General features: G+C 73.6%; 50 protein-coding genes and 1 tRNA gene (1 of these 51 cut by a window edge). 24 read left to right on the plus strand and 27 right to left on the minus strand.

Annotated elements, in window-relative coordinates; genetic code table 11:
* The first annotated feature begins 110 nt into the window (after positions 1–110).
* Together moaA and ABD234_RS09140 are read left to right on the plus strand one after the other, a co-directional pair.
* Positions 111–1,217 (plus strand): GTP 3',8-cyclase MoaA, encoded by a 1,107-nt coding sequence (gene moaA, locus ABD234_RS09135; RefSeq protein WP_084148299.1) that lies wholly within the window; start codon positions 111–113, stop codon positions 1,215–1,217.
* A gap of 5 nt (positions 1,218–1,222) precedes the next feature.
* On the plus strand, positions 1,223–1,516 hold the full coding sequence (locus ABD234_RS09140; protein WP_051486582.1) for a MoaD/ThiS family protein: 294 nt from the start codon (positions 1,223–1,225) through the stop codon (positions 1,514–1,516).
* Between the two features lie 120 nt (positions 1,517–1,636).
* Here ABD234_RS09140 and ABD234_RS09145 read toward each other — a convergent pair whose 3' ends face one another.
* The 4 genes from ABD234_RS09145 to ABD234_RS09160 form a co-directional block, all read right to left on the minus strand.
* Entirely contained in the window at positions 1,637–3,388 is a 1,752-nt protein-coding gene (locus tag ABD234_RS09145) for an ABC transporter family substrate-binding protein (RefSeq protein ID WP_038371218.1), read from the minus strand.
* A 243-nt stretch (positions 3,389–3,631) separates the two neighbouring features.
* Positions 3,632–5,395 carry a dipeptide ABC transporter ATP-binding protein gene (locus ABD234_RS09150; protein ID WP_038371217.1) on the minus strand — a complete coding sequence of 588 codons (1,764 nt, stop codon included), beginning with the start codon at positions 5,393–5,395 and terminating at the stop codon, positions 3,632–3,634.
* Positions 5,396–5,408: 13 nt separating this feature from the next.
* Positions 5,409–6,425 carry an ABC transporter permease gene (locus ABD234_RS09155; protein WP_051486581.1) on the minus strand — a complete coding sequence of 339 codons (1,017 nt, stop codon included), beginning with the start codon at positions 6,423–6,425 and terminating at the stop codon, positions 5,409–5,411.
* A gap of 4 nt (positions 6,426–6,429) precedes the next feature.
* Positions 6,430–7,422 carry an ABC transporter permease gene (locus ABD234_RS09160; protein WP_038371215.1) on the minus strand — a complete coding sequence of 331 codons (993 nt, stop codon included), beginning with the start codon at positions 7,420–7,422 and terminating at the stop codon, positions 6,430–6,432.
* Between the two features lie 285 nt (positions 7,423–7,707).
* On the opposite strand from ABD234_RS09160, the gene ABD234_RS09165 reads away from it, so the two are divergent.
* Positions 7,708–8,019, plus strand: coding sequence for a hypothetical protein (locus ABD234_RS09165; protein ID WP_038371214.1), 312 nt, complete (start codon positions 7,708–7,710; stop codon positions 8,017–8,019).
* A 47-nt stretch (positions 8,020–8,066) separates the two neighbouring features.
* On the opposite strand, the gene ABD234_RS09170 is transcribed toward ABD234_RS09165, so the two are convergent.
* Positions 8,067–9,437, minus strand: coding sequence for a molybdopterin molybdotransferase MoeA (locus tag ABD234_RS09170; RefSeq protein ID WP_051486580.1), 1,371 nt, complete (start codon positions 9,435–9,437; stop codon positions 8,067–8,069).
* Between the two features lie 83 nt (positions 9,438–9,520).
* Here ABD234_RS09170 and ABD234_RS09175 point away from each other — a divergent pair, with 83 nt between their 5' ends.
* The 10 genes from ABD234_RS09175 to ABD234_RS09220 all read left to right on the plus strand — a co-directional run bounded on the left by ABD234_RS09175 (position 9,521) and on the right by ABD234_RS09220 (position 19,800).
* Positions 9,521–10,489 (plus strand): NADP-dependent oxidoreductase, encoded by a 969-nt coding sequence (locus ABD234_RS09175; protein ID WP_038371213.1) that lies wholly within the window; start codon positions 9,521–9,523, stop codon positions 10,487–10,489.
* A gap of 57 nt (positions 10,490–10,546) precedes the next feature.
* On the plus strand, positions 10,547–11,872 hold the full coding sequence (locus ABD234_RS09180) for a class I SAM-dependent methyltransferase (protein WP_198025362.1): 1,326 nt from the start codon (positions 10,547–10,549) through the stop codon (positions 11,870–11,872).
* Complete coding sequence (locus tag ABD234_RS09185) at positions 11,869–12,636, plus strand: DUF4129 domain-containing protein (protein ID WP_344355408.1); 768 nt, start codon at positions 11,869–11,871, stop codon at positions 12,634–12,636. Before ABD234_RS09180 ends, ABD234_RS09185 begins: the two co-directional genes overlap by 4 nt.
* Entirely contained in the window at positions 12,633–13,226 is a 594-nt protein-coding gene (locus tag ABD234_RS09190) for a hypothetical protein (protein WP_051486579.1), read from the plus strand. The genes ABD234_RS09185 and ABD234_RS09190 overlap by 4 nt, the downstream gene beginning before the upstream one ends.
* Positions 13,223–14,260 (plus strand): AAA family ATPase, encoded by a 1,038-nt coding sequence (locus ABD234_RS09195; RefSeq protein WP_344355412.1) that lies wholly within the window; start codon positions 13,223–13,225, stop codon positions 14,258–14,260. The genes ABD234_RS09190 and ABD234_RS09195 overlap by 4 nt, the downstream gene beginning before the upstream one ends.
* Positions 14,257–15,636, plus strand: coding sequence for a DUF58 domain-containing protein (locus tag ABD234_RS09200; RefSeq protein WP_344355417.1), 1,380 nt, complete (start codon positions 14,257–14,259; stop codon positions 15,634–15,636). Before ABD234_RS09195 ends, ABD234_RS09200 begins: the two co-directional genes overlap by 4 nt.
* Positions 15,636–16,250: a hypothetical protein gene (locus ABD234_RS09205; protein WP_344355419.1), complete on the plus strand. Its 615-nt coding sequence runs from the start codon at positions 15,636–15,638 to the stop codon at positions 16,248–16,250. Before ABD234_RS09200 ends, ABD234_RS09205 begins: the two co-directional genes overlap by 1 nt.
* Positions 16,251–16,317: 67 nt before the next feature.
* Complete coding sequence (msrA, locus tag ABD234_RS09210) at positions 16,318–17,028, plus strand: peptide-methionine (S)-S-oxide reductase MsrA (protein ID WP_038371208.1); 711 nt, start codon at positions 16,318–16,320, stop codon at positions 17,026–17,028.
* Between the two features lie 121 nt (positions 17,029–17,149).
* A complete protein-coding gene (locus tag ABD234_RS09215; protein ID WP_344355423.1) occupies positions 17,150–18,607 on the plus strand; it encodes a DUF2079 domain-containing protein in 1,458 nt (485 codons plus the stop codon).
* Between the two features lie 371 nt (positions 18,608–18,978).
* Entirely contained in the window at positions 18,979–19,800 is an 822-nt protein-coding gene (locus ABD234_RS09220) for a hypothetical protein (RefSeq protein WP_344355426.1), read from the plus strand.
* 107 nt (positions 19,801–19,907) lie between these two features.
* Here ABD234_RS09220 and ABD234_RS09225 read toward each other — a convergent pair whose 3' ends face one another.
* The 3 genes from ABD234_RS09225 to ABD234_RS09235 are packed head-to-tail and all read right to left on the minus strand — an operon-like array spanning position 19,908 to position 24,000.
* Positions 19,908–21,230 (minus strand): alpha/beta hydrolase, encoded by a 1,323-nt coding sequence (locus ABD234_RS09225; RefSeq protein WP_344355429.1) that lies wholly within the window; start codon positions 21,228–21,230, stop codon positions 19,908–19,910.
* Positions 21,227–23,389, minus strand: a complete 2,163-nt coding sequence (locus tag ABD234_RS09230) for a prolyl oligopeptidase family serine peptidase (RefSeq protein ID WP_344355432.1) — start codon at positions 23,387–23,389, stop codon at positions 21,227–21,229. The genes ABD234_RS09225 and ABD234_RS09230 overlap by 4 nt, the downstream gene beginning before the upstream one ends.
* Positions 23,386–24,000, minus strand: a complete 615-nt coding sequence (locus ABD234_RS09235; protein WP_344355434.1) for a hypothetical protein — start codon at positions 23,998–24,000, stop codon at positions 23,386–23,388. The genes ABD234_RS09230 and ABD234_RS09235 overlap by 4 nt, the downstream gene beginning before the upstream one ends.
* A 35-nt stretch (positions 24,001–24,035) precedes the next feature.
* Here ABD234_RS09235 and ABD234_RS09240 point away from each other — a divergent pair, with 35 nt between their 5' ends.
* Positions 24,036–25,253 carry a glycoside hydrolase family 3 N-terminal domain-containing protein gene (locus ABD234_RS09240; protein WP_344355437.1) on the plus strand — a complete coding sequence of 406 codons (1,218 nt, stop codon included), beginning with the start codon at positions 24,036–24,038 and terminating at the stop codon, positions 25,251–25,253.
* A 13-nt stretch (positions 25,254–25,266) separates the two neighbouring features.
* Here the strand turns inward: ABD234_RS09240 and thiD are convergent, their stop codons facing one another.
* Positions 25,267–26,145, minus strand: a complete 879-nt coding sequence (thiD, locus tag ABD234_RS09245) for a bifunctional hydroxymethylpyrimidine kinase/phosphomethylpyrimidine kinase (protein ID WP_038371204.1) — start codon at positions 26,143–26,145, stop codon at positions 25,267–25,269.
* Positions 26,146–26,240: 95 nt separating this feature from the next.
* Here thiD and ABD234_RS09250 point away from each other — a divergent pair, with 95 nt between their 5' ends.
* Together ABD234_RS09250 and ABD234_RS09255 are read left to right on the plus strand one after the other, a co-directional pair.
* On the plus strand, positions 26,241–27,167 hold the full coding sequence (locus ABD234_RS09250; RefSeq protein ID WP_344355439.1) for a hypothetical protein: 927 nt from the start codon (positions 26,241–26,243) through the stop codon (positions 27,165–27,167).
* An 88-nt stretch (positions 27,168–27,255) separates the two neighbouring features.
* The gene (locus ABD234_RS09255) at positions 27,256–28,041 is read left to right on the plus strand and encodes a hypothetical protein (protein ID WP_038371202.1); all 786 of its coding nucleotides are present in this window, start codon (positions 27,256–27,258) and stop codon (positions 28,039–28,041) included.
* A 42-nt stretch (positions 28,042–28,083) separates the two neighbouring features.
* On the opposite strand, the gene cls is transcribed toward ABD234_RS09255, so the two are convergent.
* The 10 genes from cls to ABD234_RS09305 all read right to left on the minus strand — a co-directional run bounded on the left by cls (position 28,084) and on the right by ABD234_RS09305 (position 37,681).
* Positions 28,084–29,562, minus strand: a complete 1,479-nt coding sequence (gene cls, locus ABD234_RS09260) for a cardiolipin synthase (RefSeq protein WP_232226222.1) — start codon at positions 29,560–29,562, stop codon at positions 28,084–28,086.
* Between the two features lie 97 nt (positions 29,563–29,659).
* Positions 29,660–30,514, minus strand: a complete 855-nt coding sequence (locus ABD234_RS09265) for a Bax inhibitor-1/YccA family protein (RefSeq protein WP_038371201.1) — start codon at positions 30,512–30,514, stop codon at positions 29,660–29,662.
* A 132-nt stretch (positions 30,515–30,646) separates the two neighbouring features.
* Positions 30,647–31,432 carry an amino acid ABC transporter ATP-binding protein gene (locus tag ABD234_RS09270; RefSeq protein ID WP_051486575.1) on the minus strand — a complete coding sequence of 262 codons (786 nt, stop codon included), beginning with the start codon at positions 31,430–31,432 and terminating at the stop codon, positions 30,647–30,649.
* The gene (locus ABD234_RS09275) at positions 31,416–32,084 is read right to left on the minus strand and encodes an amino acid ABC transporter permease (RefSeq protein ID WP_038371199.1); all 669 of its coding nucleotides are present in this window, start codon (positions 32,082–32,084) and stop codon (positions 31,416–31,418) included. The genes ABD234_RS09270 and ABD234_RS09275 overlap by 17 nt, the downstream gene beginning before the upstream one ends.
* 6 nt (positions 32,085–32,090) lie before the next feature.
* Positions 32,091–32,939, minus strand: a complete 849-nt coding sequence (locus tag ABD234_RS09280; protein ID WP_051486574.1) for a transporter substrate-binding domain-containing protein — start codon at positions 32,937–32,939, stop codon at positions 32,091–32,093.
* Positions 32,940–32,965: 26 nt separating this feature from the next.
* Positions 32,966–34,099: a trans-sulfuration enzyme family protein gene (locus ABD234_RS09285; protein WP_344355445.1), complete on the minus strand. Its 1,134-nt coding sequence runs from the start codon at positions 34,097–34,099 to the stop codon at positions 32,966–32,968.
* A 143-nt stretch (positions 34,100–34,242) separates the two neighbouring features.
* Positions 34,243–35,541: an MFS transporter gene (locus ABD234_RS09290; protein ID WP_344355447.1), complete on the minus strand. Its 1,299-nt coding sequence runs from the start codon at positions 35,539–35,541 to the stop codon at positions 34,243–34,245.
* Between the two features lie 274 nt (positions 35,542–35,815).
* A complete protein-coding gene (locus ABD234_RS09295; protein ID WP_344355450.1) occupies positions 35,816–36,535 on the minus strand; it encodes a YggS family pyridoxal phosphate-dependent enzyme in 720 nt (239 codons plus the stop codon).
* Positions 36,536–36,539: 4 nt separating this feature from the next.
* Positions 36,540–37,541 carry a DUF368 domain-containing protein gene (locus ABD234_RS09300; protein WP_344355453.1) on the minus strand — a complete coding sequence of 334 codons (1,002 nt, stop codon included), beginning with the start codon at positions 37,539–37,541 and terminating at the stop codon, positions 36,540–36,542.
* A gap of 66 nt (positions 37,542–37,607) precedes the next feature.
* A tRNA-Leu gene (locus ABD234_RS09305) sits at positions 37,608–37,681 on the minus strand.
* Between the two features lie 51 nt (positions 37,682–37,732).
* On the opposite strand from ABD234_RS09305, the gene ABD234_RS09310 reads away from it, so the two are divergent.
* Positions 37,733–39,913: a helicase-associated domain-containing protein gene (locus ABD234_RS09310; protein ID WP_344355455.1), complete on the plus strand. Its 2,181-nt coding sequence runs from the start codon at positions 37,733–37,735 to the stop codon at positions 39,911–39,913.
* On the opposite strand, the gene ABD234_RS09315 is transcribed toward ABD234_RS09310, so the two are convergent.
* Positions 39,879–41,528: an HNH endonuclease signature motif containing protein gene (locus ABD234_RS09315; RefSeq protein ID WP_344355457.1), complete on the minus strand. Its 1,650-nt coding sequence runs from the start codon at positions 41,526–41,528 to the stop codon at positions 39,879–39,881. The two genes, ABD234_RS09310 and ABD234_RS09315, sit on opposite strands and share 35 nt — an antisense overlap.
* A gap of 616 nt (positions 41,529–42,144) precedes the next feature.
* On the opposite strand from ABD234_RS09315, the gene ABD234_RS09320 reads away from it, so the two are divergent.
* Positions 42,145–42,411 carry a hypothetical protein gene (locus tag ABD234_RS09320; protein WP_344355460.1) on the plus strand — a complete coding sequence of 89 codons (267 nt, stop codon included), beginning with the start codon at positions 42,145–42,147 and terminating at the stop codon, positions 42,409–42,411.
* Between the two features lie 118 nt (positions 42,412–42,529).
* Here ABD234_RS09320 and gndA read toward each other — a convergent pair whose 3' ends face one another.
* The gene (gene gndA / locus ABD234_RS09325) at positions 42,530–43,993 is read right to left on the minus strand and encodes an NADP-dependent phosphogluconate dehydrogenase (RefSeq protein WP_038371193.1); all 1,464 of its coding nucleotides are present in this window, start codon (positions 43,991–43,993) and stop codon (positions 42,530–42,532) included.
* Between the two features lie 285 nt (positions 43,994–44,278).
* On the opposite strand from gndA, the gene ABD234_RS09330 reads away from it, so the two are divergent.
* From ABD234_RS09330 to ABD234_RS09350, 5 genes are all read left to right on the plus strand, one after another.
* The gene (locus ABD234_RS09330) at positions 44,279–45,205 is read left to right on the plus strand and encodes a hypothetical protein (RefSeq protein WP_344355464.1); all 927 of its coding nucleotides are present in this window, start codon (positions 44,279–44,281) and stop codon (positions 45,203–45,205) included.
* Positions 45,206–45,274: 69 nt separating this feature from the next.
* Entirely contained in the window at positions 45,275–46,933 is a 1,659-nt protein-coding gene (locus ABD234_RS09335; RefSeq protein WP_344355467.1) for a DNA repair helicase XPB, read from the plus strand.
* 82 nt (positions 46,934–47,015) lie between these two features.
* Complete coding sequence (locus ABD234_RS09340; RefSeq protein WP_344355469.1) at positions 47,016–47,513, plus strand: LapA family protein; 498 nt, start codon at positions 47,016–47,018, stop codon at positions 47,511–47,513.
* A 73-nt stretch (positions 47,514–47,586) separates the two neighbouring features.
* Entirely contained in the window at positions 47,587–48,306 is a 720-nt protein-coding gene (locus tag ABD234_RS09345; RefSeq protein ID WP_038371190.1) for a response regulator transcription factor, read from the plus strand.
* Between the two features lie 4 nt (positions 48,307–48,310).
* Complete coding sequence (locus tag ABD234_RS09350) at positions 48,311–49,888, plus strand: sensor histidine kinase (RefSeq protein ID WP_344355472.1); 1,578 nt, start codon at positions 48,311–48,313, stop codon at positions 49,886–49,888.
* A gap of 31 nt (positions 49,889–49,919) precedes the next feature.
* Here ABD234_RS09350 and ABD234_RS09355 read toward each other — a convergent pair whose 3' ends face one another.
* The gene (locus ABD234_RS09355; RefSeq protein ID WP_344355475.1) at positions 49,920–50,768 is read right to left on the minus strand and encodes a histidine phosphatase family protein; all 849 of its coding nucleotides are present in this window, start codon (positions 50,766–50,768) and stop codon (positions 49,920–49,922) included.
* Positions 50,769–50,938: 170 nt separating this feature from the next.
* Here ABD234_RS09355 and ABD234_RS09360 point away from each other — a divergent pair, with 170 nt between their 5' ends.
* Positions 50,939–52,267 carry a TetR/AcrR family transcriptional regulator gene (locus ABD234_RS09360; RefSeq protein WP_344355477.1) on the plus strand — a complete coding sequence of 443 codons (1,329 nt, stop codon included), beginning with the start codon at positions 50,939–50,941 and terminating at the stop codon, positions 52,265–52,267.
* A 24-nt stretch (positions 52,268–52,291) separates the two neighbouring features.
* Here ABD234_RS09360 and ABD234_RS09365 read toward each other — a convergent pair whose 3' ends face one another.
* From ABD234_RS09365 to ABD234_RS09385, 5 genes are all read right to left on the minus strand, one after another.
* Positions 52,292–52,831 carry a DUF4031 domain-containing protein gene (locus ABD234_RS09365; RefSeq protein WP_344355480.1) on the minus strand — a complete coding sequence of 180 codons (540 nt, stop codon included), beginning with the start codon at positions 52,829–52,831 and terminating at the stop codon, positions 52,292–52,294.
* Positions 52,828–54,030: a DUF418 domain-containing protein gene (locus tag ABD234_RS09370; protein ID WP_344355482.1), complete on the minus strand. Its 1,203-nt coding sequence runs from the start codon at positions 54,028–54,030 to the stop codon at positions 52,828–52,830. Before ABD234_RS09370 ends, ABD234_RS09365 begins: the two co-directional genes overlap by 4 nt.
* The gene (locus ABD234_RS09375; RefSeq protein ID WP_344355484.1) at positions 54,027–55,055 is read right to left on the minus strand and encodes an RNase H family protein; all 1,029 of its coding nucleotides are present in this window, start codon (positions 55,053–55,055) and stop codon (positions 54,027–54,029) included. The genes ABD234_RS09370 and ABD234_RS09375 overlap by 4 nt, the downstream gene beginning before the upstream one ends.
* A gap of 109 nt (positions 55,056–55,164) precedes the next feature.
* Positions 55,165–55,929 (minus strand): hypothetical protein, encoded by a 765-nt coding sequence (locus ABD234_RS09380; RefSeq protein ID WP_344355486.1) that lies wholly within the window; start codon positions 55,927–55,929, stop codon positions 55,165–55,167.
* Positions 55,926–56,191, minus strand: partial view of an ATP-binding cassette domain-containing protein gene (locus tag ABD234_RS09385; RefSeq protein WP_344355488.1) — the 3' portion only. Its footprint extends 634 nt past the window's final position; only the last 266 of its 900 coding nucleotides appear in the window; its start codon lies off the right edge, out of view; it ends in the stop codon at positions 55,926–55,928. The genes ABD234_RS09380 and ABD234_RS09385 overlap by 4 nt, the downstream gene beginning before the upstream one ends.

Below are 56,191 nucleotides of genomic sequence, written 5' to 3' on the forward strand. Positions count from 1 at the left end.
CGGCGGGTCTCGACCCGGCAACGGGGCCCGCCCGATCCCCGCCGGCGCGGGGCGGGCCCCTATCCTGGACGGGACGGCGCGCACCCGGCGCGCCGCAGGGAGGGGGCGCGATGCCCAGGGCAGGACGCGGCGTGGCGCTGGGGATCCCCCGGCCCCGCACGACGGACCCCGCCGCCGTGCGCCTTCCCGACACGGCCGATCGCCCCGCCTCCCCGGCCCTGCTGGACCGCTTCGGCCGGGAGGCGACCGACCTGCGCGTCTCGCTCACCGACTTCTGCAACCTGCGCTGCTCGTACTGCATGCCGGCCTCCGGCCTGACGTTCCTCTCCTCGAAGGACCTCCTCTCCCGCGAGGAGATCGTGCGGATGGTGCGCATCGGCACCGAGCACCTGGGGATCACGCAGGTGCGGCTCACCGGCGGCGAGCCGCTGACCCGGCCAGACCTGCCCGAGATCATCGCAGGGATCTCGGCCCTGCCCTCCGCGCCGGACGTCTCGCTGACCACGAACGCCATCGGCCTCGAGGTGCGCGCCGCGCAGCTGCGCGAGGCCGGGCTGGACCGCATCAACGTCTCCCTGGACTCCGTGGTCTCCGAGACCTTCGAGCGCATCACGCGCCGGCCCCTGCTGCACCGCGTGCTCGAGGGCATCGACGCGGCGCGGGAGGCGGGGCTGACCCCGATCAAGATCAACGCCGTACTGATGCCCGGGGTGAACGACCACGAGCTGCCGGATCTGCTGGACTGGTGCCTGCGGCGGGACCTCCAGCTGCGCGTGATCGAGCAGATGCCGCTGGACGCGGACCACATCTGGGACCGCAGCAGCATGGTCACCGCCCAGGACGTCCACGCCCTGCTCGAGGGGCGCTTCCTGCTCTCCCCCGCCGATGTGGAGCGCGCCGGCGCCCCCGCCGAGCTGTTCGACGTCGCCGATCGTGCCACCGGCGCGCACCGCGGGCGGATGGGCATCATCGCCTCGGTGACCCGGCCTTTCTGCGCCGACTGCCGCCGCACCCGCCTCACGGCCGAGGGGCGCGTGCGCACCTGCCTGTTCTCCCATGAGGAGACGGACCTGCGCGGCGCCCTGCGCTCGGGGGCGTCGGACGAGGCCATCGCCGACATGTGGCGGGCGGTCCAGTGGGGCAAGGCGGCCGGCCACGGCATGGACCGCCCCGACTTCGTCCAGCCCGAGCGGCCGATGAGCGCGATCGGAGGATGAGCGCCATGGAATCCCGTTCCGCCCCGGTCCCGGGTCCCGGGACCGGCGCCTCGCTCCCCGAGATCGAGGTGCACCTGTTCGCCGCGGTCGCCGCGGCCCTGGGCGCCGAGCGGATGCTCCTGCGCGCCGGCACCGTGGACGAGGCGCTCGGGCAGCTGCGCGCCGCGACCGACGCGCCCGGCGCCCGGGTGCTCGACAGCTGCAGCCTGCTGGTGAACTCCGTGGTGTGCCGCGATCGGACGCGGGCGCTCGCCCCGGGCGACCGCGTGGACGTGCTGCCGCCCTTCGCCGGGGGCTGAGCAGGACGAGTCCGGTCCCCTCGCTCCCGGAGACCCCGAGGAGTGCCGGCGTCTCCTGAGCGTGGACGCGGAACGGCCCCCGCGCCGGAGCGCAGGGGCCGTCGCCAGGATGACCGGGGGTCAGCCGTCGAGCTTCGAAGAGCCCTTCACGTAGCCGATCTTCGTCCAGTCCAGCGACTGGAAGCCCTTGGCCCCGAAGTTCGCGAGATCGTCGTTCTGCACGAAGAAGTCGTACGCCTGCCAGAGCGGGACGACGCCCGCGAGCTGCCAGAGCCGGGCATCGGCCTGGTTGATCAGCTCGAGGCGCTTGGCCGGGTCCGTCTCCACGGCGGCCTGGTCGATCAGCGCATCGGTCTCGGCATCGCCGATCTTCCCGAAGTTCTGCTCGCCGTCGGTCTTCCAGATCGAGTCGCCGGAGGAGAGGAAGGGGTTGCCGACCCAGCCGAACAGCGTGACGTCGAAGTCGCCCGGGATGACGTACTTGGAGAACAGGTCTGTCGGCGGGACCTTCTGCACGGTCATGGTGATGCCCACGGCCTTGAGCTGCTCCTGGACCACGGGCACGACGGCCTCGTTGGTCTTCGAGCCGTCGTTGTAGACGTAGGTGATCTCGACGGCCTTGCCGTCCTTCATGGCCTTCATGTCGTCGCCCTCACCCTCGAGGGTGTAGCCGGCGTCGGTGAGGAGCTTCTTGGCGGCCTCGGGGTCGTACGTGCCCAGATCGCCCGAGTTGTCCTGGTAGCCCTCCTGGTTCGTCATCAGGAGGTGGTTGTTCAGCGGCTCCGTGTTGTCCGGGTACGGCATGGTCGCGTTGACGGACAGGAACACCTCGTGGCGATCGATCGCGCGGAACATCGCCTGACGCACGGCCGGGTCGGCCAGCGCGCGCCCCTCGGCGCCGTTCAGGGTGAGGTGGGTCCAGTTCGGCCCGGCGGCCTTGCGCAGCGTGGCCCCGTTGCCGATCAGCGGCTCGACCACGGAGTACGTGGCGGGAACCGTCGTCTCGATGACATCGAGCTGGCCGTTCTGGAACGCCGTCGCGGTCGCGGCCGGGTCCTCGATGGTGGTGAACAGGACCTGGGAGAGGAGGGGCTTGTCGCCCCACCAGTTCTCGTCCGGCACCACGAGCACCGTCTTGTTGGCGGCGTCGATCGTGTCGACCTTGTACGGGCCGGCGGTGACCAGCGGCTCGGCGGCCCAGCTCGTGTTGAAGGCGTCAGCGGTCGCGACCAGGGAGTCCGGCATGACGCCCGGCAGGGAGATCCAGTCCGCGTACTTCTCCTTGAAGGTGACCACGGCGATGAGGTCGCTCGCGCCCTGCTCGATCTTCTCGACCTTGTCGTAGCCGGAGGAGGAGGCGATGGCGTAGTCGGGCTTGGAGCCGTTCATCGTCTCGAAGACGTTGGCGATCGACTGGTAGTTGATCGGCGTGCCGTCGGACCAGGTCATGCCCTCGTTGAGCTCGATCTCCATGACCTGCGGGTCCTCGGAGGTGAGCTCGATGCGCTGGGCGTACTGCGGGTTGTGGGTCACCTCGCCGGCAGCGCTGTACTGGATGAGGCTGGGGTACATCGTCGCGAGCATCTCGGACGTGTTCGCCTCGTTGCCGTCGGTGTGGAAGCCGTTCCAGTTGGCCGGGAAGGCGTTGTTCGCCAGGCGCAGCGCGCCGCCCTCGCCGAGCTCGGAGCGGTCCTTCGCGTTGATGTCGTTGGAGTCGGCGGCGATCGGAGCGTCGCCGCCCTCCTCGCCGCCGCCGTCGGAGCCCCCGTTGCCGCCGCCTCCGGTCCCCGGGTCCTGGCTGCAGGCGGCCAGCGCCGTCATCGAGACGGTCAGGGCCGTCGCTCCCAGCATGGATCGACGCGTCAGACGCATATGTTTCTCCTTCATTCGCGCGCACCGATTCGCTCAGCACCGCTTCGTGGTCGAGACCGGGACATGCGGTGTGAAACCTTCTGGGTCAAGCACCGTCCATGCCCGGTGTGACGAGTCTAATGACCGGTCGGTATCCCGGGTGGGATGTCAGCGTTCCTGTTACCGCTTCGCAACACGGCGAGGCCCCGACGCACCGGGGCGCGACCTGCATCGTGGCAGGTCGCGCCCCGGGATCGGTCTCGCTCAGGCGGCCGTGGAGCCGTCCTCCGGGGCCGCCCCCTCGAAGGCCGCCCGGTCCAGCACCATGCGCCGCCGGCTCCGCGCGATCACCGGGTCGGGGATCGGCACGGCGGCGAGGAGCTCCTTGCTGTACTCGTGCTGCGGATCGGAGAACACGTCCTCGGTCGCGCCGATCTCGACGATCCTCCCCTGGCGCATCACGGCGATGCGATCGGAGATGTGGCGGACCACGGACAGGTCGTGCGAGACGAACAGGAAGCTCACGCCGAGCCGGGTCTTGAGGTCCGCCAGCATGGCGAGCACGCCCGCCTGCACCGTCACGTCCAGCGCCGAGGTCGGCTCGTCGAGCACGATCAGCTTCGGGTCGCAGGCCAGTGCCCGGGCGACGCCCACGCGCTGGCGCTGGCCCCCGGAGAACTCGGTGGGATACCGCGCGGCGTGCTCGGGCAGCAGTCCCACGGTCTTGAGCAGCCATTCGACGCGCTCGGCCATGCGCTCGGCGCTGTAGCCCTGCACGCGCATCGGCTCGCGGATGATGTCGCCGATGGGCATCCTCGGGTCCAGGGCCGCCATCGGGTCCTGGAAGACGATGGTGACGTCCGAGCGCAGAGCCTGGCGCTCCTTGCGGGTGAGGGAGCCGGTCTCCTTGCCGCCGATCCGGATCACGCCCTGCTGCGGGGTGCGCAGCTGCATGATCTCCATCAGCGTCGTCGTCTTCCCGCAGCCGGACTCGCCGACCAGGGCCACGCACTCCCCTTCGCGGATGTCGAAGGAGATCCCGTCCACCGCCCGCTGCTCGCCGACCTTCCGGCGCACGAGCGCCCCCTTGGTGATCGGATAGACCCGGTGGAGGTCCTCGACCTCGAGCACGGCGGGGCGCTCCTCCCGCGGGATCGCCGGCTCGGTGGCCTCGACCGCCTCCGCGACCCTGCGCAGGGCGGCGCCGGCGACGCTCGCGGTGCCCTCGGACTCGGCGAGGTCCACCCGCGGCACGGCGGAGAGGAGATCCCGGGTGTACTTCTCCCGGGGCCGGTAGAAGATCTCGTCGACCTCGCCGGTCTCCACCATCCGCGAGTCCTTCATCACCAGGACCCGGTCGGCGAAGCCGGCGACCACGCCCATGTCGTGGGTGATGAGCACCGTCGCGGCCCCCAGCAGCTCCTGGGCCGACTTCAGCAGCTCCATGACCTGCGCCTGGATCGTCACGTCCAGGGCCGTGGTCGGCTCGTCGGCGATGATCAGCTCGGGCTCGTTGGCGATCGCCATGGCGATCATGGCCCGCTGGCGCATGCCGCCGGAGAACTCGTGCGGGTACTGCTTCGCCCGGCGCCCCGGTTCGGGGATCCCGACGGCTTCCAGCAGCTCGACCGCGCGCGCCTGGGCCGCCGCGGCGGACCGCTCCGGATGGTGGATCCGGACCACCTCGGCGATCTGATCGCCGACGCGGTAGACCGGGGTCAGCGCGGACAGCGGGTCCTGGAACACCATCGAGATCGTGTTCCCGCGCAGCTCGGAGAGCTGCTTGTCGTCGAGCGTGAAGATCTTGCGGCCCATCAGCTCGATCTCGCCGCTGATGCTCGCGGTGGCCGGGAGCAGGCCCATCACCGCGAGGGAGCTGACGGACTTGCCGGACCCGGATTCGCCGACGATCGCGAGGGCCTCGCCCTTGTGGACCTCGTAGCTGAGGTTCTGCACGGCGCGGACGGTGCCGTGCTCGGAGGGGAAGGTGACGGTGAGATCGCGGACGGAGAGGATCGTGTCGGACATCTGCTCCCCCTTTCTACAGCCGGCTCGCGCCGCTGGTCGGGTCGAGGGCGTCGCGCAGCGCCTCGCCCATGAGGTTGATGGAGATGACGAGGGCGGCCAGCACCGCGGCCGGCGGGATCCAGGTGTACGGCGCCGAGATGTTGTAGTCCTGCAGCACGGTGCCCAGGGAGACCTGCGGGTACTGGATGCCGAAGCCGATGAAGGACAGGCCGGTCTCGCCGAGGATCGCACCGCTGACGCCGAGGGTGGTGTCGATGATGATCCAGCTGGCGATGTTGGGCAGGATGTGCCGGGTCATGGTGACGACGGGGTGCACCCCCATGAACTTCGCCGCCTCGACGTACTCGGTGCGCACGAGCTGCTGCGTCATCGCGCGCAGCACGCGGGCGGTGAGCATCCAGGCGAACAGGGCGAGCAGCGGGATCATCCACAGCCAGGAACGCTGCTGGAGCACGGGGCTGAACAGCATCAGCAGCAGCAGCGAAGGGATCACCAGGAACAGGTTGATGAGGTTGACCAGCGCGCCGTCGGCGAGCGCGCCCCAGCGGCCCTTGCTGCTCACGAAGCCGGCGACGATGCCGACCACCACCGAGAGGAAGGACGTCAGCACGGCGGTCCCCAGACCGATCACCAGCGAGATCCGCAGGCCCTGCATGGTGCGCGCGAAGATGTCCAGGCCTCGCTCGTTGACGCCGAACCAGTGGTAGGCCGAAGGTCCGCTGAGCGCGTTGCGCAGGTCCCGTTCGAAGGGACCGTACTGGTAGAACATCGGCGCGAAGATCGCCAGCAGCACGAGGAGCGCGAAGACGACCATGCCGATCTGGGCGCTGCGGTTGCGCAGGAAGCGGCGGCGCAGCAGCTCGCTGCGCCCCATGGACTCGATCGCCCGGGCGTCGCCCTGGGGCAGGTCCTGCTCGGAGAGCGACGGGTCGTTCAGGACGCTCGCGATGACGGGATTCTCGGCCGGGTCGGAGTGCGCCTGCAGCTGGGCGGCCTCGTCGGTGCCGCGCATGTCGGAAGGATTCGTCATGGGGTCACCGGATCCTCGGGTCGAGCACACCCTGCAGGAAGTCTGCGAAGGTCGCGGAGAGCAGGGTCAGGATCGCCGTGTACAGCACGACGCCCGCGGTCCCGTTGACGTCGGCCATGCCGATGGAGGACACGGCGAAGCGGCCGATGCCCTGCCAGTTGAACATGAGCTCGACGAACAGGGACCCGGTGAAGGCCGCCCCCACCGCGAAGGCGAAGTACTGGCCCATCGGGATCAGGGCCATCCGCAGACCGTGCTTGGTCATCGCCCGGCCGCGGGTGAGCCCCTTGGCGCGGGCGGTGCGCAGGTAGTCGCTGCCCAGCACGTCGAGGGTCGTGACCTTCATGTACCGCGAGTAGGACGCGGCGGCGAAGAGCGCCAGCACGATGGTGGGCATCACCAGCGCCTTGATCTGGTAGCTGATGGACTCCCAGGAGCCGGGCGCCAGCAGGGGGTTGATCGGGTTGATCGCCGGCAGTCCCCAGCCGGTGAGGTCCATGACGCCCTGGTTCGTCTGCTGCACGATGAGGATGACGACGGGGGTCGGCAGGGACAGCAGCACGAAGGCGAGGAAGGTGGAGACGCGGTCGCCGATCGAGTTCCGGCGCACGGCCGAGACCATGCCCACCAGCACGCCGAGCACGGTGCCGATGACGGTTCCCAGCACCACCAGGCGGAGGCTGATCGGGATCCTGGTGGCCAGCTCCTGCACCACGGGCACCATCGACTTGTTGGTCCCGGTGGTCACGCCGAGGTCCCCGCGGATCAGCCCGCCCAGCCACGTCGCGTAGCGCTCGAACAGCGGGGTGTCCGGGTTGACGTTGCGGACGTCGAGGTACATCTGGGCCGTCGCCGGCGGGATCGGCTGCGTCGCGATCGGCGGGTAGAGCACCTCCTCGGGATGCATCAGCGAGGCCGCCAGCAGGTAGGCGAAGCTCGTGGCGACGAACGCCAGGATCACGTAGGTCAGCAATCGGAGCGAGACGAACCTAATCACGTCGTCTCCCCACCAGGCTGTGCATCATCGCGAAGTGTTCCTTTCCGTACCCAGGGTGCCGCTCGTCGACCGGGCCCCGCTCGGGACCGGGGGCGACCGCGCCGGGCCCGCAGGCTCCGGCCGCTGTGCCGGGTCGAGCTCGAGGTCCGAGCTGTCGCGACGCAGGAGGGTCAGGAACCGGTCCGTTCCGGACGGTTCCGTCGGTCACCATAACGCTTTGCAGTCGTCCAGAGTGCCGCACATCGGAGGTCTCCCCCGTGCCCGGGGGCTGGTTATGCTCGAATCGTGACCTTCTGGCATCTGATCCTCCTGGTCGTCGGCATCCTCGCCGCGATCGCGTCCGCCGATGCCCTCCGCCACCGCGGCATCGGCGTCTGGCCTGTGGGGATCCTGGCCCTCGCCCTGGTCTTCCTGGCGGGCTGGACCTACAGCGCGTGGCTCTCGGCGCTGAGCCTCGGAGCCGCCGCCGGCGTGGGGATCGTGCTGGTCGCGACGATGGTCCGCGGCATCTCGCTCCGACGCCGGGACCGGCGCGCCGCCCGGGCGGCGCAGGACGAGGCGCTTCGCCGGCGCCTCGAGGACCGCTCTCCCGGCTGACCCGATCGCTGACCCCGCCCCGGGCGCCCGGGCGCATCACCGAGCGCTCACGCCCCCAGCCGGACCACCGGCACCGCCGCCCCCTCCTCCGCCTCCTGCCCGGGCGCGAGCTCCAGCAGCACCAGGGCATCGGCGCGGGCGAAGGGCGCGAGCCGGCGTCCCGGCAGCAGCAGCGCCCGCGGGGCCCCGTGACCGGCGTCGTCGTGCTCCTCGAGGACGGCCGGCAGCGCGTGCAGCCGCGTCTGCGCGGCGCCGCCGCTCCCCCGCCGGCCGGGCTGCGGGCGGGCGGCCTCGGGGATCGGACCGAGCACGCCCTGCGTGATCTCCCCGGCGCCGAGCAGCGGGCGCACGAAGAGATGGAACCCGACCAGGGCGCCGACGGGCGTCCCGGGCAGGTGGACGAGCGGGGCGAGGGAGCCGTCGGCGCGGGCGAGCGTCCCCCGGCCCTGCGGCCCGCCGGGGCGCAGGGCGAGGTGGGCGAAGCGGGAGCCGCCCGTGCCGCCCTCCCCGAGCACCGCCTTGACCACGTCGAAGGCGCCGTGGCCGATGCCGCCCGTGGTGAGCACGAGATCCGCCTCCTCGGCGGCCTCGCGCAGGGATCGGAGGAACGGCGCGGGCGCGTCGGAGCAGCGTCGCGGCAGGGCCCGGGCGCCGAGCTCCGCCAGGGCCGCGGCGAGCATGACGCCGTTGGAGTCGCGGACGGCGCCATCGGCCTGCCCGGCGGCGATGTCGTGTCCGGGCAGGACCTCGTCGCCCGTCACCAGCACGGCCACCCGAGGGCCGTCCGCCCGCGTCCGGGAGGGCAGCCCCGGCGCCAGGGGCAGGCGGCCCAGCCCGAGCATCGCGGCCACGGCCACCAGGCCGGGCGTCACCTCCTGCCTGGCGGGGGCGATCACCGCGCCGCGGGGGATCTCCTCGCCGGGGCGGCGCACGTGCCGCCCGGGGCGCAGCTGCGGGACGGGGCCGATCCTCACCTTTGCGGGCGCCGCACCCGCCCGGGCGGCGTCGGTGCGCTCGACCTCGATCACGGCGTCCGCACCGGTGGGGACGGGGGCGCCGGTCATGATGCGCGCGGCCGTGCCCGGCGACAGGCGCCGCGCGCCGCCGGGGGCGGCGGGGATGTCGGCGAGGACGGGCAGCACGGTGGGGCCGGCGGGGTCGACGTCGGCCGCCCGCACGGCGAAGCCGTCCATCGCGGAGACCGGCAGGGCCGGCACGTCCTCGGGGGCGCGGAGGTCCTCGGCCAGGCGCCCGCCGAGGGCGGACAGCAGGGAGGCCGTGCCCGCCTCGGGCCGGGCCTCGCCCGCATCCTGGGGACGGCGCGCGGCGCCCGTCCGCCCGCCGCCTGCCGTGAGCAGCGGGCCCAGCTGCTCGGCGAGCTCCTGGCGCCACGACCAGGGATCCGGATGCTCCACCACGTTCGCGTCCTCCTGACCTCGTCGCGCGCCGGCCGACACGCCGCACCGCCCCGATGATCCCATCGGTGGGACAGAATCGAGGCATGCGAGAGATCATCATCGACACCTTCGGCACCCCGGACGTCCTCCAGCTGCGCGAGAGCGCGCCTCCTGCTGCGGGGCCCGGGGACGTGCTGGTGTCGGTGGCGTTCGCCGGGCTGAACCCGATCGACTACAAGATGCGCGACGGCAGCTCCGGCCAGGCGAAGAACCTCGAGCTGCCCGCCGTGCTGGGCCGGGAGATGTCCGGGCACGTGATCGGCGCGGCCGACGACGTGGACCTCGAGGCCCTGGGCATGCCGGTGGGCTCCCCCGTCTTCGGGGTGAGGACCCTCGGCGACATGCGCGGCGCCTACGCCGAGACCGTCGCCTTCTCCGCCCACGACCTGTGCCCCGTCCCCGGCGCCGAGCCTGACCTGCGCGCCTACGCCGGCCTGGCGCTGGCCGGCACCACCGCGCAGACGGCCCTCGAGGACGACGCCCGCCTGCGCCCCGGGGAGACCCTGCTGGTCCACGGCGGCACCGGCGGGGTGGGCCAGCTGCTGATCCCCCTGGCCCTGCAGGCCGGGGCCGCCCGGGTGCTGGCCACCGGCCGCGCCGAGAACGCGGAGCGGATCCGCGAGCTGGGCGGGGAGCCGATCGCCTACGACGAGGAGGACTGGGCCGAGCGGGTGCTGTCCGAGACCCGCGGCCGCGGGGTCGACGTCGTCATCGACCTGCACTACTTCACGACCTTCCTGCCCAGCCTGGACGTGATCGCCGAGGGCGGCCGGATCGTCGCGGTGCCGAGCCTGGCCGACCTCGCCCCGGCCCGCGAGCGCGGCATCCGCGCGAGCGTGACCCGCATGTCCCCCTCCCGCGGCCGGCTGCAGCAGCTGGCGCAGGGGCACGCGAGCGGGCTGCTGCCGCTCGAGGTCGCCGCGGTGCTGCCCCTGGCGGAGGCGGGCCGCGGCCACGAGGTCCTCGAGAGCGGCCACGCCCGGGGGAAGATCGTGCTGGAGACCCACGCCTGAGCGATCCGGAGGGCGTCCGGCCCCGTCGGGACAGCGGATTCCGATAGTCTCGTGCGCATGGATCCGTCGACGCCGCATTCCTCCGCCTCCGCGGATCCCGCCCCCGACCCGCTGGTCGCCGAGCTCGAGCAGGTGCTGCAGCCGGCCGGCTGGGATCTGCTGAACTCCCTGCCCCCGTACGAGGAGAGCGGCGCGCTCGCCCTCGGCGCGCGGCTGCGCGGCGCCGGCCATGCGCCCGAGCTCGTCGCCGCCGCGCTCACCCAGTCGCGGCTGCGCGCCCGCGCGGCGGACAAGTTCGGGGAGTTCGCCGCGACGATGCTGTTCACCCCGCACGGTCTGGAGCAGGCGACCCGGCTGCCCGTGGCGGCGCTGCACGCCCGCCGCTTCCGGGACGCCGGGGTCGCGTCGGTCGCGGACCTCGGCTGCGGCATCGGCGGGGACGCCATGGCCAACGCCGCCCTGGGCACCGAGGTGCTGGCCGTGGACCGCGACGCCGCCACCGTCGCCGTCGCGACCGTGAACCTGCGCCCCTTCCCCACCGCGAGCGTCCGCCTGGGCCGTGCGGAGGACCACGACCCCTCGGCCACCGAGGGCATCTGGCTGGATCCCGCCCGGCGTGCCCCGGCCCGCGGCCGCACCCGCCGCCTGCACGACCCGGAGGAGTACGAGCCGCCGCTGTCGACGGTCCACGACCTCGCCCGCCGCATCGGCCGCGACGGCCAGGCCGGCCCGCTGGGCGCCAAGCTGGGCCCCGGCATCGACCATGCGGCGCTGCCGGAGGGGACGGAGACGCAGTGGCTGTCCTGGCACGGCCAGGTCCTCGAGGCCACCTGCTGGTTCGGTCCGCTCGCGGCCGACGGGGTGCGCCGCAGCGCCCTGGTGATCGGCCGCGACGGCGCCCATGCGCTGCGCGAGCGCACCGGCGAGGAGGTCCCCGACCCGGACTCCGGCCCCGTGGGCGCGCACCTGTACGAGCCGGACGGCGCGGTGATCCGCGCGGGCCTCATCGGCCAGGTCGCCGCGGGGATGGACGCCCGCACCCTGGACCCGAGCATCGCCTATCTCACCGCCGACCAGCGCATCCGCTCCCCGTTCCTGCAGGGCTACGCGGTGCGGGACGTGTTCGGCTTCTCCCTCAAGCGCCTCGCCGCCTACCTGCGCGAGCATCGCATCGGCGTGCTCGAGATCAAGAAGCGCGGGACCGCGATCACGCCGGAGGAGCTGCGGCGCAGCCTGCGGCCGCGCCGCTTCGGCGACGAGAAGGCGACCCTGATCCTCACCCGCATCGCCGGGGAGCAGTCGGTGATCGTCGCCTCCCCGCACACGGAGCAGGCAGAGCACACGGAGCAGACGGAGCACACGGACGGGGACGGTCCCGCATGAGCCGGGAGGGGGTCCGGGGGGACGGCGCCGAGCAGGCGGACGGCGCGGCACGGCGATGGAGCATCGGCCCGTGGGCCCTGCTCGTGCTGGCCCTGGGGACGCTGTGCCTGGTGCTGGCGGGCCTCGCCTCCACCCGCAGCGACGAGCCGCTGGCCTCGTTCGAGCCGGCGGCACCCACCTCCTCGCGGGAGCTCACCGTGCAGGACCCGGGGCCCGACGAGCCCGAGTGGGCCACGCGGGATGTCACCCCGCCGCCGGTGCGGGAGGGCGTGCGCGAGGCGATGGACCTGATCGGTCTGGTCCTGGGCGTGCTCGCAGGGCTGGTCGTGCTGGTGCTGGTCGTCTGGATCGCCCAGCGCGTGATCGCGCTGGGCCGCCGGGAGCGGCGCTCCGAGGCCGCGGCCGAGGCCGAGCCCGAGGAGCTCACCGCCCAGCAGGCCGCGACCGCGCTGGACGAGGCCGTCGTCCAGCTCACCCGTGCCCGCCGGCCCGGCGATGCGGTGATCGCCGCGTGGCTCGCCCTCGAGCAGGCGATCGCCGAGGCGGGGATCCGCCGCGGCGGATCCCAGACCACCCGCGAGTTCGTCCTCGCGGTGCTCGGGGCCCTGTCCCTCCCCCGGGAGGATCTCGAGGACTTCGCCCGGCTGTACGGCCGGGCGCTGTTCTCCGGCACCCCCATCACCGAGGCGGACCGGGAGCGGGCGATCGCCCTGCTCACCCGGCTGTCCGCGGATCTGCGCTCCCAGACGGGCACCGGCGCATGAGGGCCGCGCTGCGCGACCGCGGGCCCGTCGGCGAGCTGGTGATCCTGGTCCGCGACACCGGGATCGCCCTGGCGGTCGCCCTGGTCGTGATGCTGGTGCTGGCCCTCGCCGGCGCCCACCTCGACCCGGTGCTGCCGGTGTCCCTGGCCCTCGCCGTCGCCGCCTGCTCCTGGTTCCTGCGCCGCGGGATCGCCCGCGCGGACGCATCGGCCGCGCCGCCCCTGGACACCGACCCCGACGCCGCCCGCCTCGACGGACGCGATCTGCGGGTGCGGCGCCTGGAGGCCGCCGCCTATTCCGCGCAGCCGGCCCGGAAGATCACCGCCCGCGCCATCGGGCAGGCCCTCGGGGAGATCGCCGCCGAGCGCGAGCATCGCGAGGACGCCCCGCCGCTGTCCGAGCCGCTGCGCCGTCTGATCGCGGAGTCCGCCCACGAGGACCACGACGCCCACCCGGTGGCCCCCATCGACCGCGCCACCCTGCACCGCTACCTCCGCGAGCTGGCCGTCGCGCCCCCTGCACCGATCGCCGCCCCCACCGGGCGGACCCCGCATCCCGCCCCGACCCCGACCGAGGAGTCCCGTCCATGACCGCCAGCCCCGAGCGCACCGCCTCCGACCCCGCCCCGGAGCCCGTCGCCCCGCAGCCCGAGACCCCCGAGGAGGCCTTCGCCTCCGCCGGCGCCGTCCTGGACGCCGTCGAGCAGGCCGTGGTCGGCAAGCGGGAGGCCCTCGAGCTGGTGCTCGCCGGCATCCTCGCCGGCGGCCACGTGCTCCTCGAGGACCTGCCCGGCCTCGGCAAGACCCTCGCGGCCCGCTCCTTCGCGCAGGCCCTGGGCCTGCCCTTCACCCGCGCCCAGTTCACGCCGGACCTGCTGCCGGCCGATCTCACCGGCGCGGAGGTCTTCGACCAGCGCACGGGCGAGTTCGCCTTCCGGCCCGGCCCCGTGTTCACCGGCCTGCTGCTGGCCGACGAGATCAACCGCACGCCCCCGAAGACGCAGTCCGCGCTGCTCGAGGCGATGCAGGAGCGGCAGGTCACCGTCGAGGGCACGACCCGCCCGCTGCCGCGGCCCTTCCATGTGCTGGCCACCGCCAATCCCGTCGAGCACGAGGGCACCTACCCGCTGCCCGAGGCGCAGCTGGACCGCTTCCTGCTGCGGCTGTCCTTCGGATACCCCAGCGCCCAGCAGGAGTGGGACGTGCTCTCGCGCCGGCTGCGCCGCGGCACCGAGGAGCAGTCCGTCCCGCAGGTCATCGACGCCGCCGGCCTGCTCGCGGTCCAGGAGGCCGTGGAGCGGGTCCACGTCGAGGACGAGGTCGGCGCGTACGCCGTCGAGCTGGTCCGCGCCACCCGCCGCCACCCCCACGCGCTGGTGGGAGCCTCCCCCCGCGGGACCCTCGCGCTGATCGTCTGCGCGCGGGCGCTCGCGGTGATCCGCGGCCGCGGCTTCGTGCTGCCCGAGGATGTCAAGGACCTCGCCCACGCCGCCCTGGACCACCGCGTCACCATCAAGCCGGAGCTGTGGCTGCAGAACGCCAGCAGCCACGCCGTGGTCGCGGCGGTCCTCACGGAGGTCGAGGTCCCCGTCGCGCAGCCCGCCGGCGCGGTGCCGGCGTCGTGAGCGGGAGCGCGCAGCCCCGCGTCCCGTCCGGCGGGGTCCGCACCCCGGCCGGGCCGCCGCTGCGGCTGCGCCCCACCCCCGCCCACACCCGCGCCGTCGTCGCCGGCGGCGGCGCCGGGGCCATCGCCGTGCTCGCCGGCCGGCCGGACCTGCTGGTGCTCGTGCTGCCGCTGCTGGTGTGGGCGCTGCTCGCGCACGCCGCCCTCCTGCTGCGCGCCGGCGCCCCCGGGCCGATGGCGGAGCCCGCCCCGGTGCTGCGCCTGGGCACGGACCGCCTCCCCGAGGGCGGCACGGTCCGCGCGAGCGTCCACGTCGCCCCGGGTACGGTGGCCGGCGTGGTGCTGCCCCCGCGCGCGCACGCCTACACCACGCCCCGCTACGCGACCGCGGCCGATGCGGACGCCGTCTCCCTCTCCCTGACCGTGCGGCGCTGGGGCAACTACCGCATCGGCCCCGTGCACGTGCAGGTGGCCGACGCCGCCGGCGCCTTCCGCGCCCAGAGCGTGCTGGGGCCCCTGGACCTGCAGGTCACCCCCGACTCCCCGATCCTCGAGGCGCCCGTGGACGTGCCCTCGGTGATCGGCATCAGCGGCGCGCACATCTCCCGCCGCCGCGGCCCCGGCACGGCCCTGGCCGATGTGCGTCCGTTCCAGGCCGGCGACCGCCTGCACCGCATCAACTGGCGCGTCACCTCCCGCACGGGCACCATGCACACCAACGCCACCTTCTCCGAGCAGGACACCGACGTCCTCCTGGTCACCGACACCCTGGTGGACATTCCGCCGCTGCCCTCGGCCCCGCCGGAGTCCCCCTCCAGCCTGGACGTGACCGTCCGGGCCTCCGCGGCGGTCGCCCGCCACTACCTCGCCGCCGGGGACCGGGTCGCCCTGCACGACCTCGGCCATCTCATCGGCCCCGTGCGCGCCGGCACCGGGCCCCGCCAGCTGCGGGTGCTCACCGACGCGCTCTCCCGCGCCACCCGGGAGATCGGCAGCGGCCGGGCGGTGCGGCTGCGCACCGTGCGCACCGGCACCCTCACCGTGGTGTTCTCGCCCCTGCTCAGCGAGCCGGTGATCGCCCAGGTCGGCGACCTCGTCGCCCAGGGGGCCGATGTGATCGTGGTGGACACCCTGCCGCTGTCCGTCGGCGACGCCTCGGCGCTGCACGGCCGGCCCGAGCGCCGCCCCGACGGCCGGGCCTCGGACCGGTTCTGGGCCGAGGCCTGGGTGATGCGGCGCCTGCTGCGCGAGCAGATCGTGCGGGAGCTGCGCGAGCGCGGCGTGCCGGTGACGGCGTGGGAGGGGCCCGCCTCCCTGGCGCCGGTGGTCCTGTCCCTCATGGCGGCGGGCTCCGCCCCGCGGATCCGGAGGTCCTGATGAGATCGCTCGTCGAGGGCGTCGCGCAGGCCATCGCGGACCTGCGCATCGTGGACGCGAGCCAGTGGGCGCTGCGCCTGGGCGCGCTCGCGGCGCTGCTGCTGGCCGCGGCGCTGGTGACCGGCATGGCTCCCTTCGGCTCGCCGCAGGCGGTGCTGCTGACCCTGGTCGTCCTCCTGCTGGGCCTGCTGCAGACGGCGCGGCCCGACGCCGATGCGGGACTGGTCGCCTTCTGCGTGCTGGTGATCGCCGTGGTGATCGCCGGACCGCTCGGGGCCGGGGCCACGCTGGCCCTGGCGGCGCTGCTGATGGTGTCCCACGCCCTGTGGGCGCTGGCGGCCTCGGTCCCCGCCCACGGGGTGGTGCGGCGCGGCGCGCTGGCGGCGACGGTGCGGCGGGCGCTGCCGGCGCTGGGCATCGGCCTGGTGGCCGGGGCGGGGCTGCTGGCCCTCGCCGGCGCCGGCGCGGCGGTCCCGGCCTGGCTGATGATCCCGGGCGTCGTCGCGGTGGTCGTGCTGCTGGTGCTGCTGCTGCCGCGGGACGGGACGCCGCCCTCCCCGCGGGACCCGACCGCCCCGCGGGACCCGACCGCCCCGCGGGACCCGACTGCCTGATCCCGCCCGGCGCGATGCGCGACACCTTCTCCCCCACGGCGCCCCGCACAGGTCTAGCGTGAGGACCATGTGGCAGATGATGGATCTCCTGTACGGGCACAAGAAGCAGATGGTCACGCGCGAGGAGGCGCTGCCGGGCCGCGACGCGTCCCCGTACCCCCTGCTGCGCGAGCACCTCGTGCTGGGCACCGACATGCTGGGCCCCGACGCCCCCGTCGACCCCCGTCCCTGGCCCGCCGATGCGGAGGAGATCATCCTGGCCGGCGGCTGCTTCTGGGGCATCGAGCGGATCGCCTGGCAGATCCCCGGGGTGCACACGACCTCCGCCGGCTACGCCGGAGGCTTCACGGCCCACCCCACCTACGAGGAGGTCTTCTCCGCGAGGACCGGGCACGCCGAGGCCGTGCGGGTGATCTACCGCGGCGCCGACCAGGACGCCCGCGACGCCGTGCTGCGCGCCCTGCTCACCGAGTTCTGGCAGCAGCACGACCCGACCACCGCCATGCGCCAGGGCAACGACGTCGGCACCGAGTACCGCAGCGCCGTCTACTGGACGACCGCGCACCAGGGGGAGATCGTCACCGCCTCGGCCCGCAGCTACCAGCAGGCGCTGGACGCCGCTGGCCGCGGCGCCATCACCACCGAGCTCGCGGCGCTGGCCGACGCCGGGGACGGCGTCTACTACACGGCCGAGCCCGAGCACCAGCAGTACCTCGCCAAGAACCCCGGCGGCTACTGCAACCACGGCTTCAACGGGGTCGCCTGCTCGATCTCCTGATCGGGGGCCGGGGCGGCCCGCCCCGCGCACCGGCCGGCCCGGGCCGATGTGCCTTCCCCGGCCGATGCGCCTATCCGGGCCGATGCGCCCCGCCGGGCCGTGCGCCAGTACCCTCGAGTCCATGAGCGCGGCCGTGAGCACCGAAGGCGCCGGGGTCCCCGGCATCCGCCCCGGGAGCGCATCCCCGGCCCCTGCCCCGGAGGCGGTGCGCGGGGGCGTGCCGCTCGCGATCGCCGCCGCCGCGACCGCCGTCTACGGCCTGCTCGGCGTGCAGCAGTGGCGCAGCTTCGCCTCCCGCTCCTGGGACCTGGGCATCTTCTCCGAGCTCGCGAAGGCGTACTCCGAGCTGCGCGCCCCCATCGTCCCCATCAAGGGCGACGGCGTGAACCTGCTCGGCGACCATTTCCACCCGCTGCTGGTGCTGCTGGGCCCGGTGTGGGCGGTCTGGCCCTCGGGGCTGGCGCTGCTGTGGACGCAGGCGCTGCTGTTCGGTCTCAGCGCGATCCCGCTGACCCGCCTGGCGATCGACCGCCTCGGCCCCGGGCTCGGCACGCTCGCCGGCCTGGCCTACGCCTTCTCCTTCGGCCTGCAGTCCGCGGCCGATGTCCAGTTCCACGAGATCGCCTTCGCCGTCCCGCTGATGGCGTTCTCCCTCACCGCTCTGCTGCGCGGACGGATCGTGCCGGCCCTCGTCCTCGCGGCGCTGCTCGTGTTCGTCAAGGAGGACCTGGGCCTGACGGTCGCGGTGCTCGGCGCGGTCGTCGCCCTGCGGCGGCGGGAGCATCGCGTCCACGGCGCGGTGCTCGCCGCGTGGGGGCTGGGCTGGTTCGTGCTGTCGACCTTCGTGATCCTGCCGCTGCTGAACACGGCAGGGCAGTACGACTACACGGGCAACCTCGGCTCGCCGCTGGACGTGTTCTTCCCCGCCGACAAATGGATGACGGTGGGGATGCTGCTGCTGGCCGCCGGGGTGGTCGGGGCCCGCTCGCCGCTCATCTGGCTCATGCTGCCGACCCTGGCCTGGCGGTTCACCGGAACCGTCGAGTTCTACTGGACCTGGTACTGGCACTACAACGCGATCCTGGTGCCGATCGCCCTCGGGGCCCTGCTCGATGCCCTGGGCGACCGCCGCACCGGCCGCGCGACCGCCTGGCTCACGGCCGATGCGCCCCGCCCCGGCGGCCTCGTGCGCACCACGGCCGTCGCCGCAACCGCGGCCGTCACCCTCGTGCTGGGCTCCCAGATGCCGATCGCCGCCCTGGCCCGCCCCGACGCCCTCGCCCACAGCCCCCGCTGGGACGCCGCCCAGGCCGCTGTCGCGGCGATCCCCGACGGCACGGTCGTCGCCTCCGACATCACGCTCATGGCCTACCTGGTGCCGGACCACGACGTGCAGTGGACCCACGGCCCCAACACGCGGGTGCCCGACTGCGTGCTCGTGGACCAGGCCGCGTTCTCCTGGAGCGGGAACCCGCCCGCCGATCCCGCCCAGTGGGCGGCTGACACCTACCAGGTCGCCTACCAGCCCCTCCTGGACGAGAACGGCTTCCAGGTGTCCTGCCGCCCCGAGACCCTCTGACCCGGAAGGCCTCGCGGCGGGAGCACGCCTCGGGCGGGACCGCGCCTCGACCTCGGAACGTCGCAGGTCCGCGAGGGCTCCTCTCGGCACGGGGAGCCGGGGTGTCCCGCTCTGCGCACTCTGCTCGACTGATCACTTCGGCCCCGGAAAACGCCCGCGAAGGGCCTGCGATCGATCAGTCGCCCCGAGGCTCCGGCATGGGAATCCTCCCGCACGACGGGGATCGTTCGGGGACGGAACTCGGGAGGCCGGCGACCTCATCGATCCGGGGAGACCGGCGACCCCGATCTCGCAGGTCCTGGTCCGGCCACCTCCTGCGTCGGCGACCGCTGCGTCAGGGCGAGGTCGGCTCCGGCAGCCCGGGCGTCCCCGTGCTCCTGGGCGTTCCGGTGCTGCTGGGCGAGGCGGAGGTGCTGGGCGTCGCGCTCGTGGTCGGGCTGCTGCTCCCGCTCGGGGTCCCGCTGGGGGTGCCGCTCGGGGAGCTGGGCGGGGCCGAGCTGCTCGATGCCGTGGACGTCGGGGTCGAGGTCGTGCTCGGCCGCGAGGACGGCGTCCCGCTCGTCGTCGTCTCGGGGGCGCTCGGGGTCTGCTCCGGCGGCTCGGTCGATTCCGACGGCTCGGGCTGGGTCGAGTCCGACGGCTCGGGCTCGCTCGATTCCGACGGCTCGGGCTCGGTCGAGTCCGTCGGCTCCGGCTCGGCGGAGGGATCCTCCCCGGTCGGCTCCTCGGTGGGGACCGGGACCTCCTCGCCGGGGTCGGAGGGCCGCGGCCGCGGGGAGGGATCCCTGCCGGGCCGGGACCCCGATCCCTTCCCGGGCGAGGGCTCCGCGGGCTCTGCGGTATCCGAGGAGTCCTCGGCATCCGCGGGGTCGGTCTCCTCGGACGTCGGGCGCTGCGACGGGGCGGAGCTGCTCGGATCGGGCGCGGGCGGATCGGGCGTCGCGGAGGGATCGGAGGCGGTCGACGGATCCGTCGACGGATCTGGGGACGGGGCGTCCGTCGACGGGGACTCCGCGTCGGAAGGCTCCGCGGCGCCGGTGCTCGGGGAGGTGGTGGTCGCCGGGCCGCCGGTGGTGTCCGTGTCGGCGGGGCGTCCGCCGAGCGGCGCGAGGGGACCGAGGCCGACCAGTCCCCCGGCGGCCAGCGTCCCCACGGCGACCACGGAGGCGAGCGCCGCGACCGCTGCTGCGTAGGGTCGGCGGCGCGGGACCTCGGCGAGGGATCGGACCCCCTGGGCGCGCTTGCGCATCGGCACCTCCTGCGTCGCGGTCAGCGTACCCGGCCGTGCCGGTGCCGGGCGCTACATCTTCACGGTGCGGGCCCGCCGCGAATGCGGGTCGACGCTGGCGCCCTCGCGGTCGTGGCGCACCGTCTGGATGCGCATCCGCCAGGGGGAGATCTGCTCGGCGGCGAGCGCGAGGTGCAGCCCGCTGGTGAGGGCGCGGTTGGCGGGGGTGCGCGGCAGGGCCGCGAGCTCATCGGCCCGCTCGACCAGGAGATGGCCGGCGCCGGCGCCGCTCCAGCGGGCGGCGATCTGCGCGATCGCGGCATGCGAGTCGAGGATGCTGTGCCCGGTCTCCCGCACGGGCAGCAGGCGGGCCCGGGGCATCCTCGCGACGAGGTCCTCGGCGACGGCGCGCGGGGTGATGAGGTCGAGGTCGCCGCTGAGCACCAGGGCGGGCACCCGGATCTGCGCGCTGAGGGCGCGCAGGTCCAGCTCCTCGCCGGCGAACTCGGGCACCCCGCGGGTGCGCTGCGCGCTGACCTGCAGGGCGTCCAGCGGCCCGCCGTCGGCGTGGCGTCCCTGCCCCAGGCTGGTGCGGGAGATGTGCGCGACGAGGTCGTGCTCGCACACGTAGGGGGCCGACTGCAGCCAGTCCTGCGCGAGCACCTGGCGCACGCTGCGCCAGGTGAGGGATCCGCGACCGGTCACCAGCAGGTCCACGAGGTCCCGCACCGCGCCGATCCCGCCGTACTCGTGGACGGCGAGGATCACGCTGCCGGCGTGCGGGCCGTCGATGTCCCCGGAGACGACGAGCCTCCGCAGGGCCGCCGCGATGGTGTCGGTGCGCAGGTCCTCGCCGTGCCAGTACAGGCGGCGCAGCTCCGCCTGCGCGACCACCTCGTCATCGGCCGAGGTCAGCGGCGAGTCCAGGACGAGGGAGTGCACCCGCTCGGGGTGCAGTGCCGCCAGGCCCAGGGCGAGGTAGGCGCCGTAGCCGACCCCGAGGACGACGGCCTGCTCGACCTTCCCGTGCTCGAGGACGGCGGCGAGGTCGTCGATCGCCTCGCGCACGCGCATGGCGCTCGCGGGCAGGTCGTGGCCCTGCGCATCCAGGCGCGAGAGGCCCACGCCGCGGTGCTCGACCATCAGCACGTCCAGACCGGCGGCGCTGAACGTGCGGCGCAGCGGGTCGTAGGGCAGCACGGAGGCCATCGCCGGGCCGTCGGGGATGATCAGGACGGGCACGGGCGCGCCGCGCCGCGCCGGCATGCGCGAGTAGCGCAGCGGGAACAGCCGCGGGTCCTCCGCGCTGATCGGCCGATACACGGTGACCAGGTCGTTGCGGATCTGGAGCAGCTCGTCCTGGCCCGCCCGGTCGAGGATGCGCTGGGCGCTCACGGCGCGCCCGGCTCGCTCCCCCGCGGCTGCGAGCGGCCGATGCTCGCCCACAGGAAGGTGTACAGGAGGGCGTTCATCCGGGCCGCCTGCTCGTTCGTCGCGGCCCCGCCATGCCCGCCCTCGATGTTCTCGAAGGAGCGGACATCGGCCCCCAGGGACTCCAGGGCGGCGACCAGCTTGCGGGCGTGCCCGGGGTGGACGCGGTCGTCGCGCGTGGAGGTGAGCACGAAGGTCGGCGGGTACTCGACGCCCTCGCGCAGCAGGTGGTAGGGGCTGAAGGTGCGGATGAACTCCCAGTCGTCGGTGTCCGGGTCGCCGTACTCGGCCATCCAGGAGGCGCCGGCGAGCAGGTGGGAGTACCGCTTCATGTCCAGCAGCGGGACCTGGATGATGACGGCGCCGAACAGCTCCGGGTACTGGGCGAGCATGTTCCCGGTGAGCAGGCCGCCGTTGGATCCGCCGCGCACCGCGAGGTGCTCGCGGTCGGTGACGCCGCGCTCGAGGAGGTCCTTCGCCACGGAGGAGAAGTCCTCGTAGGCGCGGTGGCGGTTCTCGCGCAGGGCGGCCTGGTGCCAGGCCGGCCCGTACTCGCCGCCGCCGCGGATGTTCGCCACCACGTAGGTGCCGCCGCGCTCGCACCAGGCCTTGCCGATGGCGCCCAGGTAGGAGGGCGTCAGCGAGATCTCGAAGCCGCCGTAGCCGTACAGGAGGGTGGGCGCGGCCTGCCCGTCTCCCTCGGCCGGGCCGATCTGGAAGTAGGGCACGCGGGTGCCGTCGTCGCTGGTGGCGAAGTGCTGGGTGACCTCGAGGCCGCTCGCGTCGAAGCGCTCCGGGGTGGACTTGATCAGCTCGAGCTCCCCGGCCGGCCCTCCGGCGGCGGCCTCGGCGAGGTCGCCCAGCAGCAGCCGGGTCGGGGTGAGGAAGCCGGTGTCGGTGACCCAGACGCGGTCGTCCTCGTCGGAGTCGACGGCGCTGATTCCGAGGGCGCCGGACAGCTCGGGGTACAGCTCCTGCCCCGTCCACTCGCCGTTCTCGTCGCGCACGTGCAGCTCGAGGCGGTCGATCACGTCCTCGAGGACGGTGAGCACGACGGTGCCGCGGGTCAGCGTCATGCCCTGCAGCGAGGTCGAGGGGGTGGGGGTGAACAGCTCGTGCAGCTGCGCCTGGCCGCGCAGGAAGGCGTCGAAGTCCCCGACCACCAGGGAGCCGGCCGGGTGGACGACGCCGTCCACCTCCCAGTCGCTGCGCGGCGAGAAGACGGCCAGGTCGCGATGGGCGCTGGCCTCCATGTCCCGGGGCACGTCCAGGGCGGTGAGGGTCGCGGGGCTCGTGGAGCGGTCCAGCAGGTGCACGGTCGTGTCGTAGAAGGCGTGCATCTGGATCACCCAGTCGCGCTCCCAGCCGGGGGTGGAGTCGTGGGAGACGAACACGCCCATGTCGTCCTCGGCGGCCTCGAAGACGAGCTCGGCCTCGGTCAGGTCCGTGCCGCGGCGCCAGATGCGGGCCTGGCGCGGATACCCGGAGGTGGTCAGGGTGCCCTCGCCGAAGTCGGTGGCGATCAGCAGCGTGTCCTCGTCGATCCAGCTCGCGTGCCCCTTGGCCTCGGGCCGCACGAAGCCGCCCTCGGCGGCGGGCACGAAGGCGCGCGCGTCGAGGTCGAACTCGCGGGTCACGTCGGCGTCGGAGCCGCCCCGCGACAGGGTCACCAGGGCGCGGCGGTAGGGCTCGCCCTCGGCGGGGCGCAGCAGGGAGGCGCCGTGCCACACCCAGCTCTCGCCCTCCTCCTCGCCCAGCGCGTCGACGTCCAGCAGCACGTCCCAGACGGGCTCGTCGGTGCGGTAGGAATCCAGGGTGGTGCGCCGCCACAGGCCGCGCTCGTGCTCGGCGTCGGTCCACAGGTTGTAGAGGTGCTCCCCGCGCTTGACGACGGCGGGGATGCGGTCCTTGGCGTCGAGGATCTCGCGGATCTCGTGCTGGAGGCTGCGGGCGAGGCTCTCGCCGTCGGGCCCGGGCACGGCGTCGATCTCCGCCTCGGCCCGGGCGTTGCGCTCGCGCACCCAGGCCAGGGCCTCCTCGCCGGTGACGTCCTCGAGCCGCTGCCAGGGGTCGCTGCTGCCGTCGGGGGCGGGCAGCTGCGGGGCGGGGGGCGGGGTGGTCATCGGGTCTCCTCCGGGGCGTCGGGTCGGGTGCTCAGGTGCTGGGCGAAGTCGGACAGGACGGTCTTCCAGGCGCTCTTCCAGGTCTCGCGCTCCGCGGCGGTGGCGAGCTGCTTGTGCTCGACGGCGACGGTGCTGCGCGGTCCGGCGGCCGCGGCGCGGGCGCCGCCTGCGGGCGCGGCGCTGATGTTCACGGAGACCTGCGAGCCGTCCTGGACGTCGGCGCGCCAGTAGCGCCACCGGTCGGTGGCGCTGCGCCGGCCGGGCCCCAGGCCCAGCTCCTCGCGGCGGGCCTCGTCGGCGAAGGCGTCCCAGGCCTCGGCGACGGCGTCGAGGTCCCCGGCCACGGTGCGGGAGGCGCTCGCGGCGTACTCGCCCGTGCAGCTCTGCCCCACCTCGCGGCGGCCGATCCACTGCTCGTAGGCGACGGTCACGCCCTGCGCCCACCATTCGGTGATCTCCCAGCGCTGCGGGAGCTCGCGGGCGATGCTCGCATGGTCCAGCTCGGGCCCGCCGAGGGCGTCGATGCGGCGTGCCCATTCGAGGAAGTCGGTGCCGGTCGCGGCCGAGATCGCCCTCGCGCGCGGCGGCAGGGGACGGTCCTGTCTCGTCATGTCCGCCACAGTACTTCGTCTGGGAGACTGGCCGTATGTCCTCTCGACCCGCCCGCCGTGCCCTGCTGCTGGGCATGCCGGCCCTCGCGGCCCTGACCTCGTGCTCCCCCGGGGGCGGGAGCGGGGCTCCCTCCGACGCGGCCGATGGGCCCGCAGGGTCCGACGGCGGCGGGGCGAGTGATGCGACATCGGCCCCGGGGTCCGCGAGCCCGACGTCGGCTCCGCCGAGCGCCGCCGAGCAGGCGCTCGCGGAGATGAGCGTGCGCGAGCAGGCCGCCCAGCTGGTGCTGGTGGGGGTGCGGGCGGGCGAGTCCTTCCCCGAGGAGTCGGTCTCCGGGCTCGGGCTCGGCGGGTTCTTCCTGCTGGGCCGATGGTCGGAGGTCCCCGCCGTCGTCGAGACGGTCGCCTCGGCCCGCGCGGCCGTCGGCGAGGCGCCCGCGCCGCTGCTCGCGGTGGACCAGGAGGGCGGGCGGATCCGCATGCTGCGCGGGGACACGGCGCGGGAGACCCCGAGCGCCGAGGAGCTCGGCGAGGAGGGGCCCGAGGCCGTCGCCGCCGCCTACCGCAGCATCGGCGAGGATCTCTCGGCCCTGGGCCTGCACGTGGACCTCGCCCCGGTGGCGGACGTGGTCGACCCCGAGCTCGGCGAGGACAACGCGCCCGTGGGCGCCCTCGAGCGCGGCTTCGGCACCGAGCCGCAGCAGGTGGCCGCGTGCGTGCGCGCCGCCGTCGAGGGCCTGGGCGAGGTGGGCATCGCCGCGACGCTCAAGCACTTCCCGGGGCTGGGCCGGGTGCGGGAGAACACCGACTTCTCCGCCGAGGGCGTCACCGACGGGACGACCACCGCGGAGGACCCGTTCCTGGAGCCCTTCGCCGAGGGCATCGCCGCCGGGGCCGAGATCGTCATGACCTCGAGCGCCCACTACGCGCAGATCGACCCCGGCGTCCCGGCGATGTTCTCCCCCGCCGTGGTGCGCGACCTGCTGCGGGGGCGGATGGGCTTCACGGGCCTGGTGATCACCGATGACATCGGCTCGGCGAAGGCCGTCGCCGACGTCCCCGTGGCCGAGCGCGCCGCCCGGGTCCTGGAGGCCGGCGGCGACGCCGTCCTCACCGCGGACCCGACGATCGCCGGCGAGCTCGTCGACGCGGTCGAGGAATGGGCGGGGACCTCCGAGGAGGCCGCCGCGCACCTCGCCGGGGCCGCCGGCCGCGTGCTGCGGCTCAAGGAGCGCTTCGGCCTGCTGGCCTGAACAGGCCCCCCGATCAGCCCGCCGAGAGCGTGATCAGGTGGTTCAGCGGGCCGTGGCCCGTGCCGGGGGTGCGGGAGAGCTCCCAGGTCTGCGCGTCGATCATGGTGCTGGCGAGGAACTCCCGCGCGGAGGCGATGATCGTGATGTCGTCGTCCTGCGTGCCCTCGCTGCCCACCTGGTCGTCCTGGCCGGTGCGGCCGAACTCCTCCACCCGCGCGTACTGCGCGGCGATCGCGGCGGTGAGCGTCGCGCCCGCCCCGCGGGTGTGCGCCGAGTCCACGCGGGCGCTGCGCAGCACATCGGTGCCGCCGGGGTGGACGAGCACGTCCACGGCATCGGCGCCGCCCAGCCGCGCGCCGGTGACCAGCACGCTGCGCGGGCCCAGCTCGCGCAGGGCGAGGGCGTGCTCGCGCAGTCCCTCCGCATCGGTCGCGGGGGCGCGGCCCAGCAGCTGCCCGGCCTCGAGGGTGTTGGCGACCAGGACGTCGACCTGCGGCACCAGCTCGGCGGCGAGGACGGCGGCGCCCTCCGCGGTGATCAGGGCGGTGCCGTCGAGGTCCACCATCACGGCATCCAGCACGAGGGTGCCCAGCTCCGCGCGGTGCTCGCGGACGCGGCGGGAGACCTCCGTGGCCGCGGCCGCGCCGCCGAGGGCGCCGATCTTCGTCGCATCGGGCCGCACATCGGCCAGGACGGCGTCCAGCTGCGCGCCGACGACGTCCCCCTCCAGGCGGTGCAGGGAGCGGACGCCCTGGGTGGAGCCGACGGCGATCATGGTGGTCACGCCCGCGCCGTAGACGCCGAGAGCGGTGAGGGTCTTGAGATCGGCCGCGAGCCCGGAGGCGCCGAGCGGATCGGAGGCGGAGATGCTGAGCACGAGTGGCGGGCGCATGAGCGGACCATAGCAAGGGCAGCTGTCGGGGACGTGGGCGGCCCGCGTGCGAGAATCGTGGTCGAGCACGCACGGACGCCTGAGGAGGAAGCCCGATGACCCAGCCTCCCGGCGGCATGCCCGCGCAGGGCCTGCCGGACTTCACCGCGGCCGGGAGCCCGGCCGGCGCCTCCCTCCCGGACTACGCGGCCCAGGCCCAGGAGCCCGGCCCGCTCAGCGCCCCGGGGCCCAGGGCGCGCTCCCGGGCCCTGGTGATCGTGCTGTCGGTGATCGGCTCGGCCGTGGTGCTCCTGGCGATCGTGGCCCTGGTGCTCTCGCAGACCGTCTTCAAGGGCCCCGAGGCCGGGCCGACGGCCGCCCCCGCCACCGGGGAGCAGCGCACCGAGCGGGGCGAGGGCGAGTACGTCCCGGACCAGAACGACCCCGACATCGCCCCTCCCCCGCCGATCTTCACGCAGAAGCCGACCACGGACTGCTGGATCCCGGACTGGCGGCCCGGCGAGGACTCCTCCCCCGGCACGATCCGCGGCGGGGACCTCGAGTACACGATCCCGGACGGATGGGACTACCCGTGGGGCTCCGGCGGCCTGCCCTACATGGACCAGACCAACGCGCAGGGCCGCAACGTCGAGGGCAGCTGGTACTCGGTGGTCAACCTGGGCCGCGCCGTGTTCCCCGAGTCCGAGGGCGGCTACCCGGGCCTGGAGCAGGCGGCTGTGACCATCTTCCAGTGCTACGCGACGACCTCCGGCGTGGTCAGCCACTTCGGGGAGTCGCCCAAGGTGACCGACTACCGCACCGAGTCGATGATCGTCGACGGCTACCCGGCGTGGATCGTGCAGGCCACCTACCACTTCGAGGACCCCGAGATCCTCGAGACCACGAGCGCCTCCGTGGTGACCTCGATCGTCGTCGAGGGCCCGAACGGCCCCAGCGCCCTGGCCTCCGACGTCGCCGCAGACCAGCCCGAGCACGTCCAGGGCCTCGAGGAGATCATCGCGAGCCTGAAGGTCGTCGGCTGAGCCCGGCCCCCGGTCGTTTCCCCTTCCGTCCCGTCCTTCTCCTCCCTCCCCGCCCCGCATCCCGTCCCCGCGAAGGAGCACCGCCCCGATGTACACCGCACCGAAGCCTCCCCGCGGCGGCGGCGGCCGCACCCGCGCCCTGCTCTACGGAGGCATCACCTTCGCCCTGGTGTTCCTGCTCATCGTGGGCATGGCGGTGGCGTACCTGGTGGTGCGCACCGTGACGGCCGGCGGCGACCCGACCAGCGCCCCCACCACGAGCGCCACCGCGGCGACCACGACGAGCGCCTCGGCCACCCCCACCGGCGAGGTCGCCGAGGAGCGCTGCTGGGCCCCCGAGGACCAGGGCCGCAGCTCCACCAACCCCAGCGGGAAGCTGCGCGGCGGGGGCCTGCAGTTCACGCCGCCGTCGAGCTTCCCGGACCGGCACTACACGACGAACCTCCACTTCACCGAGGACAGCGCCATGGCCGTCGCGCCGGCGGCCGCGGACAGCGACTGGGTCTCCACGGTCTCGGTGGCCAAGGTCCACTGGCAGGACGGGGTCGAGTACCCGGGGGACAAGGCCGCTGCCGAGCGCATGACCGACTGCTTCATCAGCAGCTCGTGGCTGTGGAGCGAGGCCTCCGGCCGCGCGGAGTCGAACCGCAAGGGCACGGAGGTCGAGATCGACGGGATGACCGGCTACCAGGTCACCGTGGACTACCTGTTCACGAAGGGTCCCTCGGAGAGCATCACCGGCTACGCCATCACGCTCGTGGTCGTCTCCACCCCGGAGGGGCCGAGCGTCTTCCTCTCCGAGGTCCCCGTCGACAACGCCGAGCAGAAGCAGGCCGTCGCCGACGCCCTGGCCTCCGTCACCGGCATCAGCTGAGCGCCGGCGACCGGGCGAGGCCGCGGACCTCGCCCCGCCGCCTCACACCACCGCGGAGGCCAGGCGGCAGGTGTTGTCCAGCAGCCGGGTCAGGGCCGGGCGCCCCCGCCACTCCTCGAGGGTGAGCTCGCGGCTGCGAGAGCGGTAGACGTCCTCGACCTCGTGCATCTTCACCATGAAGTCGGTGCCGCCGATCATCATGGAGGACTCCATGTCCAGCAGGAACGAGCGGATGTCCATGTTGGAGGAGCCGATCACCGTCACCGAGTCGTCGATGCTCACGTGCTTGGCGTGGAGGATCCCCGGCGCGGCGTACAGCTGGATCCGCACCCCGGCCTCGAGCAGGGCGGTGTAGTACGAGCGCTGGGCGTGGTACACGAGGAACTGGTCGCCGATCTCGGACACGAACAGCTCCACGTCCACGCCGCGGCGCGCCGCGGTCACCAGGGCGGAGAACATCGACTCGTCGGGCACGAAGTAGGGCGAGACGGCGACGATGCGCTCCTGGGCGCTGTAGAAGAGCTGGTTGAACAGCAGCAGGTTGTTCTCGAGGACGAAGCCCGGGCCGCTGGGCACCAGCTGGCACTCGTAGCTGCCCGTGGCGTCCGGCGCGGTGTTCACGACCGTCGCCCGGTCCAGGCTCTGCCCGGACTCGTAGAACCAGTCCGTGGCGAACAGCAGGTTCATCTCCGAGACGATCGGCCCGCCGAAGCGCACCATCGTCTCCTGCCAGCGCAGTCCGCGGCGGATGTTCGCGCGCTTGTCGTAGTGCGGGGCGATGATGTTCTGGCTGCCCATCCACCCGATGCGCCCGTCGACGATCAGCAGCTTGCGATGGTTGCGCAGGTCGGGGCGCTGGAAGGCGCCGTCGCTGAACGGCTTCACGGGCATCATCGGGAAGTGCTCGATCCCGTGGGCGTCCAGGTGCCGGCGCATGGCGCGGTAGACCGGCCAGTGGGTCACCGAGCCCAGGTGGTCGTAGAGCACGCGCACGTGCACCCCGCGGTCCGCGACCTCGGCGAGGGCGTCGAAGAAGTTCCGGGTGACGTCGTCCAGGCCCATCGTGTAGAAGAGCACGTGGACGTCCGAGGTGGCGGTGCGGATGTCCGCGGCCATGCGGTCCAGCGAGGTCTGGTAGTCGATCTCGAAGTCCGCGCTGTTGTGGCCGGTCAGGGGGAAGGCGCCGAGCTCGCGGTTCAGCCGCACGGCGGACTGCAGCCAGCTGGGGACGTCCTCGTCCAGCTCGCTGTCGGGCAGGGACTGGGCCCGCACCCGCATCAGGCGGTTGACGATCTTCTGCTTCTCGCGGCGCTTGCGCGGCAGCTCGGCCTTGCCGAGCATCAGGTACAGCGGGAACCCGACCACGGGCAGCAGCATGATGGCGAACAGCCACGCGACCGCGGAGCCGGGACGGCGGCGGCGGGGCACCACGATCACGCCGACGATGCGCAGCACGACGTCCACCGACCAGTACAGCCAGGTGAGGAGGAGGACGTAGTGCTCCGACAGCCAGCTCAGCAGCTCGTGCACGCGCGGTCTCCTCGGCTCGGACGCAGGAACGGCGGGCCCCGAGGGACCCGCCGTTCCAGCATATGCGAGAGGCCGTGCCCCTCCGGTGTCAGTCGCTGCCGCGCAGGATCGCGATGATCCGCAGGATCTCGATGTACATCCACACGAGGGTGGCGGCGACGCCGAAGGCGCAGCGCCAGGCGTAGGCGCGCGCCACGTTCCCGACGCCCGCCTGGATCTCCTCGAAGTCCATGACCAGCGAGTAGGAGGCCAGGCACACGGCGATGCCGCCGATGACCATGCCGATCAGGCCCGAGCGCAGGCTGTAGCCCGCGAAGATCATGAAGCCGATGTTCACGAGGCCGAACAGCAGGTAGGCCACCATCGCCACCATGAAGATCTTCGTCAGCAGCGGGGAGGTGCGCAGGATGCCCATCCGGAAGAAGACCAGGACGGTGCCGGCCACGGCGAAGGTCGCGATGACCGCCTGCAGGGCGATGCCGGGGTAGGTCATCTCCAGCATGCCGCTGAGACCGCCCAGCAGCAGGCCCTCGAAGACGGCGTAGACGAGCACGGCCACCGGCCCGGGCTGGCGCCGGAAGGCGTTGACCAGGCCCATCACGAGGGACCCGATGAGGCCGATGATCAGGGCGCCCATGCCGATGGCCAGACCGATCTGGGCACCGGTCTCGCCCATCACCAGGGACAGCGCGGTGGGCAGGAAGGTCACCACGGCGCCGACGACGATGATCACGCCCAGGGTGGCGGTGATCGCGTTCAGCGCATCGCGCATCGTCATGCGCCCGGTGTCGTGACCGGTCGCGGCGGGGCGTGCATAGAGGGTCTCGAGATCCTCCTGGGGGGCCTGGTACGGCTGCCAGGACTGGGCCTGCTGGCCGGCGCCCGCGTAGGCGGGCTGATGCAGCTCCTTGTCTCGACCGAAGATGATGTTGTGGCGGGCCATGTCGCTCCTTAGCTGGCACGTGCGTGCGATGCGGCACATGCTACCGGGGCAACCCGGGCGCCAGCTGGGCCTCCGCTCTGGGCGCAATGGGGGCGGCGGACGCACGGGGTGCCCGCCCGGCGCCCCCGACGGTCACACCGAGCCGACCACGTCCCGGAAGCGCCGCAGCCGCGGGTCCTCGCTCTCGAAGAAGTCCTGCGGGGAGCCGTCCTGGACGATGCGGCCGTCCTCGAGGAAGACCACGCGGTCCGCGACGCGGCGGGCGAAGGCGAGCGAGTGGGTGACGACCACCAGGGTGCGGTCCTCCGCGGCGAGGTCCGCGAGCACGGCGACGACCTCCGCCGCGAGCTCGGGGTCCAGCGCGGAGGTCGGCTCGTCGAACAGCAGGAAGTCGGGGTCCATCGCGAGCGCCCGGGCGATCGCGACGCGCTGCTGCTGGCCGCCGGAGAGGCGGTCGGGGTAGGCATCGGCCTTCTCCGCGAGGCCCACCTTCGCGAGCAGGCCGCGGGCCAGCTCATCGGCCGCGGAGCGGGACAGGCCGCGCGCATGGACCGGGGCCAGGGCGACGTTGCCGAGCGCCGTCAGGTGCGGGAAGAGGTTGAACTGCTGGAAGACCATGGTCGAGCGCGAGCGCACCTGGCGCACCGTGCGCCGCGGCAGGATGCCGCCGAGGTCCACGGGCCCGTCGCCCAGGTCGATGCGCCCGGCGTCCGGCGTCTCGAGCAGGTTAATGCAGCGCAGCAGGGTGGACTTCCCGGAGCCGGAGGGCCCCAGCAGCACGGTCGTGGTGCCGCGCGGCACCTCGAGGTCCACGCCGTCCAGGGCGACGAGCTCGCCGAAGGTCTTGCGGATCCCCGTCAGGCGCAGCGGCGCGCCCGCAGTGCGGCCGGCGGCGGGACGGTCAGCTGCTGCGGACATGGACGGACACCTTCCTCTCGAGCACGCCCTGCAGGATGCTCAGCAGGGAGACGATCACCAGGTAGATGAGGGCGACCAGGGTGTACATGATCAGCGGCTCGTAGTTCGCGGCGGCGATCTGCCGACCGACCTGGAAGACGTCGGTGATGGTGATGGCGAAGACCAGGCTGGTGCCCTTGACCAGGTCGATGAAGTCGTTGGTCAGCGGCGGCAGCACGATGCGGAAGGCCTGCGGGGCGACCACCCGGCGCAGCGTCGTGGCCCGCGAGAGGTTGAGGGTCTGCGCCGCCTCGAACTGCCCGCGCGGGATCGACAGCAGGCTGGCGCGCACGGCCTCGGAGGCGTAGGCGCCCGTGTTCAGGGCGAGGGTGACCACCGCCGCCGTGAACGAGGAGAAGACGATGCCGACGTTGGGCAGGCCGAAGAACACGATGAACAGCTGGACCACCAGCGGCGTCCCGCGGAACACCCACACGTACAGCCAGGCGACCGCCTTCAGCGGCGCCGGGCCGTACAGGCGCAGCAGCGCCGTGATCACGGCGATCACCAGGGCGATCGCGAAGGAGATGAGGGACAGGGGGACGGTGGTGCGGATCGTCGCGCCCAGCAGGCGGGGCAGCGAGGAGATCCACAGGTCCAGCAGCTCGGGCACGGGCCCTCACTCCTGCGGGGAGAGGTCCTGGCCCACCCACTCCTGGTAGATGCCGGCGAGGGAGCCGTCGGCCTTCATCCCGGCGAGGATCTCGTCGACCTCCGCCAGCAGCGCCTCCTGGCCCTTCGGCATGATCACGCCGACCACGGTCTCGGTGGGCAGCTCCTCGTCCAGCAGGCGGAAGGCGGCGTCGGGGTGCTCGTCGAGGTAGGACTGGAAGGAGACGAGGTCGTTGGCGGTGGCGTCCACGCGCTCCTGCACGACCAGCTCGATGGCCTCGGCGAAGCCCTGCACGGGCACGATCTCCAGGCCCAGGCCCGTCATCTGCTCGGCCCAGTTGGAGGTCGCCGTCTGCGCGGCGCGCTTGCCCTCGAGGTCTGCGATCGCCTGCGCGCTCGAGGACTCCGGCACCGCCACACGGCCGATGGACCGCGCGTAGGGCTCGGTGAACAGGTACTTCTCCTGGCGCTCGGGGGTGATGCCCACGTTGTTGATGACCAGGTCGTACTTGTCGACGTCCAGGCCCGCGATGAGCGAGTCCCACTCGGTCTCGATGTACTCGGGCTCGGCGCCGAGGCCCTTCGCGACGGCGTCGGCGATGTCCTTCTCGAAGCCGACCAGGGCGCCGGAGGCGTCGTGGAAGGCGTAGGGCTTGTAGGTGCCCTCGAGGCCGATGCGGACGGTGCCGCTGGACCGGATGCGGGCGAGGGTGTCCTCGGCCGCGGAGGAGCCGCCGTCGCTGACGACGGACCCGTCCTCGGAGCGGTTCTGGGCCGGACCGCAGGCGGCCAGGAGGGCGGCCAGGCCGGTGCCGCTCGCGGCGACGAGGGTGGTGCGGCGGGACAGGGAGGTCATCTCAGCTCCAGGGGGTGGGGGCGGGGTCAGCGGGCGGCGGCGAGGGCCTGGTCGAGGTCCTCGATGAGGTCGGCGACCTCCTCGATGCCGACGGACAGCCGCAGCAGCTCCTGGCTGATGCCGGCCTCCGCCTGCGCCTCGGGCGTCATGGCCTCGTGCGTCATGGTGGCGGGGTGGCAGATCAGCGACTCCACGCCGCCGAGGCTCACCGCGTAGGCGGGATACTTCAGGGCCCGCAGGAACGCGACGCGGTCCAGCTCGGGGGCCAGCTCGAAGGAGAGCACGGCGCCGGGGCCGGTGGCCTGGGAGTCGTGGATGCGCGCCTCCTCCTCGCTGAAGGAGCCGGGCACGTGCACCGCGGCGATCGCCGGGTGCTCGCGCAGGTGCTCGGCGATCGCGACGGCATTGGCCTGCTGGCGCTCCAGGCGCAGCGGCAGGGTCTTGATGGTCTGGATCAGGCGGTAGGAGTCGAAGGGCGGCAGCACCCCGCCGAGGGCCTTCTGCGCGAGGGCGAAGCGGGCGGCGAGGTCGGCGTCGTTCGTGGTGATGGTGCCGGCGAGGATGTCGGAGTGGCCCGAGAGGAACTTCGTCGCCGACTGCACGACGACGTCGGCCCCGAGCTCGAGGGGGCGCTGCAGCACCCCGGTCATGAAGGTGTTGTCCACGATGACGAGGGCGCCGTGGCGGTGGGCGAGCTCCACGATGCGCCGCAGGTCCGTGATGCGCAGGGTCGGGTTCGCCGGGGTCTCCACGAAGACGATGCGGGTGCGCTCGGTGAGGTCGTCGTCGGTGAGGGTGCCGAGGTCCTCGACGAAGCGCGGGGTCAGCCCGCGGGCCGCGAAGTACTTGTCGACCAGGCGGTACGTCCCGCCGTACACGCCGGCGGAGAGGATCACCTCGTCCCCGACCTCGAGGATCGAGAACGCCGCGGCGGTGGCCGCCATGCCGGTGGCGAAGGCGAAGCCGTGCTCGGCGCCGTCCAGGACCGCGAGGACCCGCTCGAGCTGCGCCCGGGTGGGGTTGGAGCCGCGCTGGTAGGCGTAGGGGCCATCGGCCGTCTCCGGGTCGAGCTCGAAGGTCGAGGCGAGGTGGAGGGGCGGCACGACCGCTCCGTGCTCGTGGTCGCGCAGGGTCTGCACAGCGGCGGTCTGGATGTGCACGGATGATCCTCCGGATCGGCTCGGTCAGGCGGTGGCTGCAGCCACTGTATGCCCGGGCCGGGCCGACCGGAGGAGGTCGATGACGCTGTGTGTCAGGCCGCGGTGCTGATCAGGCCGCGGTGCTGATCAGGCCGCGGCGCCGATCAGGCCGCGGTGCGCTGGCGGGAGGTGAGGGCGATGTCCGCGCTCTCCAGCTGCGCGAGGCGGCGGCGGGAGCGGATCCGCAGCAGCGCCAGGGCGGTGGCGACCATGCCCATGCCGAGCACCGACAGGGCCAGGGCGATGAGGATCGGCGCCTCGAAGCCGAAGCCCGCGGCGATGACGGCACCGCCGAGGGCCGCGCCCAGGGCGTTGGCCACGTTGAAGGAGGCGTGGTTCAGCGAGGCCCCCAGCACCTCGCTGCGGCCGGCGATGCGGATCAGCCAGGTCTGCATCGGCGGGATCAGCACCGCGTTGGCCAGGTTCACCAGGAAGAAGGTGAGGATCAGGCCGCCGGGGCTGTGCGCGCTGAGGACCATGGCCACCAGCGCGCCGATGTACACCGGGAAGGTGCCCAGCAGCGTCCCGAACAGGGAGCGGTCCGCCGCCCAGCCGCCGAGCAGGTTGCCGATGGTCATCCCGAGGCCCGCCGCGGCCAGCAGCCAGGGCACGAAGCTCGCGGGCGCCCCGGCGACGTTCTCGGCGATGTCGGAGATGTAGCTGAAGACCGCGAAGGCGCCGGCGAAGCCGATCGCGGCGATGCCCATGACGACCCACAGCTGCAGGCGGCGGAAGGCCCGCAGCTCGTCGATCAGGCGCCGGCCCACGGGCTTCTCCTGGCGGGGGACGGCGCGCACCAGCAGGATCACGGTCGCCCCGAAGATGAGGGCGATGATGCCGTAGGCGACGCGCCATCCGGCGGCCTGCCCGATCGCGGTGAGCACGGGGACGCCGGCGAGGTTCGCGACGGTCAGCCCGGACATCGCCAGGGCGACGCCCTTGCCCTGGTTGCCGGGCCCCATGAGGCTGGCGGCGAGCAGGGAGGCGAGCCCGAAGTAGGCGCCGTGGGGGACGCCGGCGACGAAGCGCGCCAGCAAGCCCAGCTCGAAGGTCGGCATGAGCGCGGACAGGAGGGTGCCGAGCGCGAGGGCCCCGGCCATCAGCACGATCATGCGGCTGCGGCTCATGGTCACGGCCAGCAGGGCGAGGGTCGGGGCGCCGACGACGACGCCGAGCGCGTAGGCGCTGATCATGAGCCCCGCGTGGGCGATGCCCTGCTCGGGGTCCACGGCCATGGTGTCCGGCAGGAGGCTCTGGGCGATGCCCGGGAGCAGCCCCATCGAGACGAACTCGGCGCTGCCGATCCCGAATCCGCCGAGCGCCAGCGCGAACAGCGCGTAGCGGCGGCGCGCCGTCGAGATCTCCGGCTTCTGTACGACTGGCGTCGCGATGGATTCCGTCATGGGTGCACCTCCCGGCTCACGATGGGGTCATGTCCGGACGTGACGTGCATCCGGGCACAAGAAAAGAGCGCGGACGGTGCTCAACCACGGTGTCCGACGCTCGTCCCGAAATGCTACGGGCCCTGCGACGGTGCATGCCAGAGGAATGGGGGCCGCGGGGCCGATGCGGCGCCTCCGTGATCAGGACATGCACCGATGTGCGCAGGAATCGGCTTTCCCGGGCGTGCGCCTCGTGAGCGGAGTTACCCTCCGGTATGCACGGGGGTGGCGCCGCTCACGCCGGGCGCGGGCCGAAGATCGCCGAGCCGACGCGGACGATGCTCGCGCCCTCCTCCACGGCGATCTCCAGATCCCCGCTCATGCCCATCGACAGGTGCTGCACCGCGGGGTCGGCGAGCTCGTCGCGCAGCTGCCGGAGGCGGGACAGCGACGCGCGCACGGCCCCGGTTTCGCTCGTGTTCGCGCCGATGGTCATGAGGCCCGCCGGCACGAGCATGCCGCCCTCGCGCAGCCGGTCGACGGCGGCGGCGATCTCCGCCGGGTGCGGAGGGTAGCCGCCCTTGGACTCCTCCCCCGAGGTGTTGACCTGCACGAGGACCTTCCGCGTGAGGCCCGCGGTACGGGCGCGGCGCTCGAGGGCGTCGATGATGTCCGGGCGGTCCACGCTGTGGATCATGGAGGCGAAGGCGACGACGTCGCGTGCCTTGTTCGTCTGCAGGCGGCCGATGAAGTGGCGGGGCACGTCGAGCCCGGCGAGCGCCGGATCGGCGTGCTTGGCGATCTCCTGGGCCCGGTTCTCCCCCACCGCGACCTGGCGGCCGCGCGACCGCACCAGGGCCACAGCCTCGGCGATCTCGGCGGGGGTGCGGGTCTTGGTGGCCAGCAGCAAGAGGATCTCGCGCCCGTCGCGTCCGCTGCGCTGCGCGGCGGCGTCGATGCGGGTGAGGACCGCGTCCAGGCGCGCGGCGAGGTCAGGGTCGGGCGTGGAGGTCATGGGGTCATTGTTCCGCACCGCGGGGATCGGCCGGCCGGGCGATCCTCGTCTCGACCACGATCAGCGCGATCACGACGGCCGCACCGGCCAGGGCCAGCAGGATCGGGGCGGCCAGCGGCGCGCTCGGGGCGAGCAGGGCGCCGTGCCCCTCGGCAGAGCCGGTCCCGCCCTGCCAGGGCCACAGGGCCCGCAGGGAGCCGAGCATGAGGCCCGACATCGCCAGCAGGGTGGCGCGACGGTGGGTGTGCAGCAGGCGGCTGATGATCTGCACGATGGTGAGCAGCCCGAGCACGGCCCCGGCGCCGAAGACGGCGATGTAGCCCAGGTCCCGCTCGTCGACCGCCTGCAGGGTGGGCGAGTACAGGCCGATGGCGAGCAGGAAGAACGATCCCGAGACCCCGGGGACGACCAGCGCGCAGACCGCGACGGCGGCGGCGAGGAACACCATCCAGAACGGCGGATCGGCGAGGGTCCCGCCGCCGGCGAGACCCACCAGGGCGAAGGCCACCGCCGCCGGCACCGCCACCACCGCGATGTCGCGCACCGCGCCTGCCGCGCCGCCCCGGCCCGCGGGCAGGAGGCGGATCGGGACCACGAGGCTCGCGGCGACCAGCCCGAAGAACAGGCCGCGGGAGCTGATCGGGTTGTCGGCCACGAGATGCTCGACGACGCCGGCGGCCAGGAGCACCGCGGCGGCCATGCCGGCGAGCATCGGCAGCACCAGCCAGCCGTCGACCCGGCGCAGGTTCTGCAGGAAGCCGGCCCGGCGGTCCGGCCCCTTCACCAGGGCCACGGCCGCGGCGATGAGGTGGTGCGCGGCCTCGATCGCCCGCTCGTACACGCCGGTCACCAGCGCGACGGTCCCGCCGGAGACCCCGGGCACCAGCTCGGCCATCCCGATGAGAGCTCCGCGCACGGCGTTCAGCGGCGCCTGGGCGGGACGGGCCCGCGGTGCGACGGGAGACGTCGACGACGGCGCGGAAGGGGTGGGGGCGGAGTCGCGCATGCGTCTCTCCTCGGGCCGGGGACGGGACCTTCTCACGATAGGGGCCCAGGATGGGAGCTCCCCGCGTGCCCCCAGCGGGACTCGAACCCGCACTGCGCCGCTTTTAAGGCGGCCGCCTCTGCCGATTGGGCTATGGGGGCCCTCTCGTACCCCGATCGGGTGCGCAGGCACAGCCTATGCTGGTGGGCACCATGCCAGCTCAGCCCAGGTCCCTCGCCGATGCGCTGCGCACGTTCACGGACGAGCAGCTGCAGCATCTGCTCGATGCGCGCCAGGACCTGCTCGCCCCGCTCCCGCAGGGCATCGGCCCGCTCGCGGCGCGCGCCGCCTCCGCGCCCAGCACCCAGCGGGCTCTGCTGCGGCTGGACCGCCCCGCGCTGCAGGTCGTCGAGGCCCTCGCGGTGCTGCCCGAGCCGGTGCGCCCCGAGGACCTCGCCCCCGCCGTGGGCGCCGATCCGCAGGACCTCGCCCCGGTGCTGGAGCGGCTGCGCGGCCTCGCCCTGGTGTGGGGCACCGAGCAGCTGCGCCTGGTCCGTGCCCTCCGCGAGGGCCTGCGCCATCCCGCGGGCCTCGCGCCCGCCCTGGAGGGCGATCCCTCCGATCAGGAGGCGGCGGAGCTGGTCGAGCGCGCCCGCCGGCGCGGCCCGGAGATCGCCGCCGCGCTCGAGGCCCTGGCCTGGGGCCCGGCGCGGCTCGAGGCCGGGCAGAGCCCCCTGGCCGCGGTCCTGGCGCAGGCGCGGGTCGCCGTGCCCGGGACCGGGGACGTGCTGAGGATCCCTCGCAGCGTGCATCGCGTGCTGCGCGAGGGACGCGTGCATCGGCGCCTCGCGGCCGAACCTCCGCGGCTCGAGGCCGTCGAGGTGCGCGAGCGCTTCGCCGGGTCCCGGACGGCGCAGGCGGTCGATGCGGCCTTCGAGGCGCTGCGGATCGCCGGGACCATCGGACGCTGGGATGCGGAGGGCCCGGGGGTGCTCACCCGCGGCGGCCTGCCGCAGCGCGAGCTGCGCCGGCTCGCGGAGGAGGCCGATGCGCCCCTCTCCGACTACGTCACCGTGCTGCAGTCGTGCTGGACGGCGGGCCTCGTCGGCCATGACGGGCTGACCTGGCAGCCCACGCGGGACTGGGATCTGTTCCTCGAGCGCTCCGCCGAGCAGCGCTGGGCCGAGCTGGTGCTGGGCTGGTGCCGCAGCGAGGACCTGCCGTCCCTGGTCGGCACCTCGGATGCGCAGGGTCCGGTGCGGCCTGCGCTCTCCGCGGTGACCCGCCGCCCGGGCTGCCGTGCGCGCCGCCGCTCCCTGCTGGATCTGCATGCCCGGCTGCGGCAGGACCGGCCCGATGCCGCCGCCGAGGAGGGCTCCCTGGTCGAGGCCCTGGCGTGGCACCATCCGCTGGTCCCCCGCCCCGTGCTCGAGCAGGAGGTCACGGCGTTCCGCCAGGAGGCGGCGGCGCTGGGCCTGGTCCTCGCGGGGGTCCTGTCCGAGCTCGGGGCCGCGCTCGCCGAGGTGGAGGGGCTCCCGGAGGCGGAGGCCGATGCGCGTCTGGTCGAGGCCCTGGCCCGCCATGCCCCGGCGCCGGTGGACGAGGTGCTCCTGGACGCGGACCTCACCGCGGTCATCCCGGGGCGGCCGTCCCCGCGGCTGGCCGTGCTCGAGCAGTGGACGGAGCCGGTCTCCCGCGGAGGAGGGCTCACGCTGCGGTTCACCCCGCAGTCCGTGCGCCGCGCCCTGGACGCAGGGGCGGATCCCGATGCCCTGCAGGAGATGCTCGCCGAGGCGTCCCGCACCCCGGTGCCGCAGGCCTTCGAGATGCTGCTGCGCGATGAGCGCCGTCGCCACGGCCGGGTCGCCGTGATCCCGGCGGTGACCGCCGTCTCGGCGGAGGCGGAGGTGCTCTCGATCGTGGTCTCGCATCCGGAGGCGGCCTCGCTGGACCTGCACCGCATCGCTCCGACCGTCGCGGTGACGATGTCCGGGCCGGCCGCGGTGATGCGCGCGATCGAGCGGACCGGGCTGTCGGGGGTCGCGGTGGGACGCGACGGCACGGTCAGCGCGCCGGAGCGGATCCACCGCCTGCCCGGCGCCCACCGGGAGGACACGACGGACATCGGCCCCGAGCTGCCGCTGGATCCCGCCGAGGCCGTGCTGCGCATCCGGGCGGCCGATGCGGGCGAGACCGCCGTCCCCGTGGCCGATCGCCTGCTCGACGCCATCGCCCGCAGCGCCGAGCTGCGGATCGGGATCGTCGACGGCCGCGGCGGCATCGCCGTGCGGCAGGTCCTCCCCCTCGCCCTGGACGGCGGCCGGCTGCGGGCCCGCGACGCCGCCGACGGCGAGGAGTTCACGGTGCTCGTGCACCGTGTGACGCTGGGGTGACCTGGCCGGGGCCTCCGCCGCCGGCGCCGGGGTCGGGGCCGGGGCAGCCCCCGGCGCCGTCACCACCGCCACCGCCGACGTCATCGTCATCACTGCCGGGACGGGGTCCGTCGCCGGGACCGTCCGCGCCGGGCGGCGGATCGTCGGGCTCGTCGTCCTCCGGGATGGGGCGGCCGAAGTGGCGGCAGTCCGCGTCGCACAGGGCGTGGGCATGGTGGAGGAAGTGCTGTTCGAGCACCTTCACGGTCATCGTCCCGATGAGGTCCACGTCGTCGAGGACGTCGCGGACGGCGTGGTGCCCGTCCCGGTTCCCGATCAGCCACCGGGTCCTGCCCGGGCCCACCGTGCCGTCGGCCGTGGCGCCCTCCGCACCGGTGGCCGGAGGCAGGCGGTCGGGGTCCAGGAGCCCTTCGGTCTTCTCCTGATGGTGGAACCAGCACAGCCAATGCAGGTTCTCGATCGCGGTCGCCCCGCCCGCCAGGAACTCCTGGATGTGATCGCACTCCGCCGCCAGCGAGGCCGGCCGAGCGCAGCCCGGGACGGCGCACTGCGGCCCGCGCAGGCGCAGGTGCTCCTGCATCGCGGCCGTCGGCCGGTAGGTTCCCGGGGCCAGCGGGAGGAACGCCCCCGTCACCGGATCCGTGAGCACGCGGTACCAGACCTGCTCCCTCCCCGCGAGGGCGCGGGCCAGCTCCGCCGGGACGGGCGTCGTCCCGTCCAGCATCCCGGGGGCCTCGGTGACTCCGAGCATGGTCAGCACCGGCACCGTGAGGGTGACCCGGAAGCGGTCCGCGGGCACGTCCACGCCGTCGGTATCCGGCTCGGCGCGCGTGGCCAGCAGGAACCGCAGCGTCGCCAGGGACATCGGCTTCTCGGCCGAGGCCACGGTCCCGTCGGGGTCCCACGGGACCTCCCCGCCGGTCTGCAGCGCGGCGCGCTGGGCGGCCTGCACCGCCCGCGCTGCGATGTCCAGACGGCGTGCCGCCGAGAGGATCTCGGGCGTCGGGCCGGTCAGCGTCATGCAGGACAGGCCCTCCCCGATCTCCTGGACCGTCACGCTGCGCTCGACCGGGAACGGCTCCTCGTCCTGCTGCTGGAGGGTCTCCGCCCAGGCGACCAGGGCGCGCAGACGCCGCGCGAAGGTCTCCGGCGTCATGTGCAGATCCCAGCCGGCGACGACCTCGTCGATCCCGCGCTGGAAGAGCTCCCGCAGCCTCCGGGTCATCCGCAGCATGCGCCGGAACCACGGCGCCGGGAACTGCGCGCCCTCCAGGCGCACCAGGCAGGAGGGGAAGTTCGTGACCGCGTGGTGGGCGTCGCGGATCTCGTGGACGGACTGGGACTCGGTCAGCCGCAGCGCCTCCGCCGCGATCAGGGCGTTGCAGTCGCCGTCCAGTCCGGGCTCGGGATCCTCGTCCGGGCCGCACCAGAGCATCGACAGCGCCGCGTACTTCTCCGCCAGCCACGGCCCTTCCTTCGCCGCGATGTCCCACACCGCCTTCGCGACCCCGGACAGCAGCGGATCCCCGGCGACTCCCGCCCGGCCCGGCAGCGCCTCGCGCGACACCGTCCGCCGCACCGCACCCCGGCGGATCTCCGCAGGCACCTGGGCCACGAACGCCTCGACGGACGCCGGGCGCGGCGCACGCCCCGGAGCGGCAGAGGCTCGAGCCCGCGAGGCGGCGTCGGACACGCCCGGGATCCGATCCTCCGACATCCCGACCACCCCTCCCCCAGCTCGACGGCAGCCTCGTCGCGGCCATTTCGATTGCCTGTTCGAAACCCAGCCTACACCCCTCACATCGTGAACGGAAGGCATCACACACCCTCTGTGGACAATCGCCGCACTCCCCTCCTCCCCATCCGGATGCCCGCCGCGGATCGGCTCGCCACCTGGGACGTCATGGTGGCCGGAATCCTCACTCCCGAGCGCAGGACTTCCGCACTCATCCTCCCCAGAACCCCTTTTTCCACCATTTCACAGCAGGACTTGACATCGGAAATTCCATCCATCGGGAACAATCGTCCGCCTGTCCGCTGCGCGATCGTCCCCCGCCGCGCTCCCGCTGACCTCCCGATGGCCTCCCGATCAGGCGTCCATGGGGACTCCTCCCCATGGGCTCAGGACCTTCTCAGGGTTATGCTCAGGTACTGCGCCGAGCGGACCCGAGCCACGGCGACTCACAGAGCCAGAGCGGCAGGCTCGCCGCCCGACCCTGAAGGGACCAACCATGACCAACTTCTCCCCCTCCGCCGACATCGAGTCCATCAAGAAGAAGGCCCTCATCGTCACGATCGTGGGCTTCGTCTGCGGTGGCGTGCTTCCCGGCATCCTCGGCCTCCTCGGCTACCTCAAGGCCGACACCGAGCCCCTGACCGCCCAGAAGTTCACCAAGTGGGCGTGGATCGTCCTCGTGATCTGCTGGGTCCTCGCGATCATCCTGATCATCGTCCAGGTGGTGCTGGTCGCCTCCGTGGGCACGATGTCCACGTACTGACCGCACGACGGCAGACAGAAGAGCCCGGACCTCAGCGGTCCGGGCTCTTCTCATGCTCCGGGGCCTCGCGGGAGGCCCGGCGCCCGGGATCCCGCAGGGGACCCCGGGCAGGGGTGTATCAGGCGTCCTGGTTGGTCTCGCGACGATCCTCGGACCACTCGACGTGGAAGGTGCCCTCGCCGTCGACGCGCTTGTAGGTGTGCGCGCCGAAGAAGTCGCGCTGCGCCTGGACCAGGGCGGCCGGCAGACGCTCGGCGCGGACCGCGTCGTAGTAGGACAGGGTCGAGGAGAACACCGGGACCGGGATGCCGTTGGCGGCGGCGAAGGCCACCACGCGGCGCCAGGCCGGGATGCACTTGGTGATCTCGGCGGTGAAGTACTCGTCGGCCAGCAGCAGCGGGAGGGTCGCGTTGCGCTCGTACGCCTCCGTGATGCGGTTGAGGAACTTCGCGCGGATGATGCAGCCGCCGCGCCAGATGCGGGCCATGGCGCCCAGGTCGATGTCCCAGCCGTACTCCTGCGCACCGGCGGAGATCTCGTCGAAGCCCTGCGAGTAGGACACGAGCTTCGCGGCGTACAGCGCCTTCTGCAGGTCGTCGATGAAGGAGGCCTCGTCCAGGACGGCGAGGTCCTGGGTCTCGGCCGGGAGGACCGCGCGGCCGGCCTCGCGCTGCGGCACGGAGCCGGAGACGGAGCGGGCGAAGGTGGCCTCGGCGATGCCGGTGACCGGGACGCCCAGGGAGAGCGCGGTCTGCACGGTCCAGGCGCCGGTGCCCTTCTGGGCGGCCTGATCGAGGATGACGTCCACGAAGGCCTTGCCGGAGGTGGCGTCGGTGTGGTGGAGGACCTCGGCGGTGATCTCGATGAGGAAGGACTCGAGGTCGCCCTTGTTCCACTCGGCGAAGACGTCGCCGATCTCGGAGGCGGGCTTGCCCAGCGCCTTGGACATGAGGTCGTAGGCCTCGGAGATGACCTGCATGTCGGCGTACTCGATGCCGTTGTGGACCATCTTCACGAAGTGGCCGGCGCCGTCGGCGCCGACGTGGGTGCAGCAGGGGACGCCGTCCACGTGCGCGGAGATCTTCTCGAACATCGGGCCGAGGCGGTCGTAGGACTCCTTGGTGCCGCCGGGCATGATGGACGGGCCGTTGAGCGCGCCCTCCTCGCCGCCGGAGACGCCGGTGCCCACGAAGTGCAGGCCCTTCTCGCGCAGCGCGGCCTCGCGGCGGCGGGTGTCGGAGAACAGGGCGTTGCCCGCGTCGACGATGATGTCGCCCTCCTCCATGTGCTCGGCGAGCTCATCGATGACGGCGTCGGTGGGGCCGCCGGCCTTCACCATGATGATCGCGACGCGCGGCTTCTGCAGCGAGGCGACGAAGTCCGCGGTGGACTCGGACGGGAAGAACTCGCCCTCGTCGCCGTAGGAGTCGATGACCTTCTCGGTCTTGCCGACGCTGCGGTTGTGGATCGCGACCTTGAACCCGTTGCGCGCCAGGTTGCGCGCGAGGTTCGAGCCCATCACCGCCATACCGGTGACGCCGATATCGGCAGCGTTGGCGGGGGATGCGGCGAAGGTTGCCATGGATTCTCCTTGGGTCGAGGACCTGTCGGCGGGGTGCACGGAGGTGTGCCGGCGTCGTTCCGCACGGCGGCACCCCGGCCATCGGGCCCCATTCTAGGTTCCCCGGTCGCCGGGAGGGGCTGGCGCCCATGTCGGGCCCATCCCGTGAGATCCCGCGACCCCGTCCGCACGCGACGATGCAGGCGGGGGCGGCGTCGCGGCGGGCGGATGCGGTTTCGCGCGCGCGAGCGCGCGCCGTAGTCTGTGGCGGACCTCTCCCCTGGACACGTTCGATCAAGGACACGCATGAGCTCCGCATCCCAGCCGCCGCAGTTCGGCCAGCCCTCGGCCGGCGACCCCTATGCCCAGCCCGCCCCGTCCCCGGCTCCGGGGACCGCCGGGAACGACCCCTTCGCCCCGCCCGCCGCGGGCTCGCCGTACGCCCAGCCGGGCCCCGGCTCCCCGTACACGCAGCCGGCCCAGCAGGCTCCCGCGCAGCCCGGCGGGGCGCCGCGCCCGGCCCCGGGCACCTCGCTGGGCGACGACATCAGCGCCGGGTTCGGCTTCGCGTGGAACACGCTGCGCACCAACGTGGCGGCGGTCGTCGTCCCGGGCGTCGTCTACGGCATCCTGATGGCGGTGATCACGGGCATCGCCATGGCCGCGATGTTCGGCATCATGGCGGCCGTCTTCGCGACCATGACCCCGGGGAGCGAGCCCGACGAGTCCGTGATGGTCGGCGGCATGCTCGGCGCCTATGCCGCCTTCTTCGGGATCCTCCTGCTCCTGGTGCCGGTCACGGTGGTGTGGGCCTCGGGCGTCTACCGCGTCGGGCAGAGCATCCTCGAGCTGCGCCGCCCCACGGTGGGCCAGGGCTTCATCGGCACCGGCCGCGTCGTCCTGACGTTCCTGCTGACGGGGCTGATCGTGCTCGTCGGCAGCGTGCTGTTCTACCTCCCGGGCCTCGTGGCCGCTCTGCTGCTGCTGTTCGCCCCGGCCGCCGCGTCGCGCGGGGCCTCGCCGGTGGAGGCGATGAAGGAGAGCTTCACGCTGGTCAAGAACAACATCGGCGCCTCGCTCGTGGCCTACCTCGTGCTGATGGCGATCTCGTACGTCGGCGGGATCCTGGTGGTCACGCTGGTCGTGTCGATCCCGCTGGGGTACCTGTTCACGCTGGGGATGTACGAGCGCCTGAGCCGCCGCGAGCTGCCCGATCCGGAGGCCGCCCGCTGACCCGGTCGGCGCCGATGATCTGATCACCTCCCGGGGGCCGTCGCCCATCGCACGCCGTAGCCTGGTGCGATGACCGACGGCCCCCTCATCGTCCAGAGCGACAAGTCCCTCCTGCTCGAGGTGGGGCATCCGCAGGCGCAGCAGGCGCGGGCCGCGATCGCCGCCTTCGCCGAGCTGGAGCGCTCCCCGGAGCACATCCATACCTACCGGATCACGAACCTGGGGCTGTGGAACGCGCGCGCGGCCGGGTTCGACGCGGAGAGCGTCGTGGCGGCCCTCGTCGAGAACTCCCGCTACCCCGTCCCCCACGCCCTGCTCATCGACGTCGCGGACACGATGGACCGCTACGGCCGCCTGCAGCTGCGGGCCGATGCCGCGCACGGCCTGGTGCTGCACGGGCTGGACCGCGCGGTGCTCGAGGAGGTCGTCCGCTCCCGCCGGATCGCCGGCATGCTCGGCGCCCGGATCGACGAGCGGACCGTGGCAGTCCATCCCTCCGAGCGCGGCGCCCTCAAGCAGGCCCTGCTGAAGATCGGCTGGCCCGCCGAGGATCTCGCCGGCTACGTCGACGGCGAGTCCCATCCCATCGGCCTCGCGGAGGACGGCTGGCAGCTGCGCCCGTACCAGGCCGAGGCCGTGGACGCCTTCCGCCACGGTGGCAGCGGCGTGGTCGTGCTCCCCTGCGGCGCCGGGAAGACGCTGGTGGGGGCCGGGGCGATGGCGGCCATGGGCCGCACCACGTTGATCCTCGTGACCAACACCGTCTCGGCCCGGCAGTGGCGGGCCGAGCTGCTGGCCCGCACCACCCTCACCCCGGAGGAGATCGGCGAGTACTCGGGGGCGAGCAAGGAGATCCGGCCCGTCAGCATCGCCACCTACCAGGTGCTCACCACCAAGCGGAAGGGCGTGCATCCCCATCTGGAGCTGATGAGCGCCCGCGACTGGGGACTCATCGTCTACGACGAGGTGCATCTGCTGCCGGCGCCGGTGTTCCGGATGACCGCGGACCTGCAGGCCCGCCGCCGCCTGGGCCTGACCGCGACGCTGGTGCGCGAGGACGGCCGCGAGGACGAGGTGTTCTCGCTCATCGGCCCCAAGCGCTACGACGCCCCGTGGAAGGACATCGAGAGCCAGGGCTACATCGCCCCGGCCGAGTGCACCGAGGTGCGAGTGGACCTGCGCGAGTCCGAGCGGATGGCGTACGCGATGGCCGAGCCGACGGACCGGGCCCGGCTGGCGGCCTGCCACCCCCGCAAGGTGGACGTCGTCGAGCAGGTCTCCCGGCGCCATGTGGGCGAGCCGATGCTGGTCATCGGCCAGTACCTCGACCAGCTCGAGGAGATCGCGCAGCGCCTGGGGGCCGAGCTCATCACCGGCCGCACCAGCGTGAGGAGGCGCCAGGAGCTGTTCGACGCCTTCCGGGGCGGCGAGATCGACCGCCTGGTCGTCTCCAAGGTCGCGAACTTCTCGATCGACCTGCCGGAGGCCTCGGTCGCGGTGCAGGTCTCCGGAGCCTTCGGCTCGCGCCAGGAGGAGGCCCAGCGCCTGGGGCGGCTGCTGCGGCCCAAGTCCGACGGGCGCTCCGCGCACTTCTACACCGTGGTCACCCGCGACAGCGTGGACCAGGACTTCGCCGCGCACCGCCAGCGCTTCCTCGCCGAGCAGGGCTACGCCTACCGGATCGTCGAGGCCGACGAGGTCGGCCCGGCGCCGCGCGACGCCGTCTGAGGAGCGATGTGAGGACATCGGGGCCCCGGAGTGGCAGGATCGGGAGCGCACGAACCCTTCCCCGAGACCTCAGGAGCCTGCGGTGAACCAGCCGACCGACCCCCGCAACCCCCTCGATCCGGCCGATGCCTCCCGCGAGGACGCGGCCGCGCACCCGATCTCGCGCTCCGCGGACTCCGCCTCGATCGAGTCGACCCCGGCCGATACGGCGGGCCCCGCCGCCCCGCGGCCCGAGGCGGCCCCGCGCCAAGAGCCCGCTCCCCGCCCCCGGCCGGAGCTGCCGCCGGAGGACGACGCCCGCCCCGGAGGGCTGTCCGTCGGCCTGTGGATCTCGCTGATCCTCGGGGCCATCGTGCTGATCCTGCTGCTGATCTTCGTGATCCAGAACAACGTCCCGGCCGGCTTCGAGTACTTCGGCGCGCAGTTCTCGCTGCCGCTGGGCGTGGCGATGCTGCTCGCGGCGATCGCCGGCGCGCTGGTGATGGCGCTGGTCGGGTCGGTGCGGATCATGCAGCTGTCGTGGACGATCCGGAAGATGCGCAAGAACGAGAAGCGCATCCGCTCCGCGATCGAGCGCTGATCCGCGCGGCCGCCGCGCCCCACGTCCAGCAACCGTCCAGCGAACTCCCACGTTCGAGGATCACGGTGGGGTCATGACCATCGACACCCCCCAGGACTTCGAGGCGCGCCTGCTCGTCGTCGACGACGAGCCGAACATCCGCGACCTGCTGGCCACCTCCCTGCGCTTCGCAGGCTTCGAGGTGTTCACCGCGGCGACCGGCAACGAGGCGATCCGCCAGGCGACCGAGAACCAGCCCGACCTCATGGTGCTGGACGTGATGCTGCCCGACATGGACGGCTTCACCGTGACGCGGCGCCTGCGCGATCGCGGCGAGCTGTACCCGATCCTCTTCCTCACCGCGAAGGACGAGACGAAGGACAAGGTCGCCGGCCTGACGGTGGGCGGGGACGACTACGTCACCAAGCCCTTCAGCCTCGAGGAGGTCGTCGCGCGGATCCGGGCCGTGCTGCGCCGCACCCACGGCGGGGTGGAGGAGCCCGTGGACGCGAGCCTCGTCGTCGGCGACCTGCGCCTGGACGAGGACTCCCACGAGGTCCATCGCGGCGACGTCTCCATCGAGCTGTCGCCGACGGAGTTCAAGCTGCTGCGCTACCTCATGCTCAACGCGGGCCGGGTGGTCTCCAAGACGCAGATCCTCGACCACGTGTGGGACTACGACTGGTCCGGCGAGGTCGGCATCGTCGAGTCGTACATCTCCTACCTGCGCCGGAAGGTGGACGTCATCGGGGACCCGATGATCCACACCAAGCGCGGGATCGGCTACGTGCTGCGCGCCGCCGACGGCTCCTGAGGCCTTGTCCTTCCCCTCGCTGCGCGCGGACCGGCCCGTCTCCCTGTGGACACGGATCGTCGCGCTGATCTCCCTGCTGCTGGTGCTGGGCACCACCATGACCGGCGGCCTGTCGCTGTTCCTGCTCAACCGCACCCTGATCCAGGGCGTGGACAACGAGCTCGAGCGGTCGATGACGGACATGACGGCGCTGGCGGCCGCGGAGATCGACCAGGAGGCGGCGGACGAGGAGGGCGACTCCTACGCCCCCGTCGACTTCATCGTGGAGATCCGCGATCACGACGGCAACACGCGGCGCCAGGTCGTCCATCGCCATGACGACCGGCCCGTCGAGGTGGTCTTCCCGGAGCTCACCGAGACCCAGATCATCCAGCGCGGCGGGGAGCCCTTCACCGTCATCGACTCCTCCGAGGGCCGATGGCGCGTGAAGGCGATGATCAACGGCAGCCCCGGCGGCGGCAGCGTGTTCGTGGCCCTGCCGCTGGACGGCGTGGACCGCACCATGCACGAGATGGCGCTGATCATCGTGCTGGTCGGCACGGGAGTGGTGCTCATGGGCATGGGCTGCGGCGGCTACATCGCGCACCGCGCCCTGGAGCCGCTGCGCGACGTCGAGGCGACCGCGGCGCAGATCGCCGCCGGCGACCTCTCCCGCCGTGTCCCGGAGACGACGACCTCCATGGAGGTCCACCGCCTCTCCCGCTCGCTGAACGAGATGCTCGTGCACATCGAGCAGGGCTTCGTCGCCCAGTCCGAGTCGGAGTCCCGCGCGACGGCCTCCGAGGCGCGCATGCGCCGCTTCGTCTCCGATGCGAGCCACGAGCTGCGCACCCCGCTGGCCGCGATCCGCGGCTTCGGCGAGCTGTACCGGATGGGGGCGCTGGGCACCGACGACTCCGTCGCGCAGGCCATGCGCCGCATCGAGGACGAGGCCCGCCGCATGGGGTCCCTGGTGGAGTCCCTGCTGCGCCTGGCCCGCCTGGACGAGAACCCCGACCTGGCCCTGGAGCCGCTGGACATCTCCGACGCGCTCTTCGACGCCGCCCAGGACCTGCGCGCCCTGGACCCGACCCGCCAGGTCATGGTCGTCTCCCTGACCGGGACGCCGCTCACCGTCTCCCCGCACGTGGCGGTGGGCGTGATGGGCGACGAGCCGTCCCTTCGCCAGGTGATCCTCAACCTCGTCGGCAACGCCAACCGCCACACCCCCAAGGGCTCCCCCGTCGAGATCGCCGTCGGCACCCTCGAGGAGACCGGCCGCACCGTGATCGAGGTGCGCGACCACGGCGAGGGCATCGACGCCGAGCAGCGCGAGAAGATCTTCGAGCGCTTCTACCGCACGGACTCCTCCCGGCAGCGCAGCGCCTCCCAGGGCGGCGGCGCGGGCCTGGGCCTGTCCATCGCCGCCAGCATCGTCCAGCAGCATCGCGGGAGCATCTCCGTGGTCGAGACCCCGGGCGGCGGCGCGACCTTCCGCGTCGAGCTCGTCGCCGCGGACCTCGACCAGGCCGCCGCGGAGGCGGAGGAGGCGGAGGCCGCCGCGGCCCAGGCCGCCGCCGAGGGGGACGCCGGGGACCGCTGACGTCCCCGGCGCCCCGGGCGGCCGCGACGGCTCAGGCGCCGGCGCCCTGCTCGACGTAGTGCATGTCGTTGATGGCGCCGATGGTCCAGCTGCCCTCCTGGTAGGTGAGGGTGGAGACGGAGGCGTTGTGGAAGCCGCCGGTCACGGAGCTGAGATCGGCGCCCAGGGCGTGCAGGGCCAGGTAGATCGTCAGGCCGCTCGTGACGACCAGGACGGTGCCGCCCTTCCTCGTGCGCGACTGCGCGATCTCCTCGAGGGCTGCGAGGGCGCGATCGGCGCAGTCCGCGGAGGTCTCCGCGGGGACTGCCGTGCCGTCGCTGAGCGCCGCGCCCGCATCGAGCGCCACGCTCATGTCGAAGTCCGGGGAGGCGAAGAGCTCCTCCTGCGAGGCGTGGCCGAGGGATTGCGCGATCGCGGTCCACATGACCCCGTTCCGCTCGCCCTCGTAGCTGCCGAAGCTGATCTCCCGCAGCCGCTCGTCGCGGATCGGCTCGAGGTCGGCGCCAAAGGTCTCGAGCACGGCCGAGGCGGTCTGGTGGTGGCGGACCATGTCCCCGCAATGGACGGCGTCGATCTCGACGCCCTCGAGGGCCAGGCCCCGGCCCAGGTCCTCGGCCACCGCGACCCCGGCGTCGGTCAGCGGCGAGTCCGACCAGCCCTGGACCCGGTCCAGGGTGTTGAGCATCGTCCTGCCGTGGCGGGTGACCAGCAGGGTGACGGCCTTCCGCCCGCCGTGGCCCGCGCCCCTGCCCGCGCCCTGGCCGGGCTGGGCGGCGGCGGGGCCGATCCATGCGGTCGCCGCGGCCAGGCCGAGACCGCCGGCGGCGGCGAGGCCCGCACGACGGGTGAGGCGGGACGAGTGCAGAACATCGTTGTCCATGGGATTCCTTCGTCGGAGGGGAGGCGAGGGCCGGCAGGCCGTCGCAGCCCGCATCGTACCCAGATATTGACCGCTTGGAAACCCAATCCTGACCGTGTGGTCACTCACGGTATCCTGGACCGGTCGGCGCACCCGCGGCCGATGCCACCGCCGAGGCGAGGAGGAGCCGGGTGACCACGGACCCCGGGGTCTCGCCCCGCACGGTGCAGCGCGAGCGCACCCGTGAGCGGATCCTCGAGGCCGCCCGGGCGCTGTTCGTCCAGCAGGGCTACCGCGGGACCTCCCTGCGCGAGGTCGCCGCGGCCGCCGGCATCAGCCATCCGGGCCTGGCGAAGCACTATTCCTCCACCGACGAGCTGCTGGCCGCGGTGCTCGCGCGCATGGAGGCGGAGAACGCCCGCGCCCTCCCCGCCGTCGCCCGCGACGGGACGCTCCCCTTCAGCGCCCTCGCCGCCCGCAACGCCGCGACCCCCGGCTACGTCGCCCTGTTCGCCGCCCTGCTCGGCGAGGCGTCCACGCCCTCGCATCCCTCGCATGCGGCGATGGCGGCGCGCTACGCGGAGGTCGAGCGCGAGAGCCTCGCCGTCCTGGACCGGGCGCGCCGGGCCGGGACGATCCACCCCGACCGGGCCACCGCCGCGGAGATGCGCCGCTTCGATGCGATCTGGGACGGCCTGCAGCTCATGGAGCAGTTCCTGCCCGACCGGGTCGACACCCCGGCCCTGCTGCGCCGCCTCGAAGAGCGCTGGCGGGAGCCGCCGGCCGCCCCACCCGCTCCCCCGGACCCTGCCGCCGGCCCTGGTCCTGACCCCGGGCCGGGTCCAGAGCCCGGGCCGGGTCCAGAGACCGGGCAGGGCCCTGAGCCCGGGCCGGGAGCCGGTCCGGACGTCGCGGCGGAGGCCGTGCCGCCGGACACTTCCGGCTATCGCACCGGTCGGGAGCGCCGCGCACAGATCCTCGCGGCGGCATCGGACCTGTTCGCGCAGGACGGCTACGCGGAGACGTCCCTCGCCCGGATCGCGCGGACCGCCGGGGCGTCCAAGGCCGCGGTGCTGCACCACTTCGGCTCGAAGGAGGGGCTGGTCGAGGCCGTGCTCGACGCCCGGGACCGCGAGCTGCGGGCGCTGGCCGGTCACCGGCCGAGCCCGCCCGGCGGCCGCGAGGGACTGCTCCTGCTGGTGCAGCAGGCGCGGGTGGCCGCGCGCCGCGCCCCGGGCCTGATCCAGCTGTACGCGGTGCTGTCCTGCGAGGCCGCTCCGGCCTCCCACCCGGCGCACGGCTACGTCGCCGACCGCTTCCGGGCGGTGCTCGCCGACAGCGAGGCCCTGTTCGCCCGCGCCCGGGAGGACGGCGACCTGCCCGCGCACCGCGACCCGGCGCAGGAGGCGCTGCTGTGCATCGCCCTGTGGGACGGGCTGCAGTACCGGTGGCTCTACGACCGCGGCATCGACCTCACCGCCGACCTCGAGGCGCACCTCGCCCAGGTGCTCGCCCCCTGAGGCCCTCCCCGGCAGCGGCGGCGCTCACGGCGCGTCCATCACCTGGCCCTGCCAGAAGGGACGGCCCGCCGCCCGGGCGAGGGCATCGGCCCGTTCCAGGAACGCGGCGGCGGCCCGCTCCCCCGCGGCGTCGTGGGCCTGCACGCGCGGCAGGGCGATCTCGTCGCGGCTGATCCGGAAGGCGCCGGGCAGGTCCGGCATCGGATCGACGTGGCCGCGCGGGCCCCAGATGAAGTCGCGGGGCACCCGATCCAGGCCCAGCCGTGCGGCATCGGCGGCGCTGCGCTCGGCCCGGGCACGGGCGCGGAGGGCCAGCGGCACCCGCAGGCCGGAGGCGAGGAGCACGCGCGTGAGCTCCCGGTTGCCGACCATGGTCACACCGTGGGCCTCGAGCCGCCATCGCGCGTCCACCGGCCAGTCGTAGTGGTCCAGGTCGAAGGCGCGGCCGGGGAGGCCCGCCCGGTCGGCTCCGGCGTGGAGCTCGTCGAGGGACGTGTCGGAGATCAGGTGGCCCCACACGGTGCCGTGGTTGTCCCAGCGCGGGGTGTCGGCGAACAGGGTCATCCGCGACCGCCCGTCGTCCGCGGGGGCGGCGGCGCCGCGAGGGAGCGCAGCACGTGCTCCAGGGGGCCGCGGCGGCCGGCGCGGTCCAGCACCACCGCCAGGGCGAGCCCCGCCGCCCAGGCCAGCACCATCAGGGCCGAGGCCCCTGCCGAGCCCAGGCGTCCGCCGAGCCCCAGCGTGAAGGCCGGGAAGAGGGCGAGGGCGATCACCGACTGCAGCACGTACCCGGTCAGGGACATCCTGCCGAGCGCGGCGAGCGCCGCGACGATCGGACCGTGGAGCCGCTCGGCGGCGAGCGCGGCGAGGGCCGCGCCGGCGACGGCCCCGCCGAGCCCGCTCAGCTGGTGCACGACGCCGAGGATCCCGCGCAGGGTCTCGCTGCCCAGGTGCTCCGCTCGCGGGTCCAGGACCAGCACGAGGGTGAGCGGGAGCGCGCCGAGCAGGGAGATCGGCAGCAGCGTGCGCCACAGGCGGCGCAGCAGCGCCCGGTGGCGGGCCACGTCCTCGAGCAGCCGGACGCGGGCCAGGAGCACGCCGATCAGCATCGGGGTGAGCAGGCCCAGATCCGTCGCCGGGAGCAGCATCAGGTCGACGCCGACCTCCTGGGCGCGGATCATCACCGAGTCGGCGTAGGTGGCGGCCTCGACATCGGGCAGGCGCCCGCCGCCGGCGGGGCCGATGGTCCCGTCCAGCCAGCCCCACATCGCCAGCATCGGGCTCGCCAGCAGCGCCGCCGCGATCACGAGGATCCGGCGGCGGTCCGCGAACAGGACCGCGAGCATGCCGATCACGGCATAGGAGGCGACGATGTCGCCGGCGAACAGCAGCACGCCGTGCGCGAGGCCGATGCCCAGCAGCACCAGGTGGCGGCGCAGCATGCGCCGCCGGAACCGGCCGGGCGTCTCGCCGCGCTCCCGGCCGCGGCGCAGCAGCACGCCGATCCCGTAGCCGAACAGCATCGCGAACAGCGGGAAGCCGCGGTTGTCCACCAGCAGGGACATCGCCGCGTCGACGGCGCGGTCCAGCGCCCCGGCGTCGCGCTGCTTGACCAGCGCGGTCCAGGCGCCGCCGTACATCCAGCCGACGGTGTTGGCCAGGGCGATGCCGAGCAGCGCCGCGCCGCGCGCGAGGTCCGGGCCGACGGCGCGCTCGCCCAGGGGCACCGCGGCGACGGCCACCGGGGCCCCGCGCGAGGTCATGGCCGCGCCGGCGTTCCCTGATGGTGGCGCAGCAGCCACTGGCCCTGATGGCGCACCCACACGCTCGAGCGCAGCACCGTGCGCACGGCGCCGCCGGAGCGGTCCTCGGTGCGGTAGCGCACGAGCACGACGTCCGGCGCGAGGGCGTCGGCGATCAGGTCGCTCGCGGTGGTCCCGGGGACGGGGCCGAGGGAGGCGAGGATCTCCTCGCGGGTCCAGGCGCGGCCCGAGGCCCCGATCTCGGTGAAGTCGGGGTGCAGCAGCTGCGCCGCCCGGGAGGGCTGGGCGCGCACCAGGTCGGTGAGCAGCGCCAGCTCCCGCTGGGTGACCTCGTCGAGCTCCGAGGTCGCCGGCGCGATCGGCGTCGGGGCCGAGGCGGCGCTGGCCCGGCGGGGAGCCGCCGCCGGGGCGGGCGCGGGCTCCGGCTCGGGCGCGAAGTAGGCGAAGAGGTCCTCCGGCTCCGGCGCGGCCGATGCGGGGGCGGCGGGGGCGCTCGCGGCGGGGGCGCTCTCGGGGGGCGTGGTCCGGGAGGCGGGCACGGGCACGGACGCGCCGGATCCGGCCCGGTAGCCGGGGCCGACCTCGGGGTCGCGGCCCTTCGAGAAGGCGGTCGCGGCGGCGTTCGCGCGGCGGTCCGCGGCCTCGTTCATGGCATGGCCGGCGTGGCCCTTGACCCATTCGAACTCGACGCTGCGGCCCGCCAGGGCGCGGTCGATGGACTGCAGCAGCTCGACGTTCATGACGGGCTTGCCGTCCTTCTTGCGCCAGCCCTTGCGCTTCCAGCCGGGCATCCACTTCGTCACCGAGTTGATGACGTACTGGCTGTCGCACAGGATGTGCAGGTGCTGGTCGGCATCCGCCGCGGTGGCCTCGAGGAGGTCCAGGACGGCCTTGAGCTCGCCCATGTTGTTGGTGCCGTGGGGCCAGCCGCCCGCGCGCCAGGTGTCCTCGTCGATGTACCAGGCCCAGCCGGCGGGCCCGGGATTGCCGAGGGCGGAGCCGTCGGCGGCAGCGGTGATCGTCATGAGGGCAATCGTTCCATAGAGCGGGGACGGACCCGCACCGGCGGCCCGCACCCGCGGCCCGCGGCCGCGGCGCGCGCCCCCGGCCCGCCGCACCGGCTCAGCCGCGCGATCAGCCGCGCGAGACCTCCCCGCCCGCATCGAGCGCCCCGGCCCAGACGCGGACGCGGCGGCGCAGCAGCTGCAGGGCGAGGACCAGCAGGATCGCGAGCAGGACGATCTGCGCGAGGCCGAAGAGCCGGATCCCCTGCTCGAAGGGGAGCTCGGTGAGGGGCATCAGCTGGATCACCAGGAAGCCGCCTGCCATGGCGAGCAGGGAGGTCAGCAGGACCGCTCCGCCGTAGCTGATCAGCGACAGCGGCCACATCCAGGCGCTGGGGCGCCGGGTCGTGCACTCCTTGCCCACGATGAGCCCTGTGACGGTGAGCTGCAGACCGATCGTCAGCGCCTCGATCGGCAGGGCCAGCGGGACGGGCGCGATCGGGCCCTCGGCCGTGCCGCCCAGGACGACCAGAGAGGTCGCGCCGTCCATGTCGACGGCGTCGGCGATGCCCGTGCCGACCGCCGTGACGACCGTGAGGACGAGGGAGATCAGGACGACCAGCGCTGCGCGGCCGCGCAGCGCATCGGCCCGGGACAGGCTCAGGCCCGCCCGCAGGTCCGCGGCCTGCTCGCCGTCCTCGCGGCCCAGGCGGTACCACAGGAGCGCCGCCCACAGGGGCGCGACCCAGATCAGGATGTCCGTCAGCAGACCGGCGGCCAGGAGCGCGATCACGGAGAAGGCGACCGTCCCGGCGACCGTCTCCCGGTGCAGCCTCAGCTCGACGCGCAGGGCGCGCAGGGCTCGGGTCCGGGACGGTGACGTGGTCGTGGTCATCGGTTCGTCCTGTCTGTTCCGCGGGCGTGGCGCAGCGCGCCGGTGACGAGGTCGGTCAGCCCCGGTCGCAGGAGACGGGCCGCGGGCGGCAGCCCGGCCGCGTCGTCGGCGGGCAGCAGGCCGCGGGTCAGGTCGCCGATCTGCTCCGCCCCCTCCAGCACGAGCCCGGACGGGAGCATGCCGGGCAGCTCGACCAGCACCAGCTCGTCGCGCAGGTCCTCCACCGCGCCCTCGAGGACGCAGCGGCCGTCGGCGATCACGA

The organism is Brachybacterium phenoliresistens, from assembly GCF_039530785.1.
Lineage (GTDB): Bacteria > Actinomycetota > Actinomycetes > Actinomycetales > Dermabacteraceae > Brachybacterium > Brachybacterium phenoliresistens.

Coding starts and splice junctions, on each gene's coding strand:
- ABD234_RS09370 (WP_344355482.1), bottom strand. CDS start 54,030: ATGACCTCGCGCGGGGCCCCGGTGGCCGTCGCCGCGGTGCCCCTGGGC.
- ABD234_RS09150 (WP_038371217.1), bottom strand. CDS start 5,395: ATGTCCGACACGATCCTCTCCGTCCGCGATCTCACCGTCACCTTCCCC.
- ABD234_RS09320 (WP_344355460.1), top strand. CDS start 42,145: ATGACCAACTTCTCCCCCTCCGCCGACATCGAGTCCATCAAGAAGAAG.
- thiD (WP_038371204.1), bottom strand. CDS start 26,145: ATGCGCCCGCCACTCGTGCTCAGCATCTCCGCCTCCGATCCGCTCGGC.
- ABD234_RS09230 (WP_344355432.1), bottom strand. CDS start 23,389: ATGACCACCCCGCCCCCCGCCCCGCAGCTGCCCGCCCCCGACGGCAGC.
- ABD234_RS09175 (WP_038371213.1), top strand. CDS start 9,521: ATGCGAGAGATCATCATCGACACCTTCGGCACCCCGGACGTCCTCCAG.
- ABD234_RS09300 (WP_344355453.1), bottom strand. CDS start 37,541: ATGCGCGACTCCGCCCCCACCCCTTCCGCGCCGTCGTCGACGTCTCCC.
- ABD234_RS09310 (WP_344355455.1), top strand. CDS start 37,733: ATGCCAGCTCAGCCCAGGTCCCTCGCCGATGCGCTGCGCACGTTCACG.
- gndA (WP_038371193.1), bottom strand. CDS start 43,993: ATGGCAACCTTCGCCGCATCCCCCGCCAACGCTGCCGATATCGGCGTC.
- ABD234_RS09295 (WP_344355450.1), bottom strand. CDS start 36,535: ATGACCTCCACGCCCGACCCTGACCTCGCCGCGCGCCTGGACGCGGTC.
- ABD234_RS09155 (WP_051486581.1), bottom strand. CDS start 6,425: ATGACGAATCCTTCCGACATGCGCGGCACCGACGAGGCCGCCCAGCTG.
- ABD234_RS09140 (WP_051486582.1), top strand. CDS start 1,223: ATGGAATCCCGTTCCGCCCCGGTCCCGGGTCCCGGGACCGGCGCCTCG.
- ABD234_RS09205 (WP_344355419.1), top strand. CDS start 15,636: ATGAGATCGCTCGTCGAGGGCGTCGCGCAGGCCATCGCGGACCTGCGC.
- ABD234_RS09375 (WP_344355484.1), bottom strand. CDS start 55,055: ATGACGATCACCGCTGCCGCCGACGGCTCCGCCCTCGGCAATCCCGGG.
- ABD234_RS09240 (WP_344355437.1), top strand. CDS start 24,036: ATGTCCTCTCGACCCGCCCGCCGTGCCCTGCTGCTGGGCATGCCGGCC.
- ABD234_RS09195 (WP_344355412.1), top strand. CDS start 13,223: ATGACCGCCAGCCCCGAGCGCACCGCCTCCGACCCCGCCCCGGAGCCC.
- ABD234_RS09180 (WP_198025362.1), top strand. CDS start 10,547: ATGGATCCGTCGACGCCGCATTCCTCCGCCTCCGCGGATCCCGCCCCC.
- ABD234_RS09380 (WP_344355486.1), bottom strand. CDS start 55,929: ATGACCACGACCACGTCACCGTCCCGGACCCGAGCCCTGCGCGCCCTG.
- ABD234_RS09215 (WP_344355423.1), top strand. CDS start 17,150: ATGAGCGCGGCCGTGAGCACCGAAGGCGCCGGGGTCCCCGGCATCCGC.
- ABD234_RS09330 (WP_344355464.1), top strand. CDS start 44,279: ATGAGCTCCGCATCCCAGCCGCCGCAGTTCGGCCAGCCCTCGGCCGGC.
- ABD234_RS09355 (WP_344355475.1), bottom strand. CDS start 50,768: ATGGACAACGATGTTCTGCACTCGTCCCGCCTCACCCGTCGTGCGGGC.
- ABD234_RS09255 (WP_038371202.1), top strand. CDS start 27,256: ATGTACACCGCACCGAAGCCTCCCCGCGGCGGCGGCGGCCGCACCCGC.
- moaA (WP_084148299.1), top strand. CDS start 111: ATGCCCAGGGCAGGACGCGGCGTGGCGCTGGGGATCCCCCGGCCCCGC.
- ABD234_RS09335 (WP_344355467.1), top strand. CDS start 45,275: ATGACCGACGGCCCCCTCATCGTCCAGAGCGACAAGTCCCTCCTGCTC.
- ABD234_RS09235 (WP_344355434.1), bottom strand. CDS start 24,000: ATGACGAGACAGGACCGTCCCCTGCCGCCGCGCGCGAGGGCGATCTCG.
- msrA (WP_038371208.1), top strand. CDS start 16,318: ATGTGGCAGATGATGGATCTCCTGTACGGGCACAAGAAGCAGATGGTC.
- ABD234_RS09280 (WP_051486574.1), bottom strand. CDS start 32,939: ATGACCTCCCTGTCCCGCCGCACCACCCTCGTCGCCGCGAGCGGCACC.
- ABD234_RS09365 (WP_344355480.1), bottom strand. CDS start 52,831: ATGACCCTGTTCGCCGACACCCCGCGCTGGGACAACCACGGCACCGTG.
- ABD234_RS09345 (WP_038371190.1), top strand. CDS start 47,587: ATGACCATCGACACCCCCCAGGACTTCGAGGCGCGCCTGCTCGTCGTC.
- ABD234_RS09290 (WP_344355447.1), bottom strand. CDS start 35,541: ATGACGGAATCCATCGCGACGCCAGTCGTACAGAAGCCGGAGATCTCG.
- ABD234_RS09250 (WP_344355439.1), top strand. CDS start 26,241: ATGACCCAGCCTCCCGGCGGCATGCCCGCGCAGGGCCTGCCGGACTTC.
- ABD234_RS09190 (WP_051486579.1), top strand. CDS start 12,633: ATGAGGGCCGCGCTGCGCGACCGCGGGCCCGTCGGCGAGCTGGTGATC.
- ABD234_RS09270 (WP_051486575.1), bottom strand. CDS start 31,432: ATGTCCGCAGCAGCTGACCGTCCCGCCGCCGGCCGCACTGCGGGCGCG.
- ABD234_RS09185 (WP_344355408.1), top strand. CDS start 11,869: ATGAGCCGGGAGGGGGTCCGGGGGGACGGCGCCGAGCAGGCGGACGGC.
- ABD234_RS09145 (WP_038371218.1), bottom strand. CDS start 3,388: ATGCGTCTGACGCGTCGATCCATGCTGGGAGCGACGGCCCTGACCGTC.
- ABD234_RS09265 (WP_038371201.1), bottom strand. CDS start 30,514: ATGGCCCGCCACAACATCATCTTCGGTCGAGACAAGGAGCTGCATCAG.